Raw genomic sequence first — 55,069 nt, 5'->3', positions numbered from 1 at the left:
GAGGACCATCGCCTTGGTGGCGCCCATATCGGAGCGGAAGCCCCCGAGCCAGACCAGAGCGGGTCCGTCTCCCGCGCGGCTGCGTACCGCGATGCGCCGCGCGGCGTCTCCCTTGCCCACGGTGATGAAGGTCGGGGCCTGGCTGAGCGCTGAGTCCATGCGTAGTCCCTTTTATCCGGTAAAACCGAGATTTGACTGTGATGCAGTCGCATTTCGTTTACCGAGCCGTAAAGCGTGCCCCCGATGCTGGAGACCATGATCGAAACACGAGACGAGTCCCGTCGCCCCTTCGAAGACCATCTTCCGTCGATCCTGCCGTCTCCGGAAGGATGGGCCCGATGAGCGGCGAGGAAAGATTCGGGGCCGGATTCCCTAGCGAGGCCCAACCTCTGGCGGGCGCCACGGTGCTGCAGATCATTCCGGCCCTCGACGCCGGTGGGGCCGAGCGTACCACGGTGGATGTGGCCGCAGCCCTCGCCTCCGCGGGCGCGCGGGCCCTCGTGGCGACGGAAGGCGGACGCCTGGTCGGCGAGATGCAGGCCAAGGGCGGAACCTGGCTTCCATTCCCCGCCGCCTCCAAGAATCCCCTTGCCATGGCGCTGAATGTCGGGCGCCTCGCGCGCCTTTGCCGGCGCGAGGGGGTCCAGATCGTCCATGCCCGCTCGCGCGCTCCCGCCTGGGTGGCCCTCGGCGCCGCCCGGCGGCTGAAGATTCCTTATGTGACCACTTATCACGGCAGTTATTCCGGCCGGACCGGCGTGAAGGTGCTCTACAATTCGGTGATGGCGCGCGGCGACGTGGTCATCGCCAATTCTCACTACACCGCCGACCTCATCCGGATGCTTCACCCCGATCAGGCCGGCGACCGTGTCCGGGTCGTCCATCGCGGCACCGATCTCGCCCAGTTCTCGCCCGGCGCCGTGGCGCCCGCCCGCGTCGAGGCCCTGCGCCGATCCTGGGGGGTGGCGCCGCACCAGCGCGTCGTCCTGCTCGCGGCCCGGCTCACCGCCTGGAAGGGTCAGCGCGTGCTGATCGAGGCCGCCGCCTTCCTGCGCGACCGGGGCATCACCGATGTCGTCTTCGTCCTGGCCGGCGACCCGCAGGGCCGCTCCGCTTACGAGCGGGAACTCGACACATTGATCGAGGCACGCGGTCTCCGCGACATCGTCCTGCGGGTCGGCCATTGCACCGACATGCCGGCCGCCTTCCGGGCGGCTTCGGTGGTCGCCGTCCCGTCCGTGGAGCCCGAGGCCTTCGGGCGCTCGGCGGTGGAAGCCCAGGCCCTCGGGACCCCGGTGGTGGTCTCGGATCTCGGCGCGGTGCCGGAAACGGTGCTCGCCCCGCCGGAAGTGCCGGCGGCCCAGCGCACCGGCTGGCGGGTGCCGCCCGGCGACGCGCCGGCTCTGGCCGAGGCCCTGCTCGAAGCGCTCACCCTCGGGGCCAGCGCACGGGACGCCATGACCCGCCGGGGGCGCGCCCATGTGGAGGCGCATTTCTCCCTCGATGGCATGGTGGGCGCCACCCTCGACATCTATGCGGAACTTCTCGCCCGACGCCCGCGCTGACACTGTATGGGCCGGTTCGTGAACCAAACCCGCTCCTGCCAGTTGACACGGGACGCAGTTCGGACATGGTGTCCGTAACCGGATTGCCGGAGCGATTGGTGGCAGGTCTAGCCCTCCGGGCGATGTCCGCAGGCTGCCGTTTCGTCGTTCACTAGGAGATTGAAGCCATTCGTAGACCAATGAGAGCCATGCCGGCCCCGCAGAAGGACGGGCCGCGCGCCAATCGGGACATCCGTGGCGTCCGCGAAGTGCAGCTCATCGATGATACCGGGCAGAACCGCGGTGTCGTCGCCTTCTTCGACGCGCTCGCCCTTGCCGAAGAGGCGGGCCTCGATCTCGTGGAGATCGCGCCGAACTCCGTCCCTCCCGTCTGTAAGCTTCTCGATTACGGCCGCTTCCGCTTCAACGAACAGAAGAAGCAGAACGAGGCCCGCAAGAAGCAGAAGACGGTCGAGGTCAAGGAGATCAAGCTCCGCCCCGGTATCGACAAGCACGATTACGACACCAAGATGAAGGCGGTCATCCGCTTCTTCGAGGAGGGCGACAAGGTGAAGGTCACCCTGCGCTTCCGTGGCCGTGAGATGGCGCACCAGGATATCGGCCTGCGTCTGCTCGAACGGGTGAAGAACGAGACCCAGGAAATCGCCAAGGTGGAAAGTGAGCCGATGCTCGAAGGCCGCCAGATGATCATGATCCTGGCGCCGCGCTGAGGTCGCTTTCGTCCCACCACGGGACATGGACGTTCTGAAAGCCGCTTCCTTGGGGAGGCGGCTTTTTTTATCGCCTTACAGCCGGTCTCGAATGTCGTGTGATTCGGGGCAGCTTCGTGCTTGCCGCGAGGGGAGGGGGCAGCCTGGGAGCCGCCCCCAATTCCCAGGATTTACTTCACCACGGACACCTGCGCGTCGCCCACCCGCCTCAGCACGTTCACCGTGACGTCGCTGCCGTAGCGCTGCACCCGCAGGTCGATCCGTGAGTCGCCGAGCTTCAGGTTGAAGATCGAAACGCCTTCGAGGAAGTCCGGGAGGGTGGGGTTGCGCAGGCGGATGCGGTTGCGGTCGTGCTGGATCTCCAAACCGATGCAGGCCGAGAGGAAGGCGAACGGAGCCGCCGCCGCCCAGGCCTGGGGCGAGCAGGCCACAGGGTAAGAGACGGGGCCGCGCTGGTTGCGGCGCATGAAGCCGCAGAACAGCTCCGGCAGGCGCTTCTGGTCCTGGTAGAGGGCGGTGTCGAACATGCCCTGGAAGATACGGGAGGCCTCCGGCTTCAGGTCGTAGCGCGCGAGGCCCATGGCCACCAGGGCGTTGTCGTGCGGCCAGATCGAGCCGTTGTGATACGACATCGGGTTGTAGCGGGCCTCGCCGCGCGCGATCGTGCGGACGCCCCAGCCGTTGAATCCGTCCTTCGACAGCAGGTTGGCGGCGACGCTCGCGGCGCGCTCCGGCAGGGCGATGCCGGTGAAGAGGGCGTGGCCGGCATTGGACGAGCGCACGGCGCATTGCTTCTTCGCCCCGTCCAGGGCCAGCGCGTAGGTGCCGATCTCCTCGCACCAGAAGGCCTTGTCGAAGTTTTCGCGAAGGGCCAGCGCCTCCTTTCCGAGGCGGGTGGCGAGGTCGTCGTGCCCGAGCAGTGTGGCGAGCTTGGCCATGCCGTTCTTGGCGGCATAGACGTAGCCCTGGACTTCGCACAGGGCGATCGGGCCCTTGGCGAGCTGTCCATCGGTATGGAAGATCGAATCGTGGCTGTCCTTCCAGCCCTGGTTCTCCAGGCCCTTGTCGGTGTCGCGGGCATATTCGACGAAGCCGTCGCCGTCCCGGTCGCCGTACTCGTTCATCCACGTGAGGGCGAGTTCGAGGGCGGGCCAGATGCGCTTGATCGTCTCGATGTCGCCGGTGACCGCGTAATACTCGTAGGCCAGCATGACGAAGAGCGGCGTTCCGTCGATGGTGCCGTAATAGTGGCGGAACGGCACCTCGCCGAGCATCGCCATCTCGCCGCGCCGGGTCTCGTGCAGGACCTTGCCCGGCTGGGCATCGGCGGCGGGGTCCACGGCCTTGGCCTGTGTCGAGGCGAGGTAGCGTAGGACGCCCTTGGCGAAGTTCGGGTCGATCCAGAGCGCCATCATCGCGGTGATGATGCCGTCGCGGCCGAACACGGTTGAGTACCAGGGGATGCCGGCGAAGGGGTAGATGCCCTCGGGCGTGCGGCTCGCCAGCATGTAGAGGTCGGCGGTCGCGCGGCAGGCCGCTTCGTTGAACTGGTCGTTCGACGAGATGATCGTGGTGATCCCGGCGGTGAGCTGGCGCAGGTCCCGGCGCGCGTCGCGATAGGCGCGGGCGAAGATCACGCCCTCACCGAGGCCCTTGGGATGGCGTGCGCCGGCGCTGCTTCCCGCCGCGTGTGACAGGCCGGCGGCGGCGTCCTCGCCGACCTTCTCCGCAGCCGGAGCGCTGGTGAAGGCGCGGTGCGATTCGAAGACGACGCGGATGAACAGGGACGTCCGGCCGCCCGGGGGCAGCGAGACCTCGAACTCGGCGCGGCCCGGCTCGATACGGTGCGGCTTCGGACCGAAGTGGAGGCTCGTGGTACGCACCACCTCGTCGAGGCCGACATAGCGAAACTGGACTTCCGATTCGTTCGCCACCTGCACGCTGCGCTTGCCGCGGACCGGCCGGTCCATGCCGCGCACCTCGAACAGGTCGCGGTAATCGGCGTCGAAGGTCACGCCGATCTTGAGCTTCCAATGGCGCGAATCGTAGTTGCGCAGGCCGATCCGGTCGTAGCAGGCACCCTTGAACAGGAACTTGGTGCGCTCGATGGCGATCAGCTCGCGGGGGATCGTGGTCTCGTCATGGGCATCGATGCGGATGTCCGGCGTCGTCATGTCGACGCTCAGCGCGCCGTTGTCGTCCTGCATCACCGAGGAGAGCAGCAGCGGGCGCTGGTCCTCAATGGTGAAACCGAGGCGCGACAGGTAGCGCGTATCCTGGAAATACAGGCCCTCGGGCCCCGGCAACACGCCGATATCGCCGTAGCTGTCGAGGACGGCGAAGGCCTCGCCGTACTTCAGGGATCGTAAGGGGCGCTCCACCAGCGAGGTCTGTGCCTCGATATGGTATTGCGGCAGCACCTCGTCGGCATCCTGGAAACCCTGCCCCAGCCCGTTCGTGCTGCTGTGACCGTCCTGCGTCGTCGCCGTGGAAGTGTTCGCCGCCATGCCTGAACGTCTCCGGGAAGTGGACTGTCGGACCCGCGGTATCGAAGCCGGGCCTCTCCGGCCCGATGTCGCAGATCGTCTCGGGCGCGTCGACGGGCTCGATGAAGCGACGTTCGCTCTCTGGCCCGAAGCGCTGGATCGTCTATCGCGAATCAAAAGGCCGCCGGTCGCGAAAGGGCGATCCAGCGGCCTTCGATAACCGGTATCGGTGGATCTCACGAATGAGGGCCGTCGACTCGGGAAGAGGTTAGCAAGGCTGGTGCCGTATGGCATCAGCCTTTCTGCAAGGATTTTCAGGCCGGCATGGCAGCCGCGGACAGCGACGGGCGGGCCGAGCCGTTCAGATCGCCGTAATGCGGGGTGAACGCCCCGGCGCGTGGCATCTTGATGATGGTCTTCTCGTTCTCGATCAGCTGCTCGTAGACCGCCACATACTTCTTCACCATGCATTCGGCGGTGAACTGCGTCTCGAAGTGGCGGCGCACGCCGGCGCGGCTCATGGTCTTGACCTTGTGTACGGCCGCGATGGCATCGTCCATCGTGTCGCACAGGACGCCACTGACGCCGTCGGCGATGACCTCCGGCACGGAGCCGTTGCGGAATGCGATCACCGGCGTGCCGGCCGACATCGCCTCGATCATGACGAGGCCGAAGGGCTCCGGCCAGTCGATCGGGAAAGCCAGGGCCAGGGCGTTGCCGAGGAAGTCCTTCTTCTGCTCTTCGTTGATCTCGCCGATGAACTCGACGAGCGGGTGGTGGATCATCGGCTCGATGACCTCGTCCCAATAATCCTGATCGGCCTTGTCCACCTTGGCGGCGATCTTCAGCTTCACGCCGGACTGGATCGCCATCTGAATCGCCCGGTCGGGGCGCTTCTCGGGGGAGATGCGGCCGAGGAAGGCGAGGTAGCCGCCCTTGGCGTCTGGATAATACGGGCAGTTCTCGGACGGCAGGCCGTGATGGATCGTCGCCTGCCAGTTCGAGTTCGACGGCATGGGCTCGCGCTGGTTGTCGGAGATCGACACCAGGGGCATGCCCGTGAAGGTGCGGTAGACCGGCATGAAATCCGGAACGTCGAGGCGACCGTGCATGGTCGTGACGCACTTGTGGTAGAGGTCTTCGAACATCGGATACTGCAGCAGATCGATGTGGAAGTGCAGCACGTCGAACTCATGCGCCCGTTTGTGGACGGCGTGCAGCATCGCCAGATGGCTCGCGGTGTGATCGCGGTAACCGAGAAGGCGAAGACCCTCGGGCGTGCAGGCGGCGAGCTTGGCGGACGTCTCGGAATCGCCGCTGGCGAACAGGGTCACGTCATGTCCCTGCCGGACGAGTTCCTCCGTGATCCACGATACGACGCGCTCGGTGCCGCCGTAGAACTTCGGAGGCACGGCCTCCGAGAGCGGAGCAATCTGGGCAATGCGCACGAAACGTCTCCTGTAAGGTCGAATATTGCGACGACCTAACGCCATCCGGCCTGAGTGGGACATGAACGGAACTCACGGCCAAGGTTCTGGTTCCGTGTGCCCCACGAGTGCCGTTCCTCGCTATCTCCTCCGCCCGGATGTCCCCGAAATCCTCGGTTCCATCTCCCCCGACGGGGTCATCGAGCAGGGGCGGGGCCATGCAGGAAACCGGCCAGACCGGACACCGGCGACGACCGCGGGATTGCTGCTTAAGGGACCTGCGCGGATCGGTCGTGTTGCCGGATACGATCCGCCCCATACTTCCTGAGCATGGCCGGATTTGTGCGACGCACGACGCCCTTGTTTCGCTCAAGGGGGTCGTCTAAGCCTCGCGCCTGCGCAGTCTGGCATTGGAGCAATTCCATACCACACCGGCGCTCGCGAGGCGCTTCGCCCGCCACGAACACGAGAGGTGTCGCATGACAAGCCTGCTGGCGGATTACCTGCCCCTCATCGTTTTCATCGGCGTGTCGTTGTTCATCGCCGTGGCGCTGCTCGTCGCACCGTTCCTCGTCGCTTATAACAGCCCCGATCCGGAGAAGCTCTCTGCTTACGAGTGCGGCTTCAATGCTTTCGACGACGCCCGCATGAAGTTCGACGTGCGGTTCTACCTCGTCGCTATCCTATTCATCATCTTCGACCTTGAAGTCGCGTTCTTGTTCCCCTGGGCAATCACCTTCGGCGAACTCGGCTGGTTCGGCATGTGGTCGATGATGGCCTTCCTCGGCGTGCTCACGGTCGGGTTCGTCTACGAGTGGCGCAAGGGCGCCCTCGAATGGGACTAGACGTCCCGTCAACCTGACAATCGCATTGCCCGAAGCCGGATCCCGAGAAACCGATGGCCTTCAGTCCCGACATGACCCGGATCCCCGCCGTCGCACCCGCGCCGAAGGGGATCATCGATCCGAATACCGGCCGGCCCATCGGCGCCGACGATCCGACCTTCCTGTCGATCAACAGCGAACTCGCCGACCGCGGCTTCCTCATCACCTCGACGGACGACCTCATCAATTGGGCCCGCACCGGGTCGCTGATGTGGATGACATTCGGCCTCGCCTGTTGCGCGGTCGAGATGATGCAGATGTCGATGCCGCGCTATGATTGCGAGCGCTTCGGCTTCGCGCCGCGTGGCTCGCCGCGCCAATCCGACGTGATGATCGTCGCGGGGACTCTGACCAACAAGATGGCCCCCGCCCTGCGCAAGGTCTACGATCAGATGCCGGAGCCGCGCTACGTCATCTCGATGGGCTCCTGCGCCAATGGCGGCGGCTATTACCACTATTCCTATTCGGTGGTGCGCGGCTGCGACCGGGTGGTGCCCGTGGACATCTACGTGCCCGGCTGCCCGCCCACGGCGGAGGCGCTGCTCTACGGCGTGCTCCTCCTGCAGAAGAAGATCCGCCGCACCGGCACGATCGAGCGCTGAGGGGCCGGCATGAGCAACGGAATTTCGATCCTCGCCCATACCGCGGCCCCGGCCGACGGCTCCCTCCAGGCGCTCAGCGACCATGTCGGGTCGGCGCTGGGTCCGGCAATCGTCTCGCGGACCATCGCCTTCGGCGAACTCACGCTGAATGTGCAGGCGAGCGACATCGTCTATGCGCTGACCTATCTGCGCGACGACCCCGCTTGCGCCTTCCGCTGCTTCATCGACATCTGCGGCGCGGATTACCCGAACCGCGAAAAGCGCTTCGACGTCGTCTATCATCTGCTCTCCCTGCGCCATAACGCTCGCATCCGGGTGAAGGTACAGACCGACGACCAGACCCCGGTCCCCTCCGTCATCGACGTGTTCCCGGCCGCCAACTGGTTCGAGCGCGAGACCTACGACCTCTACGGCGTCCTCTTCTCCGGACATCCCGATCTGCGCCGACTGCTGACGGATTACGGGTTCGAAGGGCATCCCCTGCGCAAGGACTTCCCCCTCACCGGCTTTGTCGAGGTCCGCTACGACCAGGACGAGGCCCGCGTGGTCTACGAGCCGGTGAAGCTGGCGCAGGAATTCCGGAACTTCGACTTCCTCTCGCCTTGGGAGGGCACCGAATACGTGCTCCCGGGCGATGAGAAGAAGTCGGCTTGAACAGCGGAGCGAGGCCATGACCGAGCACAACATCCGCAACTTCGCGATCAATTTCGGGCCCCAGCACCCGGCGGCGCACGGCGTGCTGCGCCTCGTGCTGGAACTCGACGGCGAAATCGTGGAGCGGGTCGATCCGCATATCGGCCTGCTCCATCGCGGCACCGAGAAGCTGATCGAGCACAAGACCTACCTGCAGGCCACGCCGTATTTCGACCGGCTCGACTACGTGTCGCCGATGAACCAGGAGCATGCCTTCTGCCTCGGCATCGAGAAGCTGCTCGGCCTTCAGGTGCCGCGCCGGGCCCAGCTCATCCGCGTGTTGTTCTGCGAGATCGGCCGCATCCTCTCGCATCTCCTCAACGTGACCACGCAGGCCATGGATGTGGGCGCGTTGACGCCGCCGCTCTGGGGCTTCGAGGAGCGTGAGAAGCTGATGATCTTCTACGAGCGCGCGTCGGGTGCGCGTCTCCACGCCAACTACTTCCGGCCCGGCGGCGTGCATCAGGACCTGCCGCCGGCGCTGATCGACGACATCGAGGCCTTCATCGACCCGTTCCTGCAGGTGGTGGACGACCTCGACAACCTCGTCATGGGCAACCGCATCTTCAAACAGCGCAACGTCGACATCGGCATCGTCACCGTGGACGAGGCCATGGCCTGGGGCTTCTCCGGGGTGATGGTGCGCGGCTCCGGCATCCCGTGGGACCTGCGCAAGTCGCAGCCCTACGAGTGCTACGAGGAGATGGAGTTCGACGTCCCCGTGGGCAGGAACGGCGACACCTACGATCGCCAGGTCATCCGCATGGAAGAGATGCGCGAATCGGCCAAGATCATGCGGCAATGCTGCGTGAAGCTGCGCGAGCCCGCCGGACAGGGGCGGATCGCGGCCACCGACGGCAAGTTCGCCCCGCCGCCGCGCCGCGAGATGAAGCGATCGATGGAAGCGCTCATCCACCACTTCAAACTCTACACCGAAGGCTTCCACGTCCCGGCCGGCGAGGTCTACGCAGCGGTCGAAGCCCCCAAGGGCGAGTTCGGCGTCTATCTCGTCGCCGACGGCACCAACAAGCCCTACCGTTGCAAGATACGCGCTCCGGGTTTCGCCCATCTCCAGGCCATGGACTGGATGTGCCGCGGCCACATGCTGGCCGACGTGTCCTGCGTGCTCGGCACGCTCGACATCGTGTTCGGCGAGGTGGACCGGTGAGAACAGCTCTCTCGGTCACGGTAGCGTCGATGCTTGCCGGCAACTTGCCGGCTTGGGCCGACGTTTCCTGCGCCCAGTACGAAACGCTTCGCAGCCTGCCTGATGCCTTCAAGGAGACCGGCCGCGGGACTGTTGAGCGCCGCATCGGCGAGCCCGGTACGCCGGGTTTCACCGATCTCGTGCGGCATTCAGACTCGCATTGTGATTGCTTCAACATGCCCATGATCGAGAGGGATCGTGGTCGGCCGATTCCGGACGGTAAGTTCTGGGAGTGCGGTGCTGCCGAGACCGGTACGCCGCTGCCTGCTGACATAAAGGACGCCGAATAAGCTATGGCGAACCGCAGACTCGCCCCCGCCGCCGAGCAGCCCGCGTCCTTCGCGTTCTCTTCCGAGAACGCCGACTGGGCGAAGGGTCAAATCGAGAAATACCCGGAAGGGCGTCAGGCCTCGGCCGTGATTCCGTTGCTGTGGAAGGCGCAGGAGCAGAATGGCGGTTGGCTGCCGCAGAAGGCGATCGAGGCGGTGGCCGCCGAACTCGGTATGCCGCATATCCGCGTGCTCGAAGTGGCGACCTTCTACACGATGTTCGCCCTCGAGCCCGTGGGCCGGTTCTGGATCCAGCTCTGCGGCACGGTGCCGTGCGATTCCTGCGGCGCGCGCGAGTTGAAGGACTACCTTCACGAGCGTCTCGGTGCGCCCGGCCATGTGAGCGCCGACGGCAACTTCTCCTGGCTCGAAGTCGAGTGCCTCGGCGCCTGCTGCAACGCGCCGATGGCGCAGATCAACCAGGATTACTACGAGGACCTGACGCCGGATCTCCTCGGCACGCTGATGGACGATCTGGCGGCCGGCCGCCCGGTGAAGGTCGGTTCGCAGGTGGGGCGCACCTCGTCCGAGCCGAAGGGCGGCGCCGATACCCTCACCGACGCGACCTTGTTCGACGGCTCCCGAGTGGGCGCCTGGCGCAAGCGCTTCGAGGAGCATGCGGCCGACGACACCACGTCCGAGGGCAAATCCGAAGCTGCGTCTTCCGAGCAGCGCGCCGCCACCGATCCCAAACCCGCCAAACCCGATGCAGGCCGCGCCGCCGCCTCGTCGGCCTCGGACGGCCCTGCCCAGCGTTCGGCCGGAGGCGAAGAGCCGGTCAAGGCCGGTGATAAGGTTGATGCCGCGGATGCCACGGACTCCAAGGTCCAGCCGGGTCATCCCACGGCCGATGCCGGTGTGACGGTTGCGCGCGTCGAAGCCGCCGGTGCCGAAGCAGGAACGCAATCCGACCTGCCCCGGGACGAGCCGCCGCCGCAGCCCCTCGCCTCGGGTGCCAGCGACGATCTGGGGCCGGACGACGCGACGTCGCCTCCGACGGCCGCCAAGCCGAGGAAGACGGCGCCCAATCCCGGCGCTCCGAAGACGGAGGGGAACTGACATGCTCTCCGATCAGGATCGCATCTTCACCAATCTGTACGGCCTTCATTCCCCCGGTCTCGACGAGGCCAGGAAGCGTGGTGCCTGGGACGGCACCAAGTTCCTGCTGGAAATGGGCCGCGACTGGATCATCGACGAGATGAAAGCGTCCGGGCTTCGCGGGCGCGGCGGTGCCGGCTTCCCGACGGGCCTGAAATGGTCGTTCATGCCCAAGAAGTCGGATGGGCGGCCGCATTACCTTGTGGTCAACGCCGACGAATCCGAGCCGGGCACCTGCAAGGACCGGGAGATCATGCGGCACGATCCGCATCTCCTGATCGAGGGCTGCATGCTAGCCTCGTTCTCGATGGCCGCCCATGCCTGCTACATCTACATCCGCGGCGAGTACGTGGCGGAGAAGCACGCCCTGCAGAAGGCGGTGGACGAGGCTTATGCGGCCCGCCTCGTGGGCAAGGACAACGTCCACGGTTACCCGTTCGACATCTACGTCCATCACGGTGCCGGCGCTTATATCTGCGGCGAGGAGACGGCGCTGCTGGAAAGCCTCGAGGGCAAGAAGGGCATGCCGCGGCTGAAGCCGCCTTTCCCGGCCAATATGGGCCTCTACGGCTGTCCCACCACGGTGAACAACGTCGAGTCCATCGCGGTGGCGGGCACCATCCTGCGCCGGGGCGGCGCCTGGTTCGCAGGGTTGGGCGGCAAGAACAACACCGGCACCAAGCTGTTCTGCGTGTCGGGCCACGTCAACAAGCCCTGCAACGTCGAGGAAGAGCTCGGCATCACCTTCCGCGAGCTCATCGACAAGCATTGCGGCGGCATGCGCGGCGGCTGGGACAACCTGCTCTGCTCCATCCCCGGCGGCTCTTCGGTGCCCCTGGTGCCGGCCGAGCAGATCATCGACGCCAAGATGGATTTCGACACCCTGCGCGGCCTCGGCTCCGGCCTCGGCACGGCGGCGGTGATCGTTCTCGACCGCTCCACGGACATCGTCTCGGCCATTGCCCGCATCGCCTATTTCTACAAGCACGAGAGCTGCGGCCAGTGCACGCCCTGCCGCGAGGGCACCGGCTGGATGTGGCGCGTGATGCTGCGCATGGCCGAGGGCCGCGCCCAGCGCCGCGAGATCGACATGCTCCTCGACGTGACGAAGCAGATCGAGGGCCACACGATCTGTGCCCTCGGCGACGCGGCGGCCTGGCCGATCCAGGGCCTCATCCGCCATTTCCGCCCCGAGATCGAAAAGCGCATCGACCGCTACAGCGCCAACCCGCATAGCGATCCTGTGCGGATCGCGGCGGAGTGATCGCCATGTCTTTCGGACCGATGTTCGACACCGAGAAGCACGCATGACCAAGCTCATCGTCGACGGCACCGAGGTCGATGTTCCGGCCGAGTACACCCTGCTGCAGGCCTGCGAAGTCGCGGGCGCGGAGATCCCGCGCTTCTGCTTCCACGAACGGCTGTCCATCGCCGGCAATTGCCGCATGTGCCTGGTGGAGTTGAAGGGCGCTCCGAAGCCCGTGGCCTCCTGCGCCTACGCGGTGAAGGATTGCCGGCCCGGCCCAAACGGCGAGCCGCCCGAGATCCTCACCCGGTCGGGAACCACGAAGAAGGCCCGCGAGGGGGTGATGGAGTTCCTCCTCATCAACCACCCGCTCGATTGCCCGATCTGCGACCAGGGCGGCCATTGCGATCTGCAGGATCAGGCCATGGCCTACGGCGTCGATTCGACCCGCTACGGCGAGAACAAGCGGGCGGTCGAAGAGAAATACATCGGCCCGCTGGTGCGGACCGCCATGAACCGCTGCATCCATTGCACCCGCTGCGTCCGCTTCCTGGCGGAAGTGGCCGGCGTGCCGGATCTCGGCGCCATCGGCCGCGGCGAGGACATGGAGATCACGAGCTATCTCGAGAGCGCCATGGGCTCCGAGCTCCAGGGCAACGTCGCCGATCTCTGCCCGGTGGGCGCCCTCGTCCATAAGCCGCAGAGCTACGAGGTGCGGCCCTGGGAGCTGTCGAAGACCGAATCCATCGACGTGATGGATGCGGTCGGCTGCGCCATCCGCGTCGATGCCCGTGGCCGCGAGGTGATGCAGATCGAGCCGCGCGTCAACGAGGACATCAACGAGGAGTGGATCTCCGACAAGACCCGCCACGCGGTGGACGGCCTGCGCGCGCAGCGTCTCGACCGTCCGTATCTGCGCGAGAACGGCCGCCTGCGTCCGGCCTCCTGGGGTGAGGCCTTCGCGGCCATCGCCGCGAAGACGAAGAGCGCCGATCCGAAGCGCGTCGGCGCCATCGTCGGCGATCTCGCCGCCGTGGAGGAGATCTATGCCCTGAAGACCCTGATGGGGTCGCTCGGCGTGACCAATCTCGATTGCCGTCAGGCCGGCGAGGCGATCGATCCCGCCTGGGGCCGGGCCGCCTACGCCTTCAATCCCACCATCCCGGGGATCGAGGATGCGGACGCGATTCTCCTGGTCGGGACCAATCCGCGCCTGGAAGCCTCGCTCCTCAACGTGCGCATCCGCAAGCGCTGGCGGATGGCGCCGCTGGCAGTGGGCCTCATCGGCGAGGCCGTGGATCTCACCTATCCCCATACCTATCTCGGCGCCGGCCCCGACACCCTGGCCGACATCGCCGCCGGTCGGCACAGCTTCGCCGAGGTGCTGAAGGGTGCGAGCCGTCCCCTCGTCATCGTCGGGACCGGGGCGCTGTCCCGTCCGGACGGAGCCGCCATCCTCTCGGCGGCGGCCAAGCTCGCCAAGGACGTCGGGGCGGTCACGTCGGAATGGAAGGGTTTCGCCGTGCTCCAGACCACCGCCGCCCGTGTCGGCGCCCTCGATCTCGGCTTCGTGCCGGGGGAGGGGGGGCTCGACTTCGCCGCGATGGCCGAGCCGGGTGCCCTGGACGTGTTGTTCAACCTCGGCGCCGACGAGATCGAGATCGGTGCCGGTGCCTTCGTGATCTACCAGGGCACCCACGGCGACCGTGGCGCCACCCGCGCCGACGTGATCCTGCCGGGGGCCGCCTATACCGAGAAGAACGCCACCTTCGTGAACCTCGAAGGCCGGGTGCAGACCACCAACCGCGCCGGCTTCCCGCCGGGCGACGCCCGCGAGGATTGGGCGATCCTGCGCGCCCTGTCCGATGTTCTCGGCAAGCGCCTGGCCTTCGACTCCCTCGGCGCCCTGCGGCGCGCGCTCTATGCGGAATATCCGCATTTCGCCGCCCTCGACGCGGTGGCGCCGGGCGACGTCGCCGCCACGGTCGAGACCCTGGCGAGCCTCGGCGGCGAGGCGAACCGCTCGGCCTTCGTGTCGGCGGTGCCGGACTTCTATCTCACCAACGCCATCGCCCGCGCCTCGCGCGTGCTGGCCGAATGTTCGAGCCTCGCGCGGACGCGCGGACTCGAAGCGGCGGAATAGGGGCTGCCGACCATGCTGGAAATCGTCGGCACCGTCCTGCTTCTGGTGCTCAAGAGCTTCGTGCTCCTGGCGCTGCTTCTCGTCTTCATCGCCTACGCGCTGCTGGCCGATCGCAAGATCTGGGCGGCAGTGCAGCTGCGGCGCGGCCCCAACGTGGTCGGGCCCTGGGGCCTGCTGCAATCCTTCGCCGATCTCCTGAAGTTCGTGCTGAAGGAGCCGGTGATCCCGGCCGGCGCCAACAAGGCGTTGTTCTTGCTGGCGCCCCTGGTCTTCGCCACGCTGGCCCTGGCGGGCTGGGCGGTGATCCCGCTGGCGGAAGGCTGGGCCATCGCCGATCTCAATGTCGGCATCACCTACATCTTCGCGATCTCGAGCTTGGGCGTCTACGGCGTGCTGATGGGCGGCTGGGCCTCGAACTCGAAATACGCCTTCCTCGGCGCCCTGCGCTCCGCCGCGCAGATGATCTCCTACGAAGTGTCCCTCGGCTTCGTCATCATCTGCGTCCTGCTCTGCGCCGGCTCGCTCAACCTCTCGCGCATCGTCATGGCGCAGGACACTTCGCTCGGCATCCTCGGCTGGTACTGGCTCTGGCTGTTCCCGATGTTCGTGGTGTTCTTCATCTCGGCACTCGCCGAAACCAACCGCCCGCCCTTCGATCTGCCGGAGGCCGAATCGGAGCTCGTGGCGGGCTACATGGTCGAGTATTCCTCGACGCCGTACCTGCTGTTCATGCTCGGCGAGTACGTGGCGATCATGACCATGTGCGCGCTCGGAACGGTGCTGTTCCTCGGCGGCTGGCTCTCGCCGATCCCGTTCGCGCCCTTCACCTGGGTGCCGGGGCTGATCTGGTTCGCTCTGAAGGCGAGCTTCCTGTTCTTCATGATCGCCATGGTGAAGGCCATGGTGCCGCGCTACCGCTACGACCAGCTCATGCGCCTCGGCTGGAAGGTGTTCCTTCCGCTCTCGCTCGTCTCGGTCGTCGTCGTCGCCTTCGTCCTCAAGCTCACCGGCCTCGCGCCGGGGGCATGATGCAACGCATAAGGGAGATCGCGCCATGAAGCTCGATCAGGTCGCCAAGGGTCTGCTGCTGAAGGAGTTCGTGTCGGGGTTCGCCCTCGCCATGCGCTACTTCTTCAAACCCAAGGCCACGATCAACTACCCTTTCGAGATGGGGCATCGCGGTCCGCGCTTCCGCGGGGAGCATGCGCTGCGCCGCTATCCCAACGGGGAAGAGCGCTGCATCGCCTGCAAGCTGTGCGAGGCGATCTGCCCGGCGCAGGCCATCACCATCGAGGCCGGCCCGCGCCGTAACGACGGCACGCGGCGCACCACGCGCTACGACATCGACATGGTGAAGTGCATCTATTGCGGCATGTGCCAGGAGGCCTGCCCGGTGGATGCCATCGTCGAGGGGCCGAATCTCGAATTCTCCGTGGAGACCCGCGAGGAGCTTCTCTACGACAAGGACAAGCTGCTCCTGAACGGCGACCGCTGGGAGCGCGAGATCGCGCGCAACATCGCGGTGGACGCGCCATACCGGTGATGACGGGAGCCCCGGCGGTTGTGCGCCGCAGGGGTGGGTTCTATAGACGGGCGGCCTGCACGGGCTGGTTTGAATTTCGGCAGAAGGGGCCGTCCTCGGGACGGCTGATCTCCATAGTCGCATGAGTGCAGCCGCAGCCTTCTTCTACCTGTTCGCCGGCATCGCGATCGCGTCCGCGTTCATGGTGATCACCTCGCGCAATCCAGTCGCGTCGGTGCTCTTCCTCATCCTGACCTTCGTCAACGCGGCGGGCCTGTTCGTCCTGATGGGCGCCGAGTTCCTCGCGATGATCCTCGTGGTGGTCTATGTCGGCGCGGTCGCCGTTCTGTTCCTCTTCGTCGTGATGATGCTCGACGTGGATTTCGCGCAGCTGCGCCAGGGCTTCCAGCAATACCTCCCCGTGGGGGCGCTGATCGGGGCCGTCTTCCTCATCGAACTCCTGCTCGTGGTGGGCTCCTGGACGATCGATCCCGGCCTGATGCAGGCGCCGCTGGGTCCGCTTGCCAATGTCGAGGGCGTCACCAACACCCAGATGCTCGGGCGCGTGCTCTACACGGATTACGTCTTCTACTTTCAGCTGGCCGGGCTCATCCTGCTGGTGGCGATGATCGGTGCCATCGTGCTCACCCTGCGCGACAGGCCGGGCGTGAAGCGCCAGAACATCTCCGTGCAGAACGCGCGGACGCAGGACATGGCGGTGGAGACCCGCAAGGTGCCCTCGCGCCAGGGTGTCGAGGTCTGATGTCGGCTCTGCAGAAGGATCAGCGCTCATGATCGGCTTGAGCCATTATCTCACGGTGGCGGCGATCCTGTTCACGCTCGGCGTGCTCGGCATCTTCGTGAACCGCAAGAACATCATCGTCATCCTGATGTCGGTGGAGCTCATCCTGCTCGCGGTGAACATCAACCTCGTGGCGTTCTCCACCCATCTCAACGACATCACCGGCCAGGTCTTCGCCCTGTTCGTGCTCACGGTGGCGGCGGCGGAGGCGGCCATCGGGCTCGCCATCCTCGTCGTCTTCTTCCGAAACCGCGGCTCCATCGCGGTGGAGGACGTGAACATGATGAAGGGCTGATCTTCCCCCAAGCCGAGCCGCGCGGCACCCCGCGCGATCCCATTGACGAGAATGGAGCGAGGCCGGTCATCCGGTACGCTTCCGGAGGCCGGGCCAGCCAGCGATGTATCACGCGATCGTCTTCTTCCCGCTCATCGGCGCCCTGCTCGCCGGCCTGTTCGGCCGCCAGCTCGGCCCTCGCGTGTGCGAGTACATCACCACCGGCTTCCTCGCCTTCTCCGCCCTCCTGTCCTGGGGCGCCTTCTTCGAGGTACCGGGCTCGGACCACGCCACCCGCGTGCAGGTGGCGACATGGTTCACCGCCGGCGACCTCGTCGTCGACTGGGCTTTCCGGATCGACACGCTCACCGTTGTGATGCTGGTGGTGGTGACGACGGTCTCGACCCTCGTCCACCTCTACTCCGTGGGCTACATGGCGGAGGATCCGCACCGGCCGCGCTTCTTCGCCTACCTGTCACTGTTCACCTTCGCCATGCTGATGCTGGTGACGGCCGACAACCTGGTGCAGATGTTCTTCGGCTGGGAAGGCGTCGGCCTCGCCTCCTACCTGCTGATCGGGTTCTGGTACGAGAAGCCCTCGGCCAATGCGGCGGCGATGAAGGCCTTCATCGTCAACCGCGTCGGCGATTTCGGCTTCTCGCTCGGCATCTTCCTCGTCTTCGTCCTGTTCGGTTCCGTGGCCTTCGACGGCATCCTGCCGCGCGCCGCCGAGTTCAAGGACGCCACCTTCCACTTCCTCGGCTATGACTGGAACGCCATGACCCTGGCGTGCCTGCTCCTGTTCATGGGCGCCATGGGCAAGTCGGCGCAGTTCATGCTCCACACGTGGTTGCCCGACGCCATGGAAGGGCCGACCCCGGTCTCCGCCCTGATCCACGCCGCGACCATGGTCACCGCCGGCGTGTTCATGGTGGCGCGCCTATCGCCCCTGTTCGAGGTGGCGCCCAATGCCCTCATCGTGGTGACCGTCATCGGCGGCATCACCGCGTTCTTCGCGGCCACGATCGGCATGGTGCAGAACGACATCAAGCGGGTCATCGCCTACTCGACCTGTTCGCAGCTCGGCTACATGTTCGTGGCGCTCGGCGTCGGCGCGTATTCGGCCGCCGTCTTCCACCTCTTCACCCATGCCTTCTTCAAGGCGCTGCTGTTCCTCGGCGCTGGCTCGGTCATCCACGCGATGCACCACGAGCAGGACATGCGGAACATGGGCGCTTTGCGCCGCTACATTCCCTTCACCTCGGCGATGATGACCATCGGCACCCTGGCGCTGATCGGCTTCCCCTTCACCGCCGGCTACTACTCGAAGGATGCGATCATCGAGGCGGCCTACGCCTCGACGCGGCCGGGCCACACGCTCGCCTTCCTGGCCACCGTCATCGCCGCCCTGATGACCTCGTTCTATTCCTGGCGTCTGTTCTTCATGACCTTCGAAGGACCGGCGCGCTGGGCCGGTCATGGCTCCGATCACGGCGCCGCTCATCATGACGACCATCACGCGGCACCGGCCTCGGCGCATGCGCACGCGGCGGTCCAGGCGGACGGTGCGCCGGGCCACCACGAAGGCGTCGCCCATGACGACAAGGGCCACGACGTCGAGCCCGCGTCGCACAGCGCCATCGAGCACCACGACCATGCGCACACGCCGCATGAGAGCCCGTTGGTGATGACGATCCCGCTGGCGATCCTTGCCTTCGGCGCGCTCTTCGCCGGTCTGATCTTCAAGAACCGCTTCATCGGCGAGGGCATGGAGTCGTTCTGGGGGCATGCCCTCGGCCACGGCCCCGACAACCACATCATGCACGACATCCATTCGGTGCCGGCGCTGGTCGCTTACTCGCCCTTCATCATGCTGGTGATCGGCTTCCTGCTGGCCTTCTGGATGTATATCCGCCGGCCGGAACTGCCGCGCCAGCTCGCCGCGCAGCAGCCGAGCCTGTACCAATTCCTGCTCAACAAGTGGTATTTCGACGAACTCTACGAGCGCATCTTCGTCCGGCCGGCCAAGAACTTCGGCAAGTTCCTGTGGAAGGAGGGCGACGGGCGCGTCATCGACGGGCTCGGCCCCGACGGGATCGCCACGCGCGTGCTCGACGTCACCCGCGGCGTGGTCCGGCTCCAGACCGGCTACGTCTATCACTACGCCTTCGTCATGCTCATCGGCGTCGCCGCGATCATCAGCTGGTACATGCTCACCGGCCTGCCGAAGGTCGGGCACTGATGTCTCGCGCAATGACGGTCGCCAACCCGTATCGGAGTGCCCGCTAGATGTTCGGCCTCGGCATTCTCTCAGGCCTGCTGATCGTACCGCTCTGCGGCGCGGCCTTCATCCTGTCCCTCGGCGACGAATCCGAGAGCGTGAAGCGCAATGCCCGCTGGGCCGCGCTCGCGACCACCATCGTCACCTTCCTCCTCAGCCTCGTGGCCTGGGGCCGGTTCGATCCGTCGACGTCGAGCTTCCAGCTCGTGGAGACCCACGGCTGGCTCGCCGAGACGATCAAGTTCAAGCTCGGCGTCGACGGGTTCTCGATGCCCCTGATCCTGCTGACCACGTTCCTGATGCCGTTCTGCATCGGCGCGTCGTGGCTCTCGGTGAACACGCGGGTGAAGGAGTATTTCGTCGCCTTCCTCGTCCTCGAGACGACGATGATCGGCGTGTTCCAGGCCCTCGACCTCGTGCTGTTCTATCTGTTCTTCGAGGCCGGCCTGATCCCGATGTTCCTCATCATCGGCATCTGGGGCGGCAAGCGCCGGATCTACGCGAGCTTCAAGTTCTTCCTCTACACCCTGCTCGGCTCGGTGCTGATGCTCCTCGCCATCATGGCGATGTACTGGCACGCCGGCACCACCGACATCCCGACCCTGCTGCACACCCGCTTCCCCGTCGGCATGCAATACTGGCTGTGGCTCGCCTTCTTCGCCTCCTTCGCGGTGAAGATGCCGATGTGGCCGGTCCATACCTGGCTGCCCGACGCCCACGTGGAGGCGCCCACCGCCGGTTCTGTGATCCTCGCCGGCATCCTGCTCAAGATGGGCGGATACGGCTTCATCCGAATTTCGCTGCCGATGTTCCCGGATGCCAGCGCCTCTTTCGCACCGATGGTCTTCGCTCTCTCGGTCATCGCGATCATCTTCACGTCGCTGATCGCGCTGATGCAGACCGACATCAAGAAGCTCATCGCCTATTCGTCGGTGGCGCATATGGGCTTCGTGACCCTGGGCCTGTTCACCCTCAACGAGCAGGGCATCCAGGGCGCCCTGTTCCTGATGATCTCGCACGGCATCGTCTCGGGCGCGCTCTTCGTCTGCGTCGGCGTGGTCTACGACCGGATGCACACCCGCGAGATCGCGGCCTATGGCGGCCTCGTGAAGCGCATGCCGCTCTATGCTGCGGCGATGATGGTGTTCACCATGGCCAATGTCGGCCTCCCCGGCACGTCGGGCTTCGTCGGTGAGTTCCTGGCCATGATGGGGGCCTTCAAGGCCAACCCCACCGTCGCCTTCTTCTCCGTCTTCGGCATCATCCTCTCGGCCGGATACGCCCTGTGGCTCTACGCCCGGGTGATCTACGGCAAGCTCGAGAAGCCCAACCTCCAGGGCATCCTCGATCTCGACCTGCGGGAGAAGATCATCATCGCGCCGCTCGTCGCCCTGACGATCTATTACGGCGTGCATCCCGCGCCCATCCTCGACACCTTCGCCCCCTCCACGGAGGCGCTGATGCAGAGCATGAAGACCGCGCTCTCGAACACGCAGACCGCGGCGGTGATCCCGCCCGTGGCGCGCTGAAGGTCTACGTCAGATGACCGCTATCCAGGCCGTCCTGCCCTCGCTTTCGCCGGTGATGCCGGAGCTGATCCTCGCGATCGGCGTGCTGGGGCTGATCCTCTACGGCGCCTTCCGGGGCGAGCGCTCTGTCGAGACCGTCAATGTCGGCGCGCTCATCCTGCTGATCCTCGCCTTCTTCGTGGTCGTGTCGCAGTCGGGCGCGAAGGTCACGACCCTCAACGGGTCGTTCATCGTCGACAATTTCTCGAAGGTGATGAAGGCGCTGATCCTGCTCGGCTCGGCGGCCACGATCCTGCTGTCGCGCGACTATTTCCAGCGCGAACGCATCGACCGGTTCGAGTTCCCGATCCTGATCGTGCTCTGCACCATCGGCATGATGGTGATGGCCTCGGCCAACGACCTGATCGCCCTCTATCTCGGCCTCGAACTGCAGTCCCTGGCGGCCTATGTCATCGCCGCCTTCCACCGCGACAACCTGAAATCCACGGAAGCCGGGCTGAAATACTTCGTCCTCGGCGCCTTGTCGTCGGGGATGCTGCTTTACGGCTCGTCGCTGGTCTACGGCTTCACCGGAACCGTCTCCTTCCCCGGCATCGTCTCCGCGCTCAACGACAATGCCGGCATCGGCATCGTGCTCGGCATCGTGTTCGTGGCCGCCGGCGTCGCCTTCAAGATGTCCGCCGTGCCGTTCCACATGTGGACGCCGGATGTCTACGAGGGCTCGCCGACACCGGTGACGGCGTTCTTCGCCTCGGCGCCGAAAATGGCTGCCGTCGCCATGACCGTGCGGGTGTTCATCGGCGCCTTCCCGGATGTGACCGCGATCTGGCAGCAGATCATCGTCTTCGTCGCCATCGCGTCGATGACGCTCGGCTCCTTCGCGGCCATCGGCCAGCGCTCGATCAAGCGCCTGATGGCCTATTCCTCCATCGGCAATATCGGCTACGCGCTGATCGGCCTCGCCGCCGCCTCGGAGGAGGGGATCCGCGGCGTGGTGATCTACATGATCATCTATCTCGCCATGACGCTCGGCGCCTTCGCGGTGCTCCTGTCCCTGCGGCGCGGCGGCCAGATGTACGAGACGGTGGACGACCTCTCCGGTCTCTCGCGCACGCATCCGGTCCTGGCCTTCTGCCTCGCCGCGATGATGTTCTCTCTCGCCGGCATTCCGCCCCTGGCCGGGTTCTTCGGCAAGTTCTACGTCTTCGCCGCCGCCATAAAGGCCGATCTCGTCGGTCTCGCGGTGATCGGTGTCGTCACCTCCGTGGTCGGCGCGTTCTACTACCTGCGCCTCGTCAAGGTGATGTATTTCGACGAGCCCCAGGCCCCGTACGAGACCATGGCGCCGGGCCTGCGCATCGTGCTGGGCCTGTCGAGCGCGGTGGTGGTGCTCTTCTTCCTCGTGCCGTCTCCTCTGGTCAGCGCGGCGGGGGCCGCGGCCAAGTCACTGTTCTAGGATCGTGTCGGGATATCGCCTCGGCCCGGCGGCCAAGGCCGCCGGGCATCGTCTTCACGTTCACGAGAGCCTAGGCTCCACCAACACCCAGGCGATGGAGCTCGCGCGCCAGGGCGAGAGGGGGCCGCTCTGGGTCGTCGCGCTCCGGCAGGAGGCGGGGCGTGGTCGCAGGGGAAGCACCTGGGCCTCCCTGCCCGGCAACCTTACCGCCAGCCTGCTCTGGCCGGTCTCGGACGTCGATCCGGTCCGGGTGCCGAGCTTGGGGTTCGTGGCAGGCGTCGCGCTGATCGCGGCTCTGAAGCGAACGATCAAATTGCCTCATCGTCCTGAGGCGCCGGAGCGCAAAGGAGGCTTCGCAGGAGGGCTCCAGTTCTCGCGCGACCCACGGGAGCCCTCCTGCGAGGCCGCTGGCGCGGCACCTCAGGATGAGATCGATTGTCTGAGATCTGGTGGGATAAGCCCCTTCCGGCTGAAATGGCCCAACGACGTTCTGGTCTCCGGCGCGAAGCTCGCGGGTCTGCTTCTGGAAGCGGAGACTCATCCCGGCGGGCGCAGATCGGCGGTGATCGGCTTTGGCGTCAACGTCGCCGCGTCACCGCAGGACTTGCCTTATCCCGCGACAAGCCTCAGTCAGAGTTCGTACGAAACGCGCGCCGAGGATCTGTTCGATTACCTGTCGGACGAGATCGTCGCTGCAGCGCGACTCTGGAGCCGGGGCGGCGGATTCTCAACGATCCGCCGGCTTTGGCTCGACGACGCCGCCGGGATCGGCGCACCGGTCTCGGTGCGGATCGGCGGCGAGATCGTGCAAGGAATTTTCGAGACGATCGACGAGGCGGGGCGGCTCGTCGTCCGATCGGATGATGGGACGCGACGGACCGTGACGGCGGGCGAGGTGCATTTGGGTTCGGCCGCGACGGCGGCTTGAGGTTTGACAGTGATGACGACAGGGCAAGACGAACTCGTCTTCGTGCCGCTCGGCGGCGTGGGCGAGATCGGCATGAATGCGGCGCTCTACGGCTTCGGGCCGGAGAAGCGGCGGAAATGGATCATGGTCGATTGCGGGATGGGCTTTGCCGGGGAAGAGGGCTTCCCGGGCATCGACCTGATGTTCCCCGATCTCAGCTTCATCGAGGAGCGCAAGGACGACCTCCTCGCCATCTTCATCACCCATGCGCACGAGGACCATATCGGCGCCATCGGTGAATTGTGGCCCAAGCTCAAGGCGCCGGTCTACGCCACGCGCTTTGCCAAGAACCTGCTCGAGGCACGCCGCCTCAGCGAGCCGGGCGCGCCGAAGGTGATCCTGCGCGAGATCGCTGCGCACAAGCCGGTGACGGTCGGTCCGTTCGAGATCGAGTACGTTCCCGTCTCGCACTCGATCCCGGAATCGAACGCGGTCGCCATCCGCACGGCGCACGGCCTCGTCCTGCATACGGGCGATTGGAAGCTCGACGCCACGCCGATCCTCGGCGACGTCACCTCGGAAGCCTCGTTCCGCAAGCTGGGCGACGAGGGCATCCTCGCCATGATCAGCGATTCGACCAATGTCGTGCGCGAGGGCCGCAGCCCGAGCGAGGCCGAGGTCGCCGCCACCTTGCGCGAATTGATCGCCGAAGCACCTCACCGGGTCGCCGTCACCACCTTTGCCTCCAACGTCGCCCGCATGCGGGCGGTGGCCGAAGCGGCACGCGATTGCGGCCGCGAGGTCATCGCCGTCGGCCGGGCCATGGACCGGGTCATCGGCGTCGCCCGCGAATGCGGCTTCCTCGACGGCCTGCCCGATTTCCGTTCCGCCGACAGCTACGGCTACCTGCCCCGCGACAAGGTGGTCTGCCTGCTCACCGGCTCGCAGGGCGAAGAGCGCGCGGCGCTGGCCCGTGTCTCCCGTGACGATCATCCCGACGTGACGCTGGCTGCGGGCGACCGCGTGATCTTCTCGTCCCGCGCCATTCCCGGCAACGAGCGGGCGGTGGGCGCGATCATCAACGACCTGATCAATGCCGGCATCGAGGTGGTGACCGACCGGACGAAGCTCGTCCACGTCTCGGGCCACCCGCGCCGCGACGAGATGGCCGAGATGTATGCCTGGACCCGGCCGAGGACCGCGATCCCCGTTCACGGCGAGGCGCTGCATCTCGACGAGCACGCCCGCTTCGCCCTGGCCCAGGGCGTCGGCAACGTGGTCAAGGCCCGCAACGGCAGCGTCGTGCGCCTCGCCCCCGGCACGCCGGAGATCGTCGAGCACGTGAAGGCCGGCCGCCTGTTCAAGGATGGCAACATCCTCATCGACGCCAAGGACCGCGCCATCCCCGAGCGGCGCAAGCTGTCGCAATCCGGCGTCGTGTCCGTCGCCATCGCCATCGATGTCCAGGGCGAGGTTCTGGGCGAGCCGGCCATCGACATCATGGGCCTGCCCAATCGCGGCAAGAACGGCCAGCCGATGCTCGACGTCGCCGTCGAGGCGGTGACGCGCACGCTCAGCGGTCTGTCGAAGCAGAAGCGCAAGGATGCCGAGGCCGTCGAGAAGGCGGTCGACCGCGCGATCCGCTCGGCCGTGAACGAGGCCTGGGGCAAGAAGCCCGCCTGCCACGTGCAGGTGGTGGAGGTGTGAGGCTGCCTCCCTCCCCCTATGGGGGAGGGGAATGCGCGCACAGATGACGCAGAGAGGGGAGCAAACCATGATCGGACGCCTGAACCACGTGGCCATCGCCGTGCGCGACCTCGACGCGGCCTGTGCCATCTATCGTGACACCCTCGGCGCCACGGTCACCGAGCCCCTGCCGCAGCCGGAGCACGGCGTCACGGTGGTGTTCGTGAACCTGCCCAACAGCAAGGTCGAGCTGATGTCGCCGCTGGGCGAGGGCTCGCCCATCAAGAGCTTCGTGGAGCGCAACCCGAATGGCGGCGTGCACCATGTCTGCTACGAGGTCGACGACATCATCGCCGCCCGCGACAAGCTGAAGGCCCAGGGCGCCCGCGTCCTCGGCACCGGCGAGCCGAAGATCGGCGCCCATGGCAAGCCGGTTCTCTTTCTCCACCCCAAGGACTTCCTCGGCACCCTCGTCGAGCTGGAGCAGGTGTGAGCGGCGTGAACGCCCTCGTCCGGACCGTCTCGGCGACGGTCTGGCGCACGCTGGCCACCATGGTCGTCATCGTCTCGGCCGTGGCGGCTCTGGCCGTGGTGTTGTTCAAGCTGACGGTGTTCGGGGCCTTCGCCCTGTATTTCGTGGTGTGGTGGACGCTGCTCTTCGTCATCCTCCCGCTCCGCAATCAGGTCGAGACCGATCCGTCGCGGATCGTGCCTGGGCAGGATCCGGGGGCGCCCGCGGCGCCGCGTCTGCTCGAGAAGGCGATCTGGACGACGTTGCTCGCCAGCCTCGTGTTTCTCGTGGTGATCCCGATCTTCGAGTTGTCGGGGCTGTAGCGCCGCGATCGGGTGGCGGACCGGTTCGGCCTGCCCCCATATCCGCGAGTCCGCTTCGGCCATAAAAAAAGCAAGGCGCGAGCCTTGCTTTTGAGACGACAGATGACGTGTCAGCCTATTTTATCTCACGCATTTCTGACGGCGTGGCGGCTGAAATTTCCTCCCGAGACTCGGACCTCGCGCTGCCTCTCCGGGCGTCGCGACCATCACGGGGGCGCTTATAGGAACTGGATTGCGCATTGTCACGCCTTCGGAGATGATTCCTGGCGTTTTTTTGCAAGAGTTGGCGGGTTTGGGCTCCATTTTCGCCTGCGACCCGGTTCCGTGACCATGCGGGGCTTTCGCTAAGCCGCACGGCGCTTGTCTTTTCTCGATGCAATGTGTTGTGTGCCCCGCAACGATGCGCGGTACGATCGCGCTCCAAAACGATCCAGGGTTCCCGATGCGTCTCTCCCGCTATTTCCTGCCGACCCTGCGCGAGACGCCCAAGGAGGCGGAGATCGTTTCCCACCGCCTGATGCTGCGGGCCGGCCTGATCCGTCAGGAAGCGGCGGGCATCTATGCGTGGCTGCCCCTGGGCCTGCGCGTGCTCAACAGGGTCTGCGCGGTGGTCCGCGAGGAGCAGGATCGGTCCGGCGCCATCGAGCTGCTGATGCCGTCGATCCAGTCGGCGGAGTTGTGGAAGGAATCCGGCCGCTACGAGGCCTACGGCAAGGAGATGCTGCGCATTTCCGACCGGCACGATCGCGAGATGCTGTTCGGCCCCACCGCCGAGGAAGTGATCACCGAGATCTTCCGCGGCAGCGTGCGCTCCTACAAGGACCTGCCGAAGAACCTCTACCAGATCTCCTGGAAGTTCCGTGACGAGGTGCGGCCGCGCTTCGGCACCATGCGCTCGCGCGAATTCCTGATGAAGGACGCCTACTCGTTCGATATCGATCAGGCGGCGGCCCGGCACGCCTACAACAAGATGTTCGTCGCCTACCTGCGCACCTTCGCCGGCCTCGGCCTCAAGGCGATCCCCATGCGGGCCGATACCGGCCCGATCGGCGGCGATCTCAGCCACGAATTCATCATCCTGGCCCAGACCGGCGAGAGCGAGGTGTTCTGTGACAAGCAGTATCTCGATTTCGATATCCCGCCGGTGACCACCGATTTCGACGACGTCGCCGGCCTCCAGGGCACCGTGGACCGTTGGACCTCGCTCTACGCCGCCACCTCAGAGATGCACGAGCCCGCCGCCTTCGCCGAAGTCGGCGAGGACAAGCAGATGGCCGCGCGCGGCATCGAGGTCGGGCACATCTTCTATTTCGGCACCAAGTATTCCGAGGCCATGGGTGCCAAGGTCACCGGGCCGGACGGCGTCGACCGCCCCGTGCATATGGGTTCCTACGGTATCGGCCCGAGCCGGCTGGTTGCGGCGATCATCGAGGCCTCGCACGACGAGGCCGGCATCATCTGGCCGGATTCCGTGGCGCCCTTCGACGTCGCCCTCATCAACCTCAAGACCGGAGACGCGGCCACCGACGCGGCCTGTGCCGAGATCCAGGCCAACCTCGAGGCCAGCGGCCTGACGGTGCTCTACGACGACCGTGACGAGCGTCCCGGCGCCAAATTCGCCACCGCCGACCTCATCGGCCTGCCCTGGCAGGTCGTGGTGGGTCCGCGCGGCCTCGCCGAGGGCAAGGTCGAGATCAAGCGGCGCTCCGGCGGCGAGCGCGAGAGCGTGGCTCCCATCGATCTGATCTCGCGCCTGAAGCGGAGCTGAGGCCGGTATGGCTCTGGCAGAGACGGTGAAGGAACGGCTGGCGGGTCTCTCCGGCCTGTTCAAGCGCGGCAGCACGCCGCCCTTCGCGGCCTTCGAGTGGATCATCGCCGGGCGCTATCTCCGCGCCCGGCGGCGCGGCGGCGGCGTCTCCGTCGTCGCCTTCTTCTCCGTCCTCGGCATCACCCTGGGGGTCGCCACCCTCATCATCGTGCTCTCGGTGATGAACGGGTTCCGTACCGAACTGCTCTCGAAGATCGTCGGTATCAACGGCCACGTCTTCGTCACGCCCATCGACAAGCTGTTCACCGATTACGTCGATCTCTCCGACCGCCTCTCCAAGGTCGCCGGCGTCCGCTCGGCGATTCCCCTCGTGGAAGGTCAGGCCTTCGCTTCGTCGCCCTATGGCGGCAGCGGCGTGCTGGTGCGCGGCATCAGGGGCGAGGACATCGATTCCATCGGGTCCATCGCCAAGACCATCCGGGGCGGCACGCTCGACGGGTTCGACGACGGCACCGGGGTCGCCATCGGCCGGAGGCTCGCCGAATCGCTGGGCCTGCAGGCCGGCGACCAGATCACCCTGTCCACGCCGAAGGGCGCGACGACACCGTTCGGCACCGCGCCGCGCACCAAGGCCTATACGGTCAAGGCGATCTTCGAGATCGGCATGACCGAGTTCGACGCCACTTTCGTGTTCATGCCGCTGGCCGAATCCCAGGCTTTCTTCAACCGTGACAGCGACGTCAGCCTGATCGAGGTCTATCTCGACAATGCCGATGCGGTGGCGCAGTTGCGGCCGGATCTCGAGATGGCGGCAGAGCGGCCCGTCCTTCTCACCGACTGGCGCCAGCGCAACCGAACCTTCTTCGGGGCACTGGAGGTGGAGCGGAACGTGATGTTCCTCATCCTCAGCCTGATCGTCGTGGTGGCGACCCTCAACATCGTCTCCGGCCTGATCCTGCTGGTGCGCGACAAGTCGAGCGACATCGCGATCCTGCGGACGATGGGGGCGACCCCCGGGACGGTGATGCGGGTCTTCCTCATCAACGGGGCGCTCATCGGCGTGGTCGGTACGCTGGGCGGGCTGGCACTGGGCACGCTCATCACCCTCAACATCAAGCCGATCCAGCGGGTGCTGTTCCCCTCCGCCTGGGACCCGACCGTGCGGTTCCTCGCCGAGATCCCCGCCGAAATGAATTCCGGTGAGATCACGGTGGTGGTCCTCACCTCCATCGCCCTGTCGCTCGTGGCGACGCTCTATCCCTCCTGGCGCGCCGCCCGGCTCGATCCGGTGCAGGCCCTGCGTTACGGCTGAGGGGAGATTCAACCATCATGACCACCTCTGCCGACGAGGCCGGTGCGCCGCCGGTCCCGGCCCTGTTCTTCGCCAAGGTCGAACGCCGCTACGCGCAGGGAACGGGAGCCCTCGACATCCTGCGCGGCGCCGATCTCGCGATCTGGCCCGGCGAACTCGTGGCCCTGGTGGCACCCTCGGGGGCCGGTAAATCCACGCTTCTGCATCTCGCCGGCCTATTGGAGCGGCCTGATGGGGGCGAGGTCTATATCGGCGGCCAGCCCACGGCGGCCATGCCGGACGCCGAGCGCACCCGGTTTCGCCGCGAGGAGATGGGCTTCGTCTACCAGTTCCACCACCTCCTGCCGGAATTCTCGGCCCTGGAGAACGTGGTGATGCCCCAGCTCATCCGAGGGCTCGGGGCCAAGGAGGCCAAGGCGCGCGCCACCGAGCTTCTGAGCTTCCTCGGCCTGAAGGAGCGTCTGGTCCACCGCCCGGCCGAATTGTCGGGCGGCGAGCAGCAGCGCGTCGCCATCGCGCGGGCCGTCGCCAACGGCCCGCGCCTGCTGCTGGCCGACGAGCCTACCGGCAACCTCGACCCGCACACGGCGGCGCATGTCTTCGGCATCCTCGTCTCGCTGGTCCGCGCTTCGGGCCTCGCCGCGCTCGTGGCCACCCACAACATGGAGCTCGCCGCCCGGATGGACCGGCGCGTCACCATCCGGGACGGGTTGATCGAGCAGCTGGCCTGAGGCCAGACCGCCCTGCCTCCGTCCCCGCCGGCGGCGCGCCATCTGCCTGATTGAGCTTTCAAGTGCTCCGGAGTCGAACGGCTTACGCAGGGAGGACTATCTGTCCGCTTTACGACGAAGCTCAAGGATAGGTCGCGGGAGTCTCGGGCATGGCCGTAGGGGAGCATGTCGGGCGGCGGAGCAAACCGTCGACGCATGGCGCATGGGGGAGGGCACCGCGCTCCAGCGGCGTGTTTACTGCCCGCTAACCACGAAGCGGAGTGCGCTGAATTCCCGCTTTACACAGAACAAAACAAGAACAAAGATCGTCGCGTCAACGAGAGGCGATCACAATGCTCAAGCGGATGATCCTGACCGGCGCGGTGGAATTCATGGCCTTCGGGTTGCTCTCTGGCGCGTTCGTCGTCTGGGCGGTGGCGCTGGCACCTCTGCGGTAGGGGGCCTGCCTTAACGTTCGGTGAGCTTCAGCTCGATGCGGCGGTTGCGGGCGTAGACGTCGTCACCGGTACCGGCCTCGATGGGCTGGAATTCACCGAAGGCGGCGGCGAGCAGGCGCTGGGGCGGGATGCCCCTTCCCGCCATGTACTGCACCACGGCGATGGCGCGGGCGGCCGAAAGCGACCAGTTCGACGGGAATTGCGAACTGGCGATGGGACGGGCATCGGTATGCCCGTCGACACGCAGGACCCAGGGAATGTCCGCCGGAATCTGCTTCGACAGATCGAGGATGGCGGTGGCGATCCGGTCGAGTTCGGGCGCCGCTTCGGGCTTCAGGCTCGCCGAGCCCGCCGGGAACAGCACCTCCGATTGCAGGACGAACCGGTCGCCGACCACGCGGATGTCGCTGCGGTTGCCGAGGATCTGGCGCAGGCGGCCGAAGAAGTCCGAGCGGTAGCGTGCGAGTTCCTGAACCTTCTGGGCGAGGGCCACGTTCAGCCGGCTACCGAGATCGGCGATGCGCGCCTGGCTCTCGCGGTCGCGGCTCTCGCTGGCGGCCAGCGCGTCCTCCAGGGCGGCGAGCTGGCGGCGCATGGCGCCGATCTGCTCATTGAGGAGATCGATTTGCGACGCGGCGCGGGCATTGGTGGCGCGCTCGGCCACCAGCTGCTTGTCGAGCTCGCCCTGGCGGTTGTCGCCGCTCGCGGCGGCGCCGGCCTGTTCCTTCAGCTTGTCGCGCTCGGCCTCGGTGCCCAGCAGCGTGGTGCGCAGGTTCGAGGCCCTCTCCTCCTGCGCCCGGCGCGTGGAGCGCTCCAGCGCCAGGAGGTCGGTGAGGTCGGCGATCTGCCGGTTGAGCCGGTTCAGCACCGAATCGCGGCCCGTGATCTCCTGGGACAGGAAGAACTGCCCGACGACGAAGATCGTCAGCAGGAAGACGACGGCGAGCAGCAGCGTCGCCAGGGCGTCGACATAGCCCGGCCAGACGTTGAGGCTCCGGTCCCGGCGCGTGCGCAGCGAGGCCATCAGGTCTTCTCGCGGCCGAGCCGGTCGAGCACCTGCTTGAGTTCACGTTCCCGCGTCGCCTGAGCCTCGACCCAGTCGCGGATCATCTGCTGCTCGGCCCGCATGTGCTGGACGAGCCCCTGGATGCCCTCCGCGAGGTTGGTCATCGCCTGGGTCGCCACGCGGCCGTTGGCGCCCTCCGAGATGATGGCCGAGAGCCGGTCCACCGCCTCGGTGAGTTCACGGGCCGAGGCCGGCTCCTGCGCCGCCACGGGGCGCGCCGCCGCGGCCTGCTCCTCGCCGGAGACCAGCCAATCTTCCAGTTCGTTGTGGAAACGAGCATGGGCCTGGCCCGCCTGGAGATCGAGGAAGCCGGTGACGAGCGAGCTCGACAGGCCGAACAGCGAGGCGGAGAAGGCGAGGCCGATGCCGGAGAGCGGCTTGGCGAGGCCGTTCTTCAACTCGTCGAACATCGCGCTGGCCTCGCCGCCGCCGCGCATGCTCTGGATCACGCTGCCCACCGCGCTCAGCGTGTCGATGAGGCCCCAGAAAGTGCCGAGCAGGCCCAGCAGGATCAGCAGCCCGGCGATGTAGCGCAGGATCTCGCGGCCCTCGTCGAGGCGCGCCGCCACGGTGTCGAGATAGGAGCGGATGCCGGCCTGCGTCGTGCCCTCGCGTCGCGCCAGGATCGCCGGGGAGAGGGGCGCCAGGAGCGAGGGCGGCTTGGCCGAATCCTCACCGGCCGCGACCGCGTTGACATAGGCAACCTCGCGGAAGAGGCGGATCACCTGGCCGAAGGCGAGCAGGATGGCGATGAGGAGGACGCCGAGGATCAGCCCGTTCAACCCGGCATTGGCGAGGAAGGCCGGCGTGATCTGCCGGAACAGAACGAAGGCGAGAAACCCGACCAGAGTAAGGAAGACCAACATCCGGATCAGGTAGATGCCCGGGCGGCTCAGGGGGGCAGTCGCGGAGCGGGTCGCCATGGGATGTCGGGGACTCTGAAGACGTTGGTCTCAGACCATGCGTCTAGCTGTGGATACGAAGCGCACCAAGCGTGAGCTCAAGCTGAGGTGAGCTCACCTTCGACGCATAGCCGTCCGCGATCAAGCGGCACGACTTCATGGGATGGATCGAATCTTGTGTATGCACGGAATAGAGTGTGCGACATATGGGATGGGCTCCGGCGGTTCGGGTCGATGATCCCACGGTCCATCCCGATCGGACGATCGGGTCGCTAGGCACACCGAATCGGCACCTCGATAATGCGGCTCGGAGTCGATTCCCAGGGACGCTTCTGGACTAGACGGACGGTCGTATCACCGGGCTGCTCTAGGCGAACGCGAAAGACCTTTTCTCGCGTCGCCCCGACGCCCTCCCCCGCCGGCCCCAAGGCCTCGCTCACGATGGTCGCCGCCTGCTGCGAAACCTCGGCATGCCAGAGAAAGCCCCCGATTCCCTCACCGGGGGCGGACACCTCGATCGTGTCGCCAGAACACGCCTTGATCGGGCCGCGCCGTTCAAGCTCCATTGAGGTTCACTCCAGTGCGATTCCTTATCGCGTACCGGCTTGCCCGCAGACAAGTCCCTCGTTCGAGCCGGAGACCTTATCCCTCTGTCTTCATGCGGAGACTCTCGAACGGCGCCGAGGAGGTGTCGTTGCCGCGATGTCGGGCTTCAGCAGAGCGATCTCCGGATCGTAGAAGAGAACGTCGGAATCGATGCCGCATTCACCGAAGCCGATGCGGAAGAATCCCTGCTCGCCCCAGCCCGTTCCCCAGCTGTTCTTCGCGATCCAGCATTGATGAGTGTCATCGTATCCGATGATACAGACGGCATGCCACCCGAGAACGTCGCCGGTGACATGGGTGTAGATGCCGCTGCGGTAGGTGTAGAAATCTTGGTAGACGCGGAAACCTCCAATGACCGGTCCCTTCTGGAGCGCTTGCTTGCGGGCGATCTGAGACGCCGCTGTCTGATAGCGCGGGACGGTCACCACGGCTCGGATGTTGCGGCACGGCTGGTTGCCCGCCACGTAGGGAAAGTCGGCTTCCAGACCGATCCCGGGCTTTTTCGCGAAGGCCAGGGCCTTGGTGTAGAACCAGCCCACATCACAGGAGTTCGGTGCGCCGCAATAGAAAAGGTGCGCTTCGGACAGATCGATGGATCCGTCGGAACGACCGGTGCCGATCAGCATGCGGCTCTCAATGGAGGCGCATGTCGCAAAAGCGACGCAGGAGCCGCAATGCGACTGATCCCTGATGGGCGTCACGTAGTTTTTCCCGCTCACGTTTCGCCAGTCGAGATGCGACGGGGGCGGAGCGACGACTTTGAACAGCGCCGATTCGGCGTTTCGCGTTTCGAGGACGTCTCGCTTCGCGCGTTCCGGATCGAAGGATAGACCGAACCGCTCGGTCGCAGGGCCACTCGCGTCGTAGAACTCGCTGAGAGCTGTCGGCCCCGAATCCCATTGGGCGCCTGCTCGCCGGATGGCTGCATTGATGCGGGAGAAATCGGGCTGGGCCAAGTTTGCAACCTCCAGGAGAGATTCTTGCAATCTCTCCTGGAGGTTGTGTTCGAGGACGGACCGCTCGTCAAGGTTGTCTTTCGGGCTGAAATACCATCGATGGCGCCGATTCGAGTTTCGCCCGCGCCCTGCTTAATCCCAGGAGCGAGGCCAGGTTTCTTCGAGATGCGGGCCGAGGCGGACCGCCGAGACCATGGTGGCGAGTCCCGTCGCATTGTCGGTCTCGACGGCGATCCCGCACAACGTGCCCTTGCCCTGGGCCGCTTCCAGGCGCGCGCCAGGGGTCTTCTGCAGGAAGCGCCGCAGGGGCTCGTCCTTCTGCATGCCGAGGATCGAATCGTAATCGCCGCACATGCCGGCATCCGACAGGTAGGCGGTGCCGCCGGGGAGGATGCGGTGGTCGGCGGTGGGGGTGTGGGTATGAGTGCCGACGACGAGGCTGGCGCGGCCGTCGAGGAAGTGCCCGAAAGCCTGCTTCTCGCTGGTCGCCTCGGCATGGACGTCGACGATGACGGCGTCCGCCACCTCGCCCAGGGGGCAGGCGGAGAGTTCGCGCTCGGCGGAGGCGAAGGGATCGTCCAGCGCATCCATGTAGATGCGGCCCATGACGTTGAGGACGAGGACGCGGGCGCCCCCCCGCGTCTCCACCACGGTGGCGCCGCGACCCGGAGTACCGGGCGGGTAGTTCGCAGGGCGGACGAGGCGCGTCTGCCGCTGGATGAAGACGAGGGCTTCGCGCTGGTCGAAGGAATGGTTGCCCAGCGTCACCGCATCGGCGCCCGCCTGGAGGAGTTCGTCGCAGATCGCCTCGGTGATGCCGAAGCCGCCGGCCGCGTTCTCGCCGTTGATGACCACGCAATCGAGGCGCCAGCGCTCGCGCAGTTTCGGCAGCCGGTCCATCACCGCATTGCGGCCGGGGCGGCCCACCACATCGCCGAGGAAGAGAAGTCGCATGTGTCGGTGTCAGTCCCGGACGAGCGGGACCGGTCCCGCTTCGGTGATGAGATGGTCGAGGGGCTGGTCGTGCGGCTCGGACGGCACGGTCTCCACTTCCTGGACGGAGAACGCGATACCGATCGTCAGGACCGGGCCGTTGCGGGAGAGCCGCTCGATGGCCTGATCGTAATAGCCGCGACCGTAGCCGATGCGATGCCCGCGCCGGTCGAAGGCGGCGAGCGGCACGATGAGGGCGGTGGGATCGAGGGGCGGAAGGTCGTCGCGCGGCTCGCTGAGGCCGAAGGAGCCCGGCACCAGCGCTTCTCCCGCCCGCCATTCGCGGAACACGAGGCCGTCCGGCGTCACCTTGGGGAGGGCGACCCGTTGTCCGCGCGCGAACAGCATCTCGATGAGGGGAAGCGGATCGACCTCGCTGCGGATCGCCCAGAAGGCACCGACGACGGCCGCATCGGCCAGGGCCTCGACCCGCATGACGCTCTGCGCGATCCGCAGGCCGCCGGCCCGGCGGGTCTCGGGATCGAGTCCGTCACGCCGGGCGAGAGCCTGCTTGCGAAGCTCGGCTTTCAGGGCGGGGAAATCAGAGTGCGGAGCCACGTGAGCCGTTGGAGTTGCGATCCCGGGAAACCTACAGTGTAGGTGGGCGCCGTGTTGGCCAAGTCCAGGGACAGGGCCAGGGACAGCTCCCTGGGGAGTCGATAAGGCCCCGGGGAAAAGTACTCCTGACGAACCCCGCAGCACCGCTCGACTCATGTAGCGTCGGCGGGCGTTTCGCGCCAGGGGGTGGGGCGGGCAATCGTGCGCGGGACGCTCATCCCGCCGCCAGCGCATGCGCCAGCCGCTCGATCCTGTCCGCCGCCCGGCCGAGCCCTTCGGCGATACGGGCCTCCTCGTTGGCGCGGAGGGAGTCCGCGGTCTCGACGCGCTCCCGGAGCGTGACCGTTTCGGCCTCGAGATCCGCCAGGCGACGCTTGAGCTCCGCGAGTTCGTCCGCCTGGGTGAGGGCGGCCATCACATGCAGGCGCATGTCGCCGATCTCGCCGAAGGATTTCCTCATGTCGGTGACGCGGGTGTCGAGTTCCGCGGCCAGAGCCGAGAGATGCGCCTCCTCGCCTTCGGCGCAGGCCATCCGGTAGCTCTTGCCGTCGATGGTGACGCTGATCTGGGGCATGTCCGACAGGGCTGGTGTGAGAGGTGGCAGACTAGCGTGCGACGCGGGGGCGGGCCAGCACGCCCTCCACCGCTTCGATCGCCCGCCCCAGGCGGTGGCCGACATCGCTCGTGGTCGCCTCCACCGTGGCGAGGCGCGCGCTGGCGGCGTCGAGTTCCGCCGCGAGGCGCGCGCGATCCTCCGCCATGATCGCGAGCTCCGTTTCCAGGTCGCCCGGTTCGCGCTCGGCCTCAAGGCGATGGGCCACCGAGGCCTCGAGGCGGGTCAGTACCGTATCGAGCCGAGCAAGGGCATGGTCCACGTTCGGCCGGTCTGGCGTCTGGCTCATCGTTCTACCTTCCGCCGGATCATGAAGGAGCTGGCGCATCTGTTTCGGAAACGCGGATTTGTAGCCAAACCTCTGTCGATCCGCGCGCGAAATCGACGCTTTGCCATCATATGCGGGGAAGGAAAACGAATCGATCGGGCAAAACCTTTGCCAGCGGTTTCCCCCATGTTAGAGACCGCGCTCCCCTCGAACCGACCGCCGGATTGGAAATTCGAGCCCGTGACCCGTTCGGCCATCATCCCGCATCGGTCCTTTCGCGGACGCATGAGGGTCCGAGGATGGGCCAATCGGTTCATCTGACGTTCAACGGTGTACATGACACAGCGACGCCGAATGGCGGCTCCGCCCCTCCGGCCCGCTGTCTCGCTCTTGCTGCTTACGGGTTCCGCGAGGTCGGCGCCCGGTACATAGAAGGATTCACGCCGTGTCGGTGAAGGTTGCCATCAACGGGTTCGGACGCATCGGCCGCAACATCCTGCGCGCCATCCACGAGTCGGGCCGCAAGGATATCGAGGTCGTCGCGATCAACGATCTCGGCCCCGTCGAGACCAATGCCCACCTGCTGCGCTTCGACTCGATCCACGGCCGCTTCAACGCCAAGGTCGAAGTGGACGGCGACTTCATCGTCGTCGACGGTCAGCGCATCAAGGTCACCGCCGTGCGCAACCCGGCCGAGCTTCCGCACCGCGAACTCGGCGTCGACATCGCCCTGGAATGCACCGGCATCTTCACCTCGAAGGACAAGGCCAAGGCCCATCTCGACGCCGGCGCCAAGCGCGTCATCGTCTCGGCCCCCGCCGACGGCGCCGACCTTACCGTGGTCTACGGCGTCAACCACGAACAGCTGACCGCCGACCACCTCGTGATCTCGAACGCGTCCTGCACCACCAACTGCCTCGTGCCGGTGGCCAAGGTGCTCAACGATCTCGTCGGGATCGAGCGCGGCTTCATGACGACGATCCATTCCTACACCAACGACCAGCCGTCCCTCGACCAGATGCACAAGGACCTCTACCGGGCCCGTGCCGCCGCCCTGTCGATGATCCCGACCTCCACGGGCGCGGCCAAGGCCGTCGGCCTCGTCCTGCCGGAGCTGAAGGGCAAGCTCGACGGAACCTCGATCCGCGTGCCGACCCCCAACGTTTCGGCCGTCGACCTCGTGTTCACCGCCAAGCGCCAGACCTCCGTCGAGGAGATCAACAACGCGATCCGCGCCGCGGCCGACGGTCCGCTGAAGGGCGTGCTGGCCTATACCGACCAGCCCAACGTCTCCATCGACTTCAACCACGATCCTCATTCGTCCACCTTCCACCTCGACCAGACCAAGGTGATGGACGGCACGTTCGTGCGTATCCTCTCCTGGTACGACAACGAGTGGGGCTTCTCGAACCGCATGGCGGACACCGCCGTGGCGATGGGAAAGCTGCTCTGAGAGCAGCGCTTCCGGGCGGCCCGTGGGCCGCCCGGGATGCCTCGTGAACGACACCCTTTGATCGACCAGCACTGGTGCGTCCGACATGACCGAGCCTTCGCCGACCCCGTCGACCGGAACCAGCTTCATCCCGGGAGCCAAGACTTCCGAGAGCAAGACTTCCCATAATATGACTTCCGAGAGCACCGCGCTCGCGGGTGTGGCGCCGTCGCCGGTACCCGAGACCCAGGCGATCGCCAACCAGCAGGCGACGCCGCCGCTCGTGGTCGGCAAGGCCGAGCCCCTGGCTCAATCCGCGCCCGCCCCATCCTCGCCCGGCAGCGACCAGCTCGCCCGCATCGAAGACAAGTGCGCGCGGATCGAGGACAAGTACGCCCGCTCCGAGGCCCTGCTCTCCCGCGTCGAGGAGAAGATCGAGGGGGCGACCACCCGCATGAGCGAGGCAGCGCGCCAGTCCGACCTCGCCGCCCTGCGCAGCGAAGTCCGCGCCGTCGCCGACCGCACGCGCCGGCTGCCCGGTTCCGGGGCCCTGGTGCTGACGGCGATCATCACCGCCGTGCTCACCGTGGTGCTGACCATCGCCGCCCAGCGCTTCCATCTCGACGGGCTCATCACCCCGCGCTGACATTTCTCTCGACGACACTGAAGGCCAGGATGACCGCTTTCCGCACCCTCGACGATGCCGGCTCCCTCCAGGGCAAGCGCGTGCTTCTCCGCGTCGACCTGAACGTGCCGATGGAGGGGGCGCGCGTCACCGACGCCACCCGTATCGAGAGGATCGTCCCGACGATCCGCGAGATCGCCGATGGCGGCGGGCGTGTGGTGCTGCTGGCGCATTTCGGCCGTCCCAAGGGCAAGCCGGTGGTGGCCGATTCGCTCAAGCAGGTGGTCTCCGCCCTGTCCGACCGTCTCGGCCGCCCGGTCGCCTTCGCCGAGGATTGCATCGGCGAGGCCGCGTCCTCGGCTATCTCGGCGCTGAAGGACGGCGACGTTCTCCTCCTGGAGAACACCCGCTTCCACTCCGGCGAAGAGACAAACGAGACCGGTTTCGTAGCGGCGCTCGCCGCCAACGGCGACGTCTTCGTCAACGAGGCCTTCTCGGCCGCCCACCGCGCCCATGCCTCGACGGAGGGCCTCGCCCATGTGCTGCCGGCCTATGCCGGCCGGCTGATGCAGGCGGAGCTCAACGCACTCACCAAGGGGCTGGAGGCGCCGAGCCGCCCGGTCATCGCTCTCGTCGGCGGCGCCAAGGTCTCCTCGAAGATCGACCTCCTACAAAACCTCGTCGCCAAGGTGGACATGCTCGTCATCGGCGGCGGCATGGCCAACACCTTCCTGCATGCGCAGGGGAAAGCCGTCGGCAAGTCGTTGTGCGAGAAGGATCTCGCCGAGACGGCGCTCCGCATTCTCGATGCCGCCGCGGCCGCCGAGTGCCGCATCATCCTGCCCGTCGACGCCGTGGTCGCCGCCGAGTTCAAGGCCAACGCGGCGCATGAGACGGTGGGCGTCGACGCCGTGTCGGAGACCGGCATGATCCTCGATGCCGGCCCGGCCTCGGTGGCCGAGATCGACGCCGCCATCGACGAGGCCGCCACCCTGGTCTGGAACGGTCCGCTCGGCGCCTTCGAGCTGACCCCCTTCGACGCCGCCACGGTGGCGGCTGCGCGTCACGCGGCCGAACGCACCAAGGCCGGCAAGCTCGTCTCGGTGGCGGGTGGCGGCGACACGGTGGCCGCCCTCAACCATGCCGGCGTCGCCGACGACTTCTCCTACGTATCCACCGCCGGCGGCGCGTTCCTCGAATGGCTGGAAGGCAAGGTCCTGCCCGGCGTCGAGGCCCTGCGCGTCAAGGGGTGACCGGTTCCATCCCAGGTCCCGTCATCTCATCCTAAGGCGCCTGATGCAGCGGGCCTCGAAGGAGGGCTCCGGCATCCTCCGCGCGAACTGGAGGGCTCCTTCGAAGCCTTCGCTGCGCTTGGGCACATCGGGATGAGGTGTTTGGCTGGGATCTGGGAAGACGACACAGCGTTCTGTCGCCGAAGTCTTCGCGATGGAGTTGCGAAGGACCCAGTAAGGTCCGACAAGGCAGACGAATTTCAGCGGATGGCGGCCCACGGGTCGGCCCCATCGTTTTTAGGAGACACCAATGGCACGTATCACCCTGAGGCAGCTCCTGGATCACGCCGCCGAATACGAATACGGCGTTCCGGCCTTCAACCTGAATAACATGGAACAGGGCCTTGCCATCATGGCGGCGGCGGATGCCACAGATTCGCCGGTGATCCTGCAGGCGAGCAAGGGCGCGCGCGCCTATGCCAACGACGTGGTGCTGGCCAAGCTCATCGACGGGCTCGTGGAGATCTACCCCCACATCCCCGTCTGCATGCATCTCGATCACGGCAACAACGAAGCCACCTGCGCCACGGCGATCCAGTACGGCTTCACCTCGGTGATGATGGACGGTTCGCTCAAGGCCGACGGCAAGACCCCCGCCGACTACGCCTACAATGTCGAGATCACCGGCAACGTCACCCGCATGGCCCATTGGGCCGGCGTCTCGGTGGAGGGCGAGCTCGGCGTGCTCGGCTCGTTGGAGAGCGGCCAGGGCGAGGCCGAGGACGGCCATGGCGCCGAGGGCGTGCTGAGCCACGACCAGCTCCTCACCGACCCGGAAGAGGCGGTGAAGTTCGTTACCGCCACCAAGGTCGACGCGCTCGCCGTCGCCATGGGCACCAGCCACGGCGCCTACAAGTTCACCCGCCAGCCGGACGGCGACGTGCTCGCCATGAACGTGATCGAAGAGATCCACCGCCGCCTGCCGACGACCCACCTCGTCATGCACGGCTCCTCCTCGGTACCGCAGGATCTGCAGGACATCATCAATTCCTACGGCGGGCAGATGAAGCCCACCTGGGGCGTGCCGGTGGCCGAGATCCAGCGCGGCATCAAGCACGGCGTGCGCAAGATCAACATCGACACCGACAACCGCATGGCCATGACTGGCCAGATCCGGAAGGTTCTCACCGAGAACCCGGCCGAGTTCGATCCGCGCAAGTACCTGAAGCCCGCCATGGATGCGATGACGAAGCTCTGCCGCCAGCGTTTCGAGGAATTCGGCACCGCCGGTCAGGGCTCGAAGATCCGCCCGATCTCGGTCTCCGAGATGGCCAAGCGCTATGCCAACGGCTCGCTCGACCCGAAGATCGGCGCCGCCTGAGACCCTGTTCCGTGGTACCGGATCGCATCCGGAACCATGCCGTGACGCGGTGATCTCGCATCGCCTGTCCCCGAGACGCGGAGCCCGCGCCTCGGGATGATGCCGTTAGGACGACAAGAATGGCCGAACCCCGCACCCGCCTCGCACTTCTGTCCCCCCATCGGGTGGATTCCGACCGGGCCGATGCCCTCGCCGAAGCGCTGACCGCCGCCTGCGCGGCGGGGGACGTGGCGGCGGTGCTCCTGCGGCTCGCCCCGGCCGACGAGCGCAGCCTCGTGAACCTCGTCAAGCGGCTCGCTCCGGCCGCGCAATCGACCGGCGCCGCCCTAGTCATCACCGTGTCCGATTTCGCCGGCGACGTCGTCAGCGTGGCCGCGCGTGGCGGGGCGGACGGCGTTCATCTCGACAAGGCGCGGGACGGTGCCCTGCAGGATCTGCGCGAACGCCTCAGCGACGGTCGAATCCTCGGAGCCGGCGGGCATGAGCAGAAGCACGCGGCGATGGAGGCCGGCGAGGCCGGTGTCGATTACGTGATGTTCGGGGGGATCTACTCGGACGGGATCGCGCCCGATGCCGATACCGTTCGCGAGCGCGCGGAATGGTGGGTCGAAATCTTCGAGACTCCGTGCATCGCCGTGGCCCATGATCTGGCCCAGGTGGACGGTCTCCTGGCGACGGGGGCCGAGTTCCTCGGGCTGGAAAGCCACCTGTGGATGGGAGAAGGGGCGGATATCGCCGCCATCCAGGCCTTGGTCGCGGCGTCGGAGGCCGATACGTGAGGCGGGTCCGCCGGGCCGCCCTCGCCCTCGCCTTGGCGGAGGGCTTGGCGTTCGCTGCCTGCGCCGAAGCGCCGAAGGTGATGCCGACCGACCCGGCCGGACCCCAATCGCTGACGCCTCGCCCCAAGGAGACGCTGAAGGGGCAGCTGCGGGAACTCCCGACGCCGTATTCCATCGGCGCGACCGGCGCGGTGCCGCCCCGTTCGAAGACCGAGCCCGACATCGCCTTCGGCGCCTATCAGCGCGGCCAATATACCACCGCCTTCCGCGAGGCGACGAAGCGGATCGCCGCCGACAACAAGGACGCCGCGGCGATGACGCTGCTCGGCGAGCTCTACAACCAGGGCCTCGGGGTCAAGCAGGACCCGGTGAAGGCGGCCGAATGGTACCGTCTGGCCGCCAACCAGGGCGACACCCACGCCATGGCCTCCCTCGGCCTGATGTCGATCGATGGCCGCGGCGGCACGAAGGACCCGAAAGCCGGGCGCCGCTGGCTCGAACAGGCATCCCTGAAGGGCGACACCACGGCCGCCTACAACCTCGCCCTGATCCTGATCGGCACGGGAACCGAGCCGGACGAAGCCAAGGCGGCCGAGTTGTTCCGCAAGGCGGCCGAGGGTGAGATCGGCCCCGCCCAACACGATCTCGGCGTGCTCTACCTCCAGGGGAGGGGGGTGCCGAAGGATCCCAAACAGGCGGCCGAGTGGTTCCGGCGCGCCGCCGATAACGGCGATCTCGCCGGTGAGGTCGAGTTCGCGATCCTGCTGTTCAACGGCATCGGTGTCGAGAAAGACGAGGCCCGCGCGGCCCGCTACTTCCTCCACGCCGCGTCGCGCGGCAACGCCATCGCGCAGAATCGCGTGGCCATCCTCTATGCCCTGGGACGGGGGATGCAGAAGAACCCTGTCGAGGCCGCGGCCTGGAATCTCGCCGCCGCCGCCCAGGGGCGCTCCGACCCAAAGCTCGACGAGACTCTCGCCGGCCTCACCGCCGAGGAGCGAAGCCGGGCCGAGCGACTGGCCGAGGCGCGGATGAAGGTGGAGTGATACCAGTCGACGATGGGGAGACCTCATCGTCGACTGCCCGCGCGCGGCTTGCCGCGGACGATGCGGCATCCATGGGCGCCTGCGCGCGTTTCTCCTCTGCCCCGCATCGGCGAGGGGTGAGGAGGGCGGCAAACATGCTATGGCCGCGCAAGACCGTTCTTTGAATCGACCCGGACCTTTGCATCGATGATCAGCTCACCTCTCATGACCGTCATGGTCGACGCCGTCCGCAAGGCCGCCCGTGGCCTCAAGCGCGACTACGGCGAGATCGAGAACCTCCAGGTTTCCCGTAAAGGTCCCGGCAACTTCGTCTCCGCCGCCGACCGCAAGGCCGAGGAGGTGCTGCGCGATGCCCTGATGAAGGCGCGTCCCGGATACGGCCTGATCCTCGAGGAATCCGGGAATATCGAAGGGCAAGACAAGAGCCATACCTGGCACGTCGACCCCCTCGACGGCACCACCAACTTCCTCCACGGCATCCCGCATTTCGCGATCTCGGTGGGTCTCGAGCGCGAGGGCCAGATCGTCGCCGGCGTCATATACGATCCGGCCAAGGACGAGCTGTTCGTGGCCGAGCGCGGCAAGGGCGCCTATCTCAACAACCGCCGCCTGCGCGTCTCCGGCCGGACCGATCTCGCCGACGCTCTCGTCGCTTATGGCTCGCCCTATCTCGGGCGCGGCGACCACCCGAAGCTCCTGCGCGAGGTCGCGGCGGTGATGGCGGTGACCGGCGGTGCCCGCCGCTTCGGCTCTGCCGCCCTCGACCTTGCCTACGTCGCCTGCGGCCGCTCGGACCTCTACTGGGAGCGTGACCTGCAGACCTGGGACATCGCGGCCGGCATCATCCTGGTCCGCGAGGCCGGCGGCTTCGTGACCAGCGCCGATGGCGGAGCGGAGCCCCTGGCCGCCCGCTCGGTGGCGGCTGGCAACGAGAGCCTGCACGGCGATCTCGTGAAGCTCCTGCGTCGCGCCAACGCCTGAGATCCGAGGCCCCGGCTTTCCAGCTGGGGCTCGGCATGGTCCAACCCGCTCCGATCCTGACCTATCCTAGCGAAAGCCGCCCGTATGGAAGCCCGCCGCCACTCCGCGCTGAAGGATTCGATCCGCTCGATTCCGGATTACCCGAAGCCGGGAATCGTCTTTCGCGACATCACCACGCTGCTCAGTGACCCGCGCGCGTTCCGCCGCGCGGTGGATTCCCTGGTCCACCCCTTCGCGGGCGGCCGGATCGACCAGGTAGCCGGAATCGAGGCGCGGGGCTTCATCCTCGGCGGCGCGGTGGCGCACCAGCTCTCCTCGGGCTTCGTGCCGATCCGCAAGAAGGGCAAGCTGCCCCACAAGACCGTTTCCATCGCCTACGCGCTGGAATACGGCACCGACGAGATGGAAATCCACGTGGACGCCATCAAGCCGGGCGACAAGGTGCTGCTGGTGGACGACCTCATCGCCACCGGCGGCACTGCCTGCGCGGCGGTGAACCTGCTGCGCCAGATCGGCGCCGAGGTGGTGGCGGCCTGTTTCGTCATCGACCTGCCCGAGATCGGCGGGGCGCAGAAGCTGCGCGACCTCGACGTGCCGGTGCGGACGCTGATGGAATTCGACGGGCATTGATGCGCGACGCGTCCTTCTCTCGTGTGCGAGAGAAGGTGGCTCGCGGCAGCGGGTCGGATGAGGGGAGCGCCACCTTCGGAGAGGTCTTCCCCTCTCCCGTCTGCTGCACCGGCCTCCTCTCCCGCGAGGCTACTGGATTCACCCAGCTTCTCTACGGGTGTTTACTCTATCCGAGAGAGTTCGACTGAGGCGCAACGGAACTCCCTCTTCTGGAAGGAGAGGGGACTCGTGCCACCCGCGAGACGTGTGAATGCCGTAGCCCGCAAAGGGGAGAGGGGGTCTTTACGCGTTACGCCGCGAGGCTTTCGAACAACCCGCGCCCGTCGACCCCGCCGATGAGACCTTCGACGAAGTTCTCCGGGTGCGGCATCATCCCGAGCACGTTGAGGTTTTCGCTGTAGATGCCGGCGATGGAGTTCAGCGAGCCGTTCCGGTTGGCATCCACGGTCAGGTCGCCGGAGGCGTCGGAATAACGGAAGGCCACGCGGCCGTCGCCTTCGAGGCGCGCCACCGTATCGGCATCGGCGAAGTAATTGCCCTCGCCATGCGCCACGCAGACGTCGATCACCTGGCCCTTGGCATAGGACGACGTGAAGCGCGTATCGGCACGCTCTACCCGGAGCAGTTGGCGGTGGCAGATGAAGCGCCGGTCGACGTTGCGCATCAGCACGCCCGGCAGGAGGCCGGATTCGCACAGGATCTGGAAGCCGTTGCAGATGCCGAGCACCAGACCGCCGCGGGCGGCGTGGTCGCGGACGGCATCCATGGCGGCGGCGCGTCCGGCGATGGCCCCGCAGCGGAGATAGTCTCCGTAGGAGAACCCGCCCGGAAGCACCGCGAGGTCGGTGCCGGCCGGCAGCGCCGTCTCGGTGTGCCACATCTTGACCACCTCCGCGCCGGCGAGGTGCAGGGCGCGGGCGACGTCGCCGTCGCGGTTGGAGCCGGGGAAGACGACGATCGCGGCGCGCATCAGACGATCTCGATCTCGTAGTTCTCGACCACGGTGTTCGCGAGCAGCTTCTCGCAGGCGCTCTTCAGCGTCGCTTCGGCGCTGGCCGGATCCGTGTCCGCGATCTCGACGTCGAACACCTTGCCCTGGCGGACACCCTCGATGCCGGAAATGCCGAAGGACGAGAGAGCGGATTCGATCGCCTTGCCCTGAGGGTCGAGCACGCCGGTCTTCAGGGTGACGATGATGCGGGCTTTCATGGTCTCGGACTCGGTGCTGTGGCTCGACCCGTCAGGCGATAGTCGGGAAATGCCGACCATGCAACGCGGCTGCCCCATCGCGGCGGGGATGTTTCCCAGCCCGTTCCACCTCCGTCAGCCGCAAAAGCGATTCGGGATTATGTCGTGGATCAGCGACGGGCGGCCGGTGCGGCAGCGCGAATCGGCTCGATGCTCACCGCACGGCGCCAGAGCTGGACCATGATCCAGACGGCGATCGCACTGAACAGGACCATGAGGACATGGCCGACGGTGTCGCCGAGATCGAACAGACCGGCGAGCGCCCAGCCTGCGGCGATGGCGACGGCGAAGACTTCGGTGCCCACCAGCACCATCATGCTGACGATCGTGATCAGGTTGCGCGTATTCACGGGGATGCATCTCCGTCGACCCCGGAGCAGCAATTGCGGCGGGCGGCCGGAGCTTTACAGCGCCGGTCCGGTCCCGCGCAACATCGCGGCGCCGGGGTCGTCGTCAGGGACGGGTCAGCGCGGCGCGCGCTTGGCGAGGATACGCTGGAGCGTGCGCCGGTGCATGTTGAGGCGGCGTGCCGTCTCCGAGACGTTGCGGCTGCACAATTCATACACCCGCTGGATATGCTCCCAGCGCACACGATCGGCCGACATCGGGTTTTCCGGCGGGTCGGCCCGCTCGCCCGGCTGCGCCATCAACGTGCCGTGGATCTCGTCCGCATCGGCGGGCTTGGCGAGGTAATCGAACGCGCCGAGCTTCACGGCGGTGACGGCGGTGGCGATGTTGCCGTAGCCGGTGAGGATGACGCCCCGGGCCTCGGGCCGCTTCTCCTTCAGCCGCGCGATCACGTCGAGGCCGTTGCCGTCGCCGAGGCGCATGTCGATGACCGCGAAGGCGGGTGCACGGCTCTCCACCAGGGACACGCCCTCGGCCACGCTCTCGGCCACCTGAACCTCGTAGCCGCGGGCTTCCATCGCCCGCGCCAGGCGGGTTGAGAACGGCCTGTCGTCGTCCACGATCAGCAAGGTGCGGTCGGCATAAGCCGCCAGCGGATCGGATTCCGACGTCTGCAGCGCATCGGCAGCAAGCCCCGGACTTACACTCTGCGTCAGCATCCGACGCTCCTCCATTTTCCAAAACCGAGTTGTTGGCAACTTATATAGGGGCCGGACTGCGTTCGGTCAGGGGCACCTCGGCGTTGAATTCCGTGCCGCGCCGGGGAAGCGTGTCCCGCTCGAAGATGTGGCGCGCCCAGGATACGCGCACCACGGCTCCGGTTGCTTGGTGGCCCGACACGTTGGAGAGCGTAAGCTGCGCGCCGGAGCGTTCGATCAGGGTCTTTGCGATGAACAGACCGAGGCCGAGGCCGGCGCCGACGCTGTTCCCGCCGCGCGTTTTGTCGGGGCTTCGGGTGGTGACGTAGGGCTCGCCCGCCCGCAGCAGGATCTCGCTGGAGAAGCCCGGGCCGTCGTCGCTGATCTCGAGGGAGACCCGCTCGGCGGTCCAGCGCGCCTCGATGACGACGCGGCTGGTGGCGAAGTCCACGGCGTTGTCGACGATGTTGGCGAGGCCGAACAGCACCCCCGGATTGCGCCGGCACGCCGGCTCGATTCCGTCGCCCCGGCTGGTGACGTCGAGCGCGATGCCCATGGCGCGCTGGGGCGCCACCAGCTCCTCCACGAGATGGCTCAGGGTCACGGTCTGAAGGATGCCGGCTTCGTCCCCGTCGAGGGAGGTCAGTTTCGACAGGATGCCGCGACAGCGGTCGACTTGGTCGCGCAGGAGGTCGAGGTCGTCCTTCACGGCGGGTGAGGCCGTGGGGGCGAGCTGGCGCGTGAGTTCCTTGGTGACGAGCATGATCGTGCCGAGAGGCGTGCCGAGCTCATGCGCCGCCGCCGCCGCCAACCCGTCGAGCTGCGAAAGGTGCTGCTCGCGCGCCAGCACGAGTTCCGTGGCCGCGAGGGCCTGGGCGAGCTGCCGGGTCTCTTCGGAGACCTTCCAGGCATAGACCCCGGTGAAGGCGGTGCCGAGGAGGATCGCCGTCCACACTCCCGAGACGTAGAGGAACGGGAGTTCGAGCCGCCCGTCCGCGAACCACGGCAGCGGCCGGTGGATCAGCGCCAGCATGGTCGCGAGCCCCACCGCCAGGAGCCCCAGCGCCAGGGTCCGCTCGGGGGGCAGGGCCGTGGCCGAGATCAGCACGGGGGCGAGGAAAAGCAGCGAGAATGGGTTCTGCAGGCCGCCGGTGAGGAAAAGGAGGGCGGCGAGCTGGATGATATCGAAGGCCAGGAGCAGGGCCGCCGAATCGTCGCTCAGGCGGTAGCTCGCGGGAAACCGGATCCGCAGGGCGAGGTTCAGCCAGGAGGACGCCGCGATGACGAGGAAACACCAGCCGAAGGGCAGGGGCAGGCCGAGGCCGAACTGGGCGCCGACGACAGCTGCGCTCTGCCCGGTGATCGCGAGCCAGCGCAGGCGCACGAATGTGTCGAGCCGAAGGTGCCGGGCATCGCGGACGAAGCCATTGGTGCTCATGTCGATCATGTCCGCTCAACGATAGCGCTCGACGGCTGCGAATCCATGGTTCGCCCGCCGATTGCGCCCATCCTTGCGCACTCCGCACCTGTACGAATGTCCCGAACCGAACGTTTCGCGAGGCGCGGCGTTCTCTACAGCGCCGGGTCGCGCTGGTAGTCGGGTCGCGCGGGCAGTCGAGCCGAGCGGAAAATCGATACGCGGGACGACGAGGGAGGGGCGGATATGAGCTTGGCCTACACCTGGTATGAGTTCGGTCGCATGATGACGGCTCCGGCGCGCCTCGCGGCCGACATGGTCAAGCACAGCCTGGAGAATCCCGCCAACCCGCTCGCCTACTCGCCCTATGCGAAGTCCATGGCCGCGGCCTGCGAGATGTTCGAGCGCGGAACCCGGCGCTACGCCAAGCCGGCCTTCGGGCTCACCGGAACCTGGATCGACGGGGCGAGCGTGCCCGTGAGCGAGCGGGTGGTGTGGGAGAAGCCGTTCTGCCGGGTCGTGACCTTCGACCGCTCATTCGCGCGCGGCCCCTCCGAGCCGCAGCCCAAGCTCCTGATCGTGGCGCCGATGTCGGGGCACTACGCCACGCTCCTGCGCGGCACCGTAGAGGCGATGCTCCCCAATCATCAGGTCTTCATCACCGACTGGACCGATGCGCGCCTCGTGCCGATCACGGAGGGGCGGTTCGATCTCGACACCTACATCGACTACCTGAAGGAGATCTTCGTCGCCCTCGGTCCGGACCTTCACGTCATGGCCGTGTGCCAGCCGGCGGTGCCGGTGCTGGCCACCGTGGCGTTGATGGAGGCGCAAGGCACGATGCCGGTGCCGCGCTCGATGACCCTGATGGGCGGCCCCATCGACACCCGCCGCTCGCCCACCGCCGTCAACTGCCTGGCGCAGGAGCGCGGCACCGCATGGTTCGAGCGGAACTGCATCACCATGGTCCCGCTGGCGTATCCCGGTGCCCTGCGCAGCGTCTATCCGGGCTTCTTCCAGCTCGGCGGATTCATGGCGATGAACCTCGATCGTCACGTGAACGCCCATACCGAGATGTTCGATCATCTCGTCACCGGCGACGGCGATTCCGCCGAGAAGCACCGGGAATTCTACGACGAGTATCTCGCGGTGATGGACCTGACGGCGGAATTCTACCTTCAGACGATCAAGACCGTCTTCGTCGACCACGCCCTGCCGAAGGGCGAGATGCTCCATCGCGGCGAGCGGGTGGACCTCACCGCGATCCGGACCTGCGCGATCCTCGCCATCGAGGGCGAGAACGACGACATCTCCGGTGTCGGCCAGACCAAGGCTTCCCTCGACCTGACCCCGAACCTGCCGCCCGAGCGCAAGGCCTATCACCTGCAGGAGCGCGTCGGCCATTACGGGGTGTTCAACGGCTCACGCTATCGCACGGTCATCGCCCCGCGGATCGCCTCCTTCATCCGCGAGATGCAGGCCTTGCCGGCTCTGGAGCGACGACCCGCTGCGTAGTGCGGGATCGGCCCCCGCAAAAGTTCTGGACGTGACCCACGCCCCGATGGCGGCGGCGGGAGGCTGCCGCTAAGCTGACGCCATGAGAGTCGCCCTGCTGCGCGGGTCCGATCCCGACCATATCGACATCCTCCACGAGGGCGCGAAGCTCCGCGTCTCCCTGCGCCGCCGCCCGGCGGCCCGCAGGCTGACCCTGCGCGTGTCGAGTGCCACCGGCGAGGTGGTGATGACCCTGCCAGCCCGGACGTCCCTCGCCGTGGCGCGCACCTTCGCGGTCAGCCATGGCGGCTGGATCGCCATGCGGCTCGCCAAGGTTCCGGACCGTGTGGCGTTCGAGGCGGGGGCGGAACTCCCGCTGCGCGGTGTCGGCCATCGCATCGTCCACCGGAGCGAGCGCGGCGGCGTGACCCTGGTGACGGAGGAGGAGGGCGGTCCGGTCCTCTCCGTGGCGTGCGAGGCGCCCCATCTGCCGCGCCGGGTCAGAGATTTTCTGGAGCGGGAGGTCCGCAAGGATCTCGCCCAGGCGGTGTCGGTCTATACGGAGAAGTTGGGCCAAGGCCCGAAACGGATCACCATCCGCGATACCCGCTCGCGCTGGGGTTCCTGCACCGCGCGTGGCGAGTTGAACTTCTCGTGGCGCCTGATCCTGGCGCCGCCCCTGGTGCTCGATTACCTCGTGGCCCACGAGATGGCCCATTTGCGCGAGATGAACCATTCCCAGCGGTTCTGGTCGCTGGTGGGATCCCTGTGCCCGCATGTGGACGAGGCCGAGCGCTGGCTCAAGCGCAACGGCGCCAGCCTCCACCGCTACGGCTGAGGCAGGGGCCGGGTCCAACCCTTGCCCAATCGTGACCTACCCGCGTGCGCGTAGTACCCGGCGGCGCTCGACCTGCTCCACCGGCCAGGTCGGACGGGCGTCCACGTCCCCTGGCCGCAAGGTACGGGGCGCGACGCTGTCGCAGACTTCGCGCTGACGCAGGATCGTCGGGTTGCCGAACTCGTCGAGGCGACGGACATACCCGCCATCGCGGCAGAAGCCGGCGATCTCGGCCGAATTGGAATTGATCCGGCCCCCCGGCATGCGCCGGATCGGGCGGTGCTCGACCACGAGCGGCCCGTCCCGGTTGAGCGACCGCTCCACATAGGTGGTCTCGTCGACGGGCAGGGACTCGGCCGAGGCGGGAGCGATCCCGGCGAGGATCAGGAACGCGGCGGTAGCAGGAAATCGCATGGGCTCGGTCCGTTGGCGCTTGGGGCTTTGCCCCGTGAACTAGGGCGTCATCCTGGGTAACGATAGTCCGTGAGAGTAAACTAGTGGTCACGCTTGACACAGAATAGCCGCGCATGGTCGGAACACCGCGGGTTTCATCGGGTGCCCCCCAGCCATGAGGGGTGAGGCGAGAGGGATCGGCGCGTGGGTTTTCGAGCAATGCTGGGGCGTGCGAGGCGGGTCGCCGAGGATCGGGCGACCTCTCTCGGGCGTCCGGCGCGGATCGGTCTGATCTGCATGGCCGCACTCGCCGGCATGGGGCTGGCCGGGGGCGGCCGTGCCGAGGCGCAGGGCATGGTGCGCAACACCTTCGGGGACTGGCAGCTCCGCTGCGAGACGCCGGCGGGGGCGAAGGCCGAGCAATGCGCCCTGGTCCAGTACCTCGCCGCCGAGGACCGGCCCAACCTCACCCTCGTCGTCATCGTCCTCAAGACGGCGGACAATCGCGGCTACCTGCTGCGCGTGGTGGCGCCGCTGGGCGTGCTGCTGCCCTCCGGCCTCGGCCTGAAGATCGACAAGACCGATGTCGGCCGGGCCGGGTTCGTGCGTTGCCTCACCACGGGCTGCGTCGCCGAGGTGGTCATGGACGACAACCTCATCAAGCAGTTCAGCGCCGGGGTGCAGGCCACGTTCATCGTGTTCCAGACCCCGGAAGAGGGGGTCGGCATCCCCCTGTCGATGAAGGGCTTCGGCGACGGGTTCGCCAGCTTGAAATAGGCCTGTTCCGGCGCCCCGCGCCGGCGATTCAGCGGGATCTGAGGATGCGGACACGCGCGAAAACGGTCGGGATCGCCCTGATTGCGGGATTCCTGCCTTTGGCGGCCACAATGCCCGGGACGGCCCTGGCCGAGGACGGGAACTGGTTCACCAACATGCTCAAATACGGCGGGACCACGGTTCCGCCGTCTCAGCCCGCCGACCTCGGCGAGGTCTATTGCCCCACGGTCGACGTCGCGGAGAACGGCGCCGCCCTGCGCAGCTATGGCGGCCGGGCCGACGACAATGCCAGCCTGCGCAGCCAGATCACCCTCGGTCGTCTCGCCCGTGAATGTGTGCGCCTGGCCGATGGCTCGGTGAGCGTGAAGGTCGGCGTCGAGGGTCAGGTGCTGCTGGGGCCGCAGGGACGGCCCGGACGGTTCGAGGCCCCGGTCTATTTCACGATCAAGGCCGGGGACCAGACCATCGTCGCGCGGGCGCGCAAGGTGGCGGTGTCGATCGGACCGGGCGAGGCGCAGGGCCTGTTCACGGTGATCGAGGAGAACCTCGTGGTGCCGCGCCCCCTGAGCGAGAGCTACGAGATCGGCGTCTCGCTGCACGGAGCGCCCGGCAAGGCTGCGGCGAAGCGCAAGCGCAAGCCCGCTCCGACAAGTGCCGCCGCCCCCGCAGAGGCGGCACCCGAGGCGTCGCAATAGTGCTCCGCCACGCACTCTCCCGTCGATGCGCCAGGAAAAAGGGGCCTCCGCTCGCGCGGGGCCCCTTTTTTAGGTCGTCTCGGTGAAGTCTTTTACTGAACCAGACGCGGGCCGCCGGACTGGACCTTCTCGTTCTCGGACATGATGCCGAGACGCTTGGCCACTTCCGTATAGGCCTCGATCAGGCCGCCAAGATCCTTGCGGAAGCGGTCCTTGTCGAGCTTGTCCTGGCTCTTGATGTCCCACAGGCGGCAGGAATCCGGGGAGATCTCGTCGGCCACGACGATCCGCATCAGGTCGCCTTCCCAGAGGCGGCCGGTCTCGATCTTGAAGTCCACGAGACGGATACCGACGCCGAGGAAGAGGCCCGACAGGAAATCGTTGACGCGGATGGCCAGCGCCATGATGTCGTCGATCTCCTGGGGCGTCGCCCAGCCGAAGGCGGTGATGTGCTCTTCCGACACCATCGGGTCGTTGAGCGCGTCGTTCTTGTAATAGAACTCGATGATCGAGCGCGGCAGCTGCGTGCCTTCCTCGAGACCGAGGCGGGTGGCGAGCGAGCCGGCGGCGACGTTGCGCACCACCACCTCGAGAGGGATGATCTCGACTTCGCGGATCAACTGCTCGCGCATGTTGAGGCGGCGGATGAAGTGGGTCGGCACGCCGATATCGTTGAGGTGCTGGAACACGAACTCGGAGATCCGGTTGTTCAGCACACCCTTGCCGTCGATGACCTCGTGCTTCTGCGCGTTGAAGGCGGTGGCATCATCCTTGAAATGCTGGATGAGCGTTCCCGGCTCGGGTCCCTCGTACAGGACCTTCGCCTTGCCCTCGTAGATGCGACGGCGGCGGTTCATAGGCGTATACCGTGGTTTGAGGAAGTCCATGGGCCGTGACTCCTTCGGACAGTCGATGTGCGGAATCCGCGGCGTGGCGGCCTCGATGAGACCGGGCCGCGAGAACACATCGTTTGTCGAAAGCCTCGACGACCGTGGCGCAAACTACCCGAAGCGGGTTTGCAGTACAACGCGTCCGCCCGCAGCCCGGCCTTGCGGTACGAGTCGGATACGCATGACGAGGCAAGCGCCGTCCCGTCAGGCCGCGACGGTCTTGTCCGGATAGCGGCAGAGATCGGCGATGAGGCAGGTCGGGCATTCGGGCTTGCGCGCCTTGCACACGTAGCGGCCGAACAGGATCAGCCAATGGTGGGCGTTCAGGCGGAACGGCTCCGGCACGATCGCCTCCAGTCCCGCCTGGACCTTGTCCGTCGTCGCCGCGACCACGAGGGGGATGCGGTTCGAGACCCGGAAGATATGGGTGTCGACGGCGATGGTGGGTACGCCGAAGGCGACGTTCATGACAACGCTCGCGGTCTTGGTGCCGACGCCCGGCAGGATTTCGAGATGCTCGCGCGAGGCCGGCACCTCTCCGCCATGCTGCTCCAGCAGGATGCGGGACAGCGCGATGACGTTCTTCGCCTTGGTGTTGAACAGGCCGATGATGCGGATGAAGCCGCGCACCCGTTCTTCTCCCAAGTCCAGCATCGCCGCCGGCGTATCGGCAATGGCAAAGAGGGGTGCGGTGGCGAGGTTCACACTTTTGTCGGTGGCCTGGGCCGACAGTACCACCGCTACGAGAAGCGTGAACGGGTTGAGATAGTCGAGTTCCGCCCTGGGTTCCGGGTTGGCGGCACGCAGCCGCGAAAAGATCTCGATGACCGTCTCTGCATCGGCAGGGGAGGGGGCCGTCTTCACCCCGGTGACGAGGGGGGCGGCGAGGGTCGCCGCCCGTGTGGCCTTCGGCGCGGGCGATGTCGTCGCGGTCACGGACTTCTTGAGGGGCTTCGACTGTCGGGTCTTCATCGGTGGGTTATATGTGTCCCACGGAGAGCGGCAACACGGTTCGCGACATGATCCCATCCCATCCCGACGGGCTCGACCCGAACAGCATCGATGTCCCGGTTTTTCAGGCGACCATTCGCCCGCATCAATCGCTGACCTATCATGGCTTTCGGAACGTCATGATCGGCTGCGGCGTCGTCTCACTGGTGACGTCGATCGCCTGTGTCCAGGCGGGGTTCTGGCCGGTGGCGGGCTTTTTCGGCCTCGATATGATCGCCCTCTACGTGGCGCTGAAAACGAGCATCAGGCGCGGGCGCTCCTTCGAGGAAGTGATGATTTCGCCCATCGAGGTCATGCTCGCCCGCGTGACCCATCGCGGCGAGCGGCGCGAATGGCGCTTCAATCCCCTGTGGACCAAGCTGACCAAGGTCGAGGACGAGGAGTACGGCCTCCAGACCCTGACGCTGGTCTCGCGCCGGGAATACGTGGTGGTGGCCCGCGATGCATCGCCCCCCGTCCGTGAGCGGATCGCCGAGGGACTGACGCGGGCACTGGCGGATGTGAAGAGGGGGTACTGAGGTTTGCGCGCGTTGCTCCTGCAACTCGCCCTCGTTCTCGTCGGCTTTGCCGGCTCCGCGATCGCCGCCCCCACCGGATCGGTGGAGGTCCGCTTCATCGAGCCGGACAAATACGTCGACGCCAACAACCGGTTCAGTTCCGGCCTCAAGCCCGAGGCGACACTGGCCGAGCTACGCCGATTGATCGAGCAGGCTGCCTCATCCTTCCTCGCCCCCGGCGAGCGTCTGGTCGTCGAAATCTTGGATGTGGACCTAGCGGGGTTTCCCAATCCGGGTGCCAATTTCCCTTACGGCATGCGAGTGGTCACCGATGCGACTCCTCCTTCGTTTCGCCTGCGCTACGCGCTGACGGACCGGCGCGGTCGGCGCAAAGCGTCGAACGAGGAGCGGGTGAGCGATATCAACTTCCTGCTCGGTGCCCGCGCCGCACAATCGGGCGGCTTTCCCTATGAACGCGAGTTGCTCCGGGAATGGGCGAGACGCCGGTTCGCGAACCGGCCCTGAGCGGACGCCCAGTCGGGCCAATCGACGGATGAGGCCGGGTCGAGGACACCGCAGGGGAGGGGAGACGGCATGACGAGCCGGCTCGGAAATTTCGCATCCCTCGATTTTTGCGGTTGACGCCCGCCGGGCTGGTCCGTATATCCCTGTTCATCGGCGGCGGCCAGCGGGGACTTCGGTTCGGCGGGTGGCTGTTGTGTCTTCTGGGTGATGATCGGATGGATGATCCGGCTGGTTAGCTGGG

General features: G+C 66.7%; 57 protein-coding genes and 1 other RNA gene (1 of these 58 cut by a window edge). 38 read left to right on the top strand and 20 right to left on the bottom strand.

The features are described 5' to 3' along the window. A protein-coding gene (locus ASF08_RS16585; protein ID WP_056147323.1) for an alpha/beta hydrolase crosses the window boundary here: on the bottom strand, positions 1-159 show its 5' end (the start). The gene continues 621 nt to the left of window position 1, outside the view; the window shows 159 of its 780 coding nt (coding positions 1-159); the start codon lies at positions 157-159; its stop codon lies beyond the left edge, outside the window. A 179-nt stretch (positions 160-338) separates the two neighbouring features. On the opposite strand from ASF08_RS16585, the gene ASF08_RS16580 reads away from it, so the two are divergent. Both ASF08_RS16580 and infC read left to right on the top strand, forming a co-directional pair. Further along, positions 339-1,565 carry a glycosyltransferase family 4 protein gene (locus ASF08_RS16580; protein WP_056147886.1) on the top strand — a complete coding sequence of 409 codons (1,227 nt, stop codon included), beginning with the start codon at positions 339-341 and terminating at the stop codon, positions 1,563-1,565. 188 nt (positions 1,566-1,753) lie between these two features. Then, positions 1,754-2,275 (top strand): translation initiation factor IF-3, encoded by a 522-nt coding sequence (gene infC / locus ASF08_RS16575; protein WP_018042013.1) that lies wholly within the window; start codon positions 1,754-1,756, stop codon positions 2,273-2,275. A 170-nt stretch (positions 2,276-2,445) separates the two neighbouring features. Here the strand turns inward: infC and ASF08_RS16570 are convergent, their stop codons facing one another. Together ASF08_RS16570 and ASF08_RS16565 are read right to left on the bottom strand one after the other, a co-directional pair. Then, a complete protein-coding gene (locus ASF08_RS16570) occupies positions 2,446-4,782 on the bottom strand; it encodes an amylo-alpha-1,6-glucosidase (RefSeq protein WP_200931872.1) in 2,337 nt (778 codons plus the stop codon). A 293-nt stretch (positions 4,783-5,075) separates the two neighbouring features. After that, a complete protein-coding gene (locus ASF08_RS16565) occupies positions 5,076-6,209 on the bottom strand; it encodes a glycosyltransferase family 4 protein (RefSeq protein ID WP_056147320.1) in 1,134 nt (377 codons plus the stop codon). Between the two features lie 458 nt (positions 6,210-6,667). Here ASF08_RS16565 and ASF08_RS16560 point away from each other — a divergent pair, with 458 nt between their 5' ends. The 22 genes from ASF08_RS16560 (at position 6,668) to ASF08_RS16455 (ending at position 29,492) form a co-directional block, all read left to right on the top strand. Next, the gene (locus ASF08_RS16560; RefSeq protein WP_018042016.1) at positions 6,668-7,033 is read left to right on the top strand and encodes an NADH-quinone oxidoreductase subunit A; all 366 of its coding nucleotides are present in this window, start codon (positions 6,668-6,670) and stop codon (positions 7,031-7,033) included. A gap of 53 nt (positions 7,034-7,086) precedes the next feature. Further along, positions 7,087-7,674: a NuoB/complex I 20 kDa subunit family protein gene (locus ASF08_RS16555; RefSeq protein ID WP_018042017.1), complete on the top strand. Its 588-nt coding sequence runs from the start codon at positions 7,087-7,089 to the stop codon at positions 7,672-7,674. Positions 7,675-7,683: 9 nt separating this feature from the next. Next, positions 7,684-8,328, top strand: a complete 645-nt coding sequence (locus tag ASF08_RS16550; RefSeq protein WP_018042018.1) for an NADH-quinone oxidoreductase subunit C — start codon at positions 7,684-7,686, stop codon at positions 8,326-8,328. Between the two features lie 16 nt (positions 8,329-8,344). After that, complete coding sequence (locus tag ASF08_RS16545; protein WP_056147317.1) at positions 8,345-9,535, top strand: NADH-quinone oxidoreductase subunit D; 1,191 nt, start codon at positions 8,345-8,347, stop codon at positions 9,533-9,535. After that, positions 9,532-9,864 carry a hypothetical protein gene (locus ASF08_RS16540; protein WP_156629626.1) on the top strand — a complete coding sequence of 111 codons (333 nt, stop codon included), beginning with the start codon at positions 9,532-9,534 and terminating at the stop codon, positions 9,862-9,864. Before ASF08_RS16545 ends, ASF08_RS16540 begins: the two co-directional genes overlap by 4 nt. A 3-nt stretch (positions 9,865-9,867) precedes the next feature. After that, positions 9,868-10,962 carry an NADH-quinone oxidoreductase subunit NuoE gene (gene nuoE / locus ASF08_RS16535; RefSeq protein WP_056147311.1) on the top strand — a complete coding sequence of 365 codons (1,095 nt, stop codon included), beginning with the start codon at positions 9,868-9,870 and terminating at the stop codon, positions 10,960-10,962. A 1-nt stretch (position 10,963) separates the two neighbouring features. Further along, positions 10,964-12,265, top strand: coding sequence for an NADH-quinone oxidoreductase subunit NuoF (gene nuoF / locus ASF08_RS16530; RefSeq protein WP_056147306.1), 1,302 nt, complete (start codon positions 10,964-10,966; stop codon positions 12,263-12,265). Between the two features lie 43 nt (positions 12,266-12,308). Beyond that, entirely contained in the window at positions 12,309-14,390 is a 2,082-nt protein-coding gene (gene nuoG / locus ASF08_RS16525) for an NADH-quinone oxidoreductase subunit NuoG (protein WP_056147303.1), read from the top strand. Positions 14,391-14,402: 12 nt separating this feature from the next. After that, on the top strand, positions 14,403-15,419 hold the full coding sequence (nuoH, locus tag ASF08_RS16520; RefSeq protein ID WP_018042023.1) for an NADH-quinone oxidoreductase subunit NuoH: 1,017 nt from the start codon (positions 14,403-14,405) through the stop codon (positions 15,417-15,419). Positions 15,420-15,444: 25 nt separating this feature from the next. After that, positions 15,445-15,933 carry an NADH-quinone oxidoreductase subunit NuoI gene (gene nuoI, locus ASF08_RS16515; RefSeq protein WP_018042024.1) on the top strand — a complete coding sequence of 163 codons (489 nt, stop codon included), beginning with the start codon at positions 15,445-15,447 and terminating at the stop codon, positions 15,931-15,933. A 121-nt stretch (positions 15,934-16,054) separates the two neighbouring features. Then, positions 16,055-16,675: an NADH-quinone oxidoreductase subunit J gene (locus tag ASF08_RS16510; RefSeq protein ID WP_056147301.1), complete on the top strand. Its 621-nt coding sequence runs from the start codon at positions 16,055-16,057 to the stop codon at positions 16,673-16,675. A 28-nt stretch (positions 16,676-16,703) separates the two neighbouring features. Next, positions 16,704-17,009 (top strand): NADH-quinone oxidoreductase subunit NuoK, encoded by a 306-nt coding sequence (gene nuoK, locus ASF08_RS16505; RefSeq protein ID WP_018042026.1) that lies wholly within the window; start codon positions 16,704-16,706, stop codon positions 17,007-17,009. 103 nt (positions 17,010-17,112) lie between these two features. After that, on the top strand, positions 17,113-19,230 hold the full coding sequence (gene nuoL, locus ASF08_RS16500; RefSeq protein WP_056147298.1) for an NADH-quinone oxidoreductase subunit L: 2,118 nt from the start codon (positions 17,113-17,115) through the stop codon (positions 19,228-19,230). A gap of 47 nt (positions 19,231-19,277) precedes the next feature. After that, complete coding sequence (locus ASF08_RS16495; protein ID WP_056147289.1) at positions 19,278-20,798, top strand: NADH-quinone oxidoreductase subunit M; 1,521 nt, start codon at positions 19,278-19,280, stop codon at positions 20,796-20,798. A 13-nt stretch (positions 20,799-20,811) separates the two neighbouring features. Beyond that, complete coding sequence (nuoN, locus tag ASF08_RS16490) at positions 20,812-22,254, top strand: NADH-quinone oxidoreductase subunit NuoN (protein WP_056147286.1); 1,443 nt, start codon at positions 20,812-20,814, stop codon at positions 22,252-22,254. Positions 22,255-22,258: 4 nt separating this feature from the next. Beyond that, positions 22,259-23,182, top strand: a complete 924-nt coding sequence (locus tag ASF08_RS16485) for a biotin--[acetyl-CoA-carboxylase] ligase (protein WP_056147283.1) — start codon at positions 22,259-22,261, stop codon at positions 23,180-23,182. A 12-nt stretch (positions 23,183-23,194) separates the two neighbouring features. Continuing rightward, positions 23,195-24,868 carry a ribonuclease J gene (locus tag ASF08_RS16480; protein WP_056147279.1) on the top strand — a complete coding sequence of 558 codons (1,674 nt, stop codon included), beginning with the start codon at positions 23,195-23,197 and terminating at the stop codon, positions 24,866-24,868. Positions 24,869-24,935: 67 nt separating this feature from the next. Continuing rightward, positions 24,936-25,340, top strand: coding sequence for a methylmalonyl-CoA epimerase (mce, locus tag ASF08_RS16475; RefSeq protein ID WP_056147275.1), 405 nt, complete (start codon positions 24,936-24,938; stop codon positions 25,338-25,340). Beyond that, on the top strand, positions 25,337-25,681 hold the full coding sequence (locus ASF08_RS16470) for a DUF1467 family protein (RefSeq protein WP_018042033.1): 345 nt from the start codon (positions 25,337-25,339) through the stop codon (positions 25,679-25,681). Before mce ends, ASF08_RS16470 begins: the two co-directional genes overlap by 4 nt. 442 nt (positions 25,682-26,123) lie before the next feature. Continuing rightward, entirely contained in the window at positions 26,124-27,449 is a 1,326-nt protein-coding gene (gene proS, locus ASF08_RS16465; RefSeq protein ID WP_056147883.1) for a proline--tRNA ligase, read from the top strand. A 7-nt stretch (positions 27,450-27,456) separates the two neighbouring features. Further along, a complete protein-coding gene (locus tag ASF08_RS16460; protein WP_018042035.1) occupies positions 27,457-28,761 on the top strand; it encodes a lipoprotein-releasing ABC transporter permease subunit in 1,305 nt (434 codons plus the stop codon). 17 nt (positions 28,762-28,778) lie between these two features. Continuing rightward, entirely contained in the window at positions 28,779-29,492 is a 714-nt protein-coding gene (locus ASF08_RS16455; protein WP_018042036.1) for an ABC transporter ATP-binding protein, read from the top strand. A 447-nt stretch (positions 29,493-29,939) separates the two neighbouring features. Here ASF08_RS16455 and ASF08_RS16450 read toward each other — a convergent pair whose 3' ends face one another. The 9 genes from ASF08_RS16450 to ASF08_RS16415 all read right to left on the bottom strand — a co-directional run bounded on the left by ASF08_RS16450 (position 29,940) and on the right by ASF08_RS16415 (position 35,912). Beyond that, positions 29,940-30,953 carry a peptidoglycan -binding protein gene (locus ASF08_RS16450; RefSeq protein ID WP_056147272.1) on the bottom strand — a complete coding sequence of 338 codons (1,014 nt, stop codon included), beginning with the start codon at positions 30,951-30,953 and terminating at the stop codon, positions 29,940-29,942. Further along, on the bottom strand, positions 30,953-31,918 hold the full coding sequence (locus ASF08_RS16445; protein ID WP_056147270.1) for a MotA/TolQ/ExbB proton channel family protein: 966 nt from the start codon (positions 31,916-31,918) through the stop codon (positions 30,953-30,955). Before ASF08_RS16445 ends, ASF08_RS16450 begins: the two co-directional genes overlap by 1 nt. Before the next feature lie 251 nt (positions 31,919-32,169). Beyond that, complete coding sequence (locus ASF08_RS26245) at positions 32,170-32,463, bottom strand: protease inhibitor I42 family protein (RefSeq protein ID WP_056147266.1); 294 nt, start codon at positions 32,461-32,463, stop codon at positions 32,170-32,172. Positions 32,464-32,553: 90 nt separating this feature from the next. Continuing rightward, entirely contained in the window at positions 32,554-33,459 is a 906-nt protein-coding gene (locus ASF08_RS16435; protein ID WP_056147262.1) for a C1 family peptidase, read from the bottom strand. Positions 33,460-33,591: 132 nt separating this feature from the next. Further along, entirely contained in the window at positions 33,592-34,413 is an 822-nt protein-coding gene (locus ASF08_RS16430; RefSeq protein WP_056147260.1) for a TIGR00282 family metallophosphoesterase, read from the bottom strand. A 9-nt stretch (positions 34,414-34,422) separates the two neighbouring features. After that, a complete protein-coding gene (locus ASF08_RS16425; protein ID WP_056147256.1) occupies positions 34,423-35,010 on the bottom strand; it encodes a 5-formyltetrahydrofolate cyclo-ligase in 588 nt (195 codons plus the stop codon). Continuing rightward, positions 35,000-35,157, bottom strand: a non-coding RNA gene (gene ssrS, locus ASF08_RS24240) — 6S RNA. The genes ASF08_RS16425 and ssrS overlap by 11 nt, the downstream gene beginning before the upstream one ends. Positions 35,158-35,224: 67 nt before the next feature. Continuing rightward, positions 35,225-35,584 carry a cell division protein ZapA gene (locus ASF08_RS16420; protein WP_056147244.1) on the bottom strand — a complete coding sequence of 120 codons (360 nt, stop codon included), beginning with the start codon at positions 35,582-35,584 and terminating at the stop codon, positions 35,225-35,227. 31 nt (positions 35,585-35,615) lie between these two features. Next, complete coding sequence (locus ASF08_RS16415; RefSeq protein ID WP_018042045.1) at positions 35,616-35,912, bottom strand: DUF4164 domain-containing protein; 297 nt, start codon at positions 35,910-35,912, stop codon at positions 35,616-35,618. A gap of 424 nt (positions 35,913-36,336) precedes the next feature. Between ASF08_RS16415 and gap the strand changes: the two genes are divergently transcribed. From gap to ASF08_RS16375, 8 genes are all read left to right on the top strand, one after another. Further along, positions 36,337-37,344 (top strand): type I glyceraldehyde-3-phosphate dehydrogenase, encoded by a 1,008-nt coding sequence (gene gap / locus ASF08_RS16410; protein ID WP_056147239.1) that lies wholly within the window; start codon positions 36,337-36,339, stop codon positions 37,342-37,344. An 85-nt stretch (positions 37,345-37,429) separates the two neighbouring features. After that, complete coding sequence (locus ASF08_RS16405) at positions 37,430-37,969, top strand: hypothetical protein (protein WP_082473246.1); 540 nt, start codon at positions 37,430-37,432, stop codon at positions 37,967-37,969. Positions 37,970-37,998: 29 nt separating this feature from the next. Next, positions 37,999-39,201 carry a phosphoglycerate kinase gene (locus tag ASF08_RS16400; RefSeq protein ID WP_056147235.1) on the top strand — a complete coding sequence of 401 codons (1,203 nt, stop codon included), beginning with the start codon at positions 37,999-38,001 and terminating at the stop codon, positions 39,199-39,201. A 289-nt stretch (positions 39,202-39,490) separates the two neighbouring features. Beyond that, positions 39,491-40,561 (top strand): class II fructose-bisphosphate aldolase, encoded by a 1,071-nt coding sequence (fba, locus tag ASF08_RS16395; RefSeq protein WP_018042049.1) that lies wholly within the window; start codon positions 39,491-39,493, stop codon positions 40,559-40,561. A 119-nt stretch (positions 40,562-40,680) separates the two neighbouring features. Further along, entirely contained in the window at positions 40,681-41,340 is a 660-nt protein-coding gene (locus ASF08_RS16390; protein WP_018042050.1) for a thiamine phosphate synthase, read from the top strand. After that, the gene (locus tag ASF08_RS16385) at positions 41,337-42,386 is read left to right on the top strand and encodes a tetratricopeptide repeat protein (protein WP_056147232.1); all 1,050 of its coding nucleotides are present in this window, start codon (positions 41,337-41,339) and stop codon (positions 42,384-42,386) included. The genes ASF08_RS16390 and ASF08_RS16385 overlap by 4 nt, the downstream gene beginning before the upstream one ends. A 186-nt stretch (positions 42,387-42,572) precedes the next feature. Further along, the gene (locus ASF08_RS16380) at positions 42,573-43,367 is read left to right on the top strand and encodes an inositol monophosphatase family protein (RefSeq protein ID WP_026175625.1); all 795 of its coding nucleotides are present in this window, start codon (positions 42,573-42,575) and stop codon (positions 43,365-43,367) included. Between the two features lie 84 nt (positions 43,368-43,451). Further along, a complete protein-coding gene (locus ASF08_RS16375) occupies positions 43,452-43,997 on the top strand; it encodes an adenine phosphoribosyltransferase (protein WP_027170828.1) in 546 nt (181 codons plus the stop codon). Positions 43,998-44,286: 289 nt separating this feature from the next. Here the strand turns inward: ASF08_RS16375 and purQ are convergent, their stop codons facing one another. From purQ to ASF08_RS16345, 5 genes are all read right to left on the bottom strand, one after another. Next, positions 44,287-44,967: a phosphoribosylformylglycinamidine synthase subunit PurQ gene (gene purQ, locus ASF08_RS16365; RefSeq protein WP_056147220.1), complete on the bottom strand. Its 681-nt coding sequence runs from the start codon at positions 44,965-44,967 to the stop codon at positions 44,287-44,289. Further along, a complete protein-coding gene (gene purS / locus ASF08_RS16360) occupies positions 44,967-45,206 on the bottom strand; it encodes a phosphoribosylformylglycinamidine synthase subunit PurS (RefSeq protein ID WP_018042055.1) in 240 nt (79 codons plus the stop codon). Before purS ends, purQ begins: the two co-directional genes overlap by 1 nt. A 149-nt stretch (positions 45,207-45,355) precedes the next feature. Then, a complete protein-coding gene (locus ASF08_RS16355; RefSeq protein WP_056147217.1) occupies positions 45,356-45,595 on the bottom strand; it encodes a hypothetical protein in 240 nt (79 codons plus the stop codon). Positions 45,596-45,709: 114 nt separating this feature from the next. Continuing rightward, positions 45,710-46,312 carry an ActR/PrrA/RegA family redox response regulator transcription factor gene (locus ASF08_RS16350; RefSeq protein WP_056147213.1) on the bottom strand — a complete coding sequence of 201 codons (603 nt, stop codon included), beginning with the start codon at positions 46,310-46,312 and terminating at the stop codon, positions 45,710-45,712. A gap of 40 nt (positions 46,313-46,352) precedes the next feature. Then, on the bottom strand, positions 46,353-47,738 hold the full coding sequence (locus ASF08_RS16345; protein WP_056147209.1) for an ActS/PrrB/RegB family redox-sensitive histidine kinase: 1,386 nt from the start codon (positions 47,736-47,738) through the stop codon (positions 46,353-46,355). Positions 47,739-47,954: 216 nt separating this feature from the next. On the opposite strand from ASF08_RS16345, the gene ASF08_RS16340 reads away from it, so the two are divergent. Together ASF08_RS16340 and ASF08_RS16335 are read left to right on the top strand one after the other, a co-directional pair. Next, positions 47,955-49,223 carry a polyhydroxyalkanoate depolymerase gene (locus tag ASF08_RS16340; RefSeq protein WP_056147207.1) on the top strand — a complete coding sequence of 423 codons (1,269 nt, stop codon included), beginning with the start codon at positions 47,955-47,957 and terminating at the stop codon, positions 49,221-49,223. 82 nt (positions 49,224-49,305) lie between these two features. After that, a complete protein-coding gene (locus ASF08_RS16335; protein WP_018042060.1) occupies positions 49,306-50,040 on the top strand; it encodes a M48 family metallopeptidase in 735 nt (244 codons plus the stop codon). A 36-nt stretch (positions 50,041-50,076) separates the two neighbouring features. Here the strand turns inward: ASF08_RS16335 and ASF08_RS16330 are convergent, their stop codons facing one another. Continuing rightward, the gene (locus tag ASF08_RS16330) at positions 50,077-50,454 is read right to left on the bottom strand and encodes a hypothetical protein (protein ID WP_018042061.1); all 378 of its coding nucleotides are present in this window, start codon (positions 50,452-50,454) and stop codon (positions 50,077-50,079) included. Between the two features lie 276 nt (positions 50,455-50,730). On the opposite strand from ASF08_RS16330, the gene ASF08_RS16325 reads away from it, so the two are divergent. Together ASF08_RS16325 and ASF08_RS16320 are read left to right on the top strand one after the other, a co-directional pair. Further along, complete coding sequence (locus tag ASF08_RS16325) at positions 50,731-51,210, top strand: invasion associated locus B family protein (protein WP_043764423.1); 480 nt, start codon at positions 50,731-50,733, stop codon at positions 51,208-51,210. A gap of 44 nt (positions 51,211-51,254) precedes the next feature. Next, positions 51,255-51,905, top strand: coding sequence for a hypothetical protein (locus tag ASF08_RS16320; protein ID WP_056147206.1), 651 nt, complete (start codon positions 51,255-51,257; stop codon positions 51,903-51,905). A gap of 92 nt (positions 51,906-51,997) precedes the next feature. Here the strand turns inward: ASF08_RS16320 and purC are convergent, their stop codons facing one another. Both purC and nth read right to left on the bottom strand, forming a co-directional pair. Continuing rightward, a complete protein-coding gene (purC, locus tag ASF08_RS16315) occupies positions 51,998-52,792 on the bottom strand; it encodes a phosphoribosylaminoimidazolesuccinocarboxamide synthase (protein ID WP_026175628.1) in 795 nt (264 codons plus the stop codon). 207 nt (positions 52,793-52,999) lie between these two features. Next, positions 53,000-53,767, bottom strand: coding sequence for an endonuclease III (gene nth, locus ASF08_RS16310; protein ID WP_244474564.1), 768 nt, complete (start codon positions 53,765-53,767; stop codon positions 53,000-53,002). Between the two features lie 47 nt (positions 53,768-53,814). Between nth and ASF08_RS16305 the strand changes: the two genes are divergently transcribed. After that, positions 53,815-54,324 carry a DUF2244 domain-containing protein gene (locus tag ASF08_RS16305; protein WP_018042066.1) on the top strand — a complete coding sequence of 170 codons (510 nt, stop codon included), beginning with the start codon at positions 53,815-53,817 and terminating at the stop codon, positions 54,322-54,324. Positions 54,325-54,327: 3 nt separating this feature from the next. Further along, positions 54,328-54,828, top strand: a complete 501-nt coding sequence (locus tag ASF08_RS16300) for a DUF3016 domain-containing protein (protein ID WP_244474563.1) — start codon at positions 54,328-54,330, stop codon at positions 54,826-54,828. The last annotated feature ends 241 nt before the right edge of the window (positions 54,829-55,069 follow it).

It is taken from the genome of Methylobacterium sp. Leaf85, assembly GCF_001422125.1.
In the GTDB taxonomy this organism is placed as follows: domain Bacteria; phylum Pseudomonadota; class Alphaproteobacteria; order Rhizobiales; family Beijerinckiaceae; genus Methylobacterium; species Methylobacterium bullatum.
This window is presented reverse-complemented; position numbering and strand designations above follow the sequence as displayed.

Excerpts from the sequence above, each read along its gene's own strand:
- nuoN (WP_056147286.1), top strand. The coding sequence starts at position 20,812 with ATGACCGCTATCCAGGCCGTCCTGCCCTCGCTTTCGCCGGTGATGCCG.
- ASF08_RS16405 (WP_082473246.1), top strand. The coding sequence starts at position 37,430 with ATGACCGAGCCTTCGCCGACCCCGTCGACCGGAACCAGCTTCATCCCG.
- ASF08_RS16320 (WP_056147206.1), top strand. The coding sequence starts at position 51,255 with ATGCGGACACGCGCGAAAACGGTCGGGATCGCCCTGATTGCGGGATTC.
- purS (WP_018042055.1), bottom strand. The coding sequence starts at position 45,206 with ATGAAAGCCCGCATCATCGTCACCCTGAAGACCGGCGTGCTCGACCCT.
- purC (WP_026175628.1), bottom strand. The coding sequence starts at position 52,792 with ATGGACTTCCTCAAACCACGGTATACGCCTATGAACCGCCGCCGTCGC.
- ASF08_RS16455 (WP_018042036.1), top strand. The coding sequence starts at position 28,779 with ATGACCACCTCTGCCGACGAGGCCGGTGCGCCGCCGGTCCCGGCCCTG.
- nuoE (WP_056147311.1), top strand. The coding sequence starts at position 9,868 with ATGGCGAACCGCAGACTCGCCCCCGCCGCCGAGCAGCCCGCGTCCTTC.
- ASF08_RS16450 (WP_056147272.1), bottom strand. The coding sequence starts at position 30,953 with ATGGCCTCGCTGCGCACGCGCCGGGACCGGAGCCTCAACGTCTGGCCG.
- ASF08_RS16340 (WP_056147207.1), top strand. The coding sequence starts at position 47,955 with ATGAGCTTGGCCTACACCTGGTATGAGTTCGGTCGCATGATGACGGCT.
- proS (WP_056147883.1), top strand. The coding sequence starts at position 26,124 with ATGCGTCTCTCCCGCTATTTCCTGCCGACCCTGCGCGAGACGCCCAAG.
- mce (WP_056147275.1), top strand. The coding sequence starts at position 24,936 with ATGATCGGACGCCTGAACCACGTGGCCATCGCCGTGCGCGACCTCGAC.
- ASF08_RS16345 (WP_056147209.1), bottom strand. The coding sequence starts at position 47,738 with ATGATCGACATGAGCACCAATGGCTTCGTCCGCGATGCCCGGCACCTT.
- ASF08_RS16390 (WP_018042050.1), top strand. The coding sequence starts at position 40,681 with ATGGCCGAACCCCGCACCCGCCTCGCACTTCTGTCCCCCCATCGGGTG.
- fba (WP_018042049.1), top strand. The coding sequence starts at position 39,491 with ATGGCACGTATCACCCTGAGGCAGCTCCTGGATCACGCCGCCGAATAC.
- ASF08_RS16555 (WP_018042017.1), top strand. The coding sequence starts at position 7,087 with ATGGCCTTCAGTCCCGACATGACCCGGATCCCCGCCGTCGCACCCGCG.
- ASF08_RS16415 (WP_018042045.1), bottom strand. The coding sequence starts at position 35,912 with ATGAGCCAGACGCCAGACCGGCCGAACGTGGACCATGCCCTTGCTCGG.
- ASF08_RS16560 (WP_018042016.1), top strand. The coding sequence starts at position 6,668 with ATGACAAGCCTGCTGGCGGATTACCTGCCCCTCATCGTTTTCATCGGC.
- ASF08_RS16430 (WP_056147260.1), bottom strand. The coding sequence starts at position 34,413 with ATGCGACTTCTCTTCCTCGGCGATGTGGTGGGCCGCCCCGGCCGCAAT.
- ASF08_RS16305 (WP_018042066.1), top strand. The coding sequence starts at position 53,815 with ATGATCCCATCCCATCCCGACGGGCTCGACCCGAACAGCATCGATGTC.
- purQ (WP_056147220.1), bottom strand. The coding sequence starts at position 44,967 with ATGCGCGCCGCGATCGTCGTCTTCCCCGGCTCCAACCGCGACGGCGAC.
- ASF08_RS16335 (WP_018042060.1), top strand. The coding sequence starts at position 49,306 with ATGAGAGTCGCCCTGCTGCGCGGGTCCGATCCCGACCATATCGACATC.
- nth (WP_244474564.1), bottom strand. The coding sequence starts at position 53,767 with ATGAAGACCCGACAGTCGAAGCCCCTCAAGAAGTCCGTGACCGCGACG.
- ASF08_RS16400 (WP_056147235.1), top strand. The coding sequence starts at position 37,999 with ATGACCGCTTTCCGCACCCTCGACGATGCCGGCTCCCTCCAGGGCAAG.
- ASF08_RS16445 (WP_056147270.1), bottom strand. The coding sequence starts at position 31,918 with ATGGCGACCCGCTCCGCGACTGCCCCCCTGAGCCGCCCGGGCATCTAC.
- ASF08_RS16480 (WP_056147279.1), top strand. The coding sequence starts at position 23,195 with ATGACGACAGGGCAAGACGAACTCGTCTTCGTGCCGCTCGGCGGCGTG.
- ASF08_RS16350 (WP_056147213.1), bottom strand. The coding sequence starts at position 46,312 with ATGCTGACGCAGAGTGTAAGTCCGGGGCTTGCTGCCGATGCGCTGCAG.
- ASF08_RS16550 (WP_018042018.1), top strand. The coding sequence starts at position 7,684 with ATGAGCAACGGAATTTCGATCCTCGCCCATACCGCGGCCCCGGCCGAC.
- nuoL (WP_056147298.1), top strand. The coding sequence starts at position 17,113 with ATGTATCACGCGATCGTCTTCTTCCCGCTCATCGGCGCCCTGCTCGCC.
- ASF08_RS16580 (WP_056147886.1), top strand. The coding sequence starts at position 339 with ATGAGCGGCGAGGAAAGATTCGGGGCCGGATTCCCTAGCGAGGCCCAA.
- ASF08_RS16570 (WP_200931872.1), bottom strand. The coding sequence starts at position 4,782 with ATGGCGGCGAACACTTCCACGGCGACGACGCAGGACGGTCACAGCAGC.
- ASF08_RS16420 (WP_056147244.1), bottom strand. The coding sequence starts at position 35,584 with ATGCCCCAGATCAGCGTCACCATCGACGGCAAGAGCTACCGGATGGCC.
- ASF08_RS16325 (WP_043764423.1), top strand. The coding sequence starts at position 50,731 with ATGGCCGCACTCGCCGGCATGGGGCTGGCCGGGGGCGGCCGTGCCGAG.
- ASF08_RS16460 (WP_018042035.1), top strand. The coding sequence starts at position 27,457 with ATGGCTCTGGCAGAGACGGTGAAGGAACGGCTGGCGGGTCTCTCCGGC.
- nuoK (WP_018042026.1), top strand. The coding sequence starts at position 16,704 with ATGATCGGCTTGAGCCATTATCTCACGGTGGCGGCGATCCTGTTCACG.
- ASF08_RS16510 (WP_056147301.1), top strand. The coding sequence starts at position 16,055 with ATGAGTGCAGCCGCAGCCTTCTTCTACCTGTTCGCCGGCATCGCGATC.
- nuoF (WP_056147306.1), top strand. The coding sequence starts at position 10,964 with ATGCTCTCCGATCAGGATCGCATCTTCACCAATCTGTACGGCCTTCAT.
- ASF08_RS16545 (WP_056147317.1), top strand. The coding sequence starts at position 8,345 with ATGACCGAGCACAACATCCGCAACTTCGCGATCAATTTCGGGCCCCAG.
- ASF08_RS16330 (WP_018042061.1), bottom strand. The coding sequence starts at position 50,454 with ATGCGATTTCCTGCTACCGCCGCGTTCCTGATCCTCGCCGGGATCGCT.
- nuoH (WP_018042023.1), top strand. The coding sequence starts at position 14,403 with ATGCTGGAAATCGTCGGCACCGTCCTGCTTCTGGTGCTCAAGAGCTTC.
- infC (WP_018042013.1), top strand. The coding sequence starts at position 1,754 with ATGCCGGCCCCGCAGAAGGACGGGCCGCGCGCCAATCGGGACATCCGT.
- ASF08_RS16380 (WP_026175625.1), top strand. The coding sequence starts at position 42,573 with ATGATCAGCTCACCTCTCATGACCGTCATGGTCGACGCCGTCCGCAAG.
- nuoI (WP_018042024.1), top strand. The coding sequence starts at position 15,445 with ATGAAGCTCGATCAGGTCGCCAAGGGTCTGCTGCTGAAGGAGTTCGTG.
- nuoG (WP_056147303.1), top strand. The coding sequence starts at position 12,309 with ATGACCAAGCTCATCGTCGACGGCACCGAGGTCGATGTTCCGGCCGAG.
- ASF08_RS16495 (WP_056147289.1), top strand. The coding sequence starts at position 19,278 with ATGTTCGGCCTCGGCATTCTCTCAGGCCTGCTGATCGTACCGCTCTGC.
- ASF08_RS26245 (WP_056147266.1), bottom strand. The coding sequence starts at position 32,463 with ATGGAGCTTGAACGGCGCGGCCCGATCAAGGCGTGTTCTGGCGACACG.
- ASF08_RS16375 (WP_027170828.1), top strand. The coding sequence starts at position 43,452 with ATGGAAGCCCGCCGCCACTCCGCGCTGAAGGATTCGATCCGCTCGATT.